Raw genomic sequence first — 56,978 nt, forward strand, 5'->3', positions numbered from 1 at the left:
TAATCACCACGAGACAACAGATACAAGGGTGGGTTAGCCGCTGACAAGCGGCGTAACCCACCAAGGTATTGGTAATCAGCGTAGCCGCCGGTGAGTTACACCCTCCGGTTTGTCTACCCCGCTCCTGCGAGATTTAATCCGGATTGGTCCAGTACAGTTCGGAGCGCTTGCAATCGGAACATTCGCGATAGAAAAGCTTGCCGTCCTTGCGGATGCGTTCCCGGTGCCCATCAATCGCGCAGCCTGTCTGTATCGGGGTATTGCCGTCACATTCCTTGCACTTGAAGTAGTAGCCGTATTTTCCGTAGCTAATAGCCAAGGTTTTTCCTTGGCAGTGGCGGCAGCTTATTTCAATGGGGGCGGGAAGTTCCGGTTTGATTGTTACAGGGGCTGCCTGTTGTTCTGGAACGGAAGCAATGGCAGGTACAGCAGGTCTGGGCGTAAATGTCTTGGCGGCTGATGTGTGTTGCGGAATATGCAAGGCTGCCATTTGACGTGCAATGCCTTCCAGTGTTTCCGAACTCACCATTTTGGCGACGGAACCTATCGCGCCAATAATGCCTTCCTGCTCAATGGCACGCTCGCGGGCTTTCTTGAAATCGTCGGCCTTGATAATGGCGCGGGTGTCGAATTTTTTCGGGCGGTCGATGCGGGTGCCGGGACTGACGAGTATGAATGATGAAAATGAAGGCATCAGACGCAGGCCTAATCGTGTCGGCCACTCTATTTGTTGGACTGCATCTTTCAGTACCGAGATGTGGCGTTCATTTTGTGCGAGCGGAGATGGCATGCCTTCATGGGTTTTTTTGTAACTGTTCCAGCGCATAAACTCCCCGTCCTCGGTGATTTTCATCGAGTCCTTGAGGTGCTTGGTTTCCAGTACATAAATTTCCAGCATGCGATCTATCAGCAAGTGGTCGATCTGGGCGACTCGGCCATTGATTTCCAGTCTCAGATCATGGATCACGGCCACATTTTTTGAAGTAGTAAAGTCGAAATCGAGCAAATAGGCTGCTTCTTTTTCGCCCTTGATGCCGGCACGCATGATGCGGAGTTTTTCTTCGATGCGGGTCTTGGTCTTGGGATCTGCCTTGCCAAGCAGATTCTCCAGTTGGGCAAGTAGGGGCTGTTTGTCGTCGGTAGACTTGATGAGCATATGCTTGGGCTACGTAGATATTTCTATGGCATTCTACTCGCGCGGCAGGATGATGTCTTTGGGTTATCTCCCTGAGCGCAATGGAGCGAGGGAATGCGGGCAGGGTCATGGTCTCGATAAAAGATGTGACCGAAAAAGGTGACCCGCAGCCACTTCGCAACCCCGCACCAACGGCGCCCGCCAATACGCCTCGCGCCTGCGCTACACCTCTCGTCCTGATTGAAAATATCACCACGCTGTTTAAGTCCCTCTGTTAATTAGCTTTTCCTAATATATAAACGTCGTTGCTTTACATTCACATGTATGAAATGTAAATATGTCGTGCAGGGCATGGCAAAGTGCCGGCATCAGGCATGGCCATGCTGCTGATTCGTGAAAAACAAGGGGAAATCATCAATGTTGTCAATCAAGTATGTACACGGTGGTGTGTTGTCTGCCGTGATCTGGTCTGCATCGCAAGGCGTGATGGCCGCAACTGCACCACTGGCGGCGGGAGCGGTGGCGGCACCGGATCAGTATGGCGCGCAGGTGGCCGAGCAGATTCTGAAAGCCGGTGGCAATGCGGTGGATGCGGCGGTGGCGACCGCGTTTGCGCTGGCCGTGACCTATCCGGAAGCCGGCAATATCGGTGGCGGCGGTTTCATGACCATCTACCACAACGGTAAACCCTATTTCCTCGACTATCGCGAGGTGGCGCCCAAGGCGGCGACCCGCAATATGTATCTGGATGCCAAGGGCGAGGTGATCGAGAACCTGAGCCTGGTCGGCGCCCGCGCTGCCGGCGTGCCCGGCACGGTGATGGGGCTGTGGGATGCGCATCAGCGCTTTGGCAAACTGAAGTGGGCCGAGCTTATCAAGCCGGCGATCCACTTTGCCGAGCAGGGTTTTGTCGTGGCGCCGGGGCAGTTCCAGTACCGCGAGGATGCGGTGAAGTTCTTCGGCGACAAGACCAACTTCGCAAGCTATTTTGGCGCGATGAAAGCCGGCGAGACCTTCCGCCAGCCAGAGCTGGCCGAAACGCTGCGCCGTATCTCGAAATACGGTGCCAAAGATTTCTATCAGGGCAAGACGGCCGGCTTGCTGGTGGCGCAGATGAAGGCGGACAACGGCCTGATTTCTGCTGCCGACCTGCGTGACTACCGCGCCAAGTGGCGCGAGCCGATCAAGATCAGCTGGCGCGGCAATAAGGTCTACACGGCACCACCGCCCAGCTCCGGCGGGATTGCCCTGCAGCAACTGCTGACCATCAAGGAAAACCGTGCCGCCGACTTTAAGGGTGTGGCGCACAATTCGGCACAATACATCCACCTGCTGTCCGAGATTGAAAAGCGCGTGTTTGCCGACCGCGCCGATTATCTGGGCGACCCGGACTTCTCCAAAGTGCCGGTGAAGCAGCTGACCGACAACGCCTATCTGGCCCGTCGTGCCGCGGAAGTCAATCCTAAGGCCATTTCGCCGACCGAGAAGGTGAAGCCGGGTCTGGAAACACGCCAGACCACGCATTTCTCCATCGTCGACAAGTGGGGCAATGCGGTAGGCAACACCTATACGCTGAACTGGGACTTCGGCAGCGGCGTGGTGGTGAAGGGTGCGGGCTTTTTGCTGAACGACGAGATGGATGACTTCAGTGCCAAGCCGGGCGTGGCTAACGCCTTTGGCGTGGTGGGCAAGGACGCCAACGCGATCGAGCCGGGCAAGCGCATGCTGTCGTCGATGAGCCCGACCATCGTGACGCGCGATGGCAAGGTGGCAATGGTGCTGGGCACGCCGGGCGGCTCGCGCATCTTTACCTCCATCTTCCAGGTGCTGAACAATGTGTACGACTACAATATGCCGCTGCAGCAGGCCGTGGCAGCGCAGCGCGTACACCATCAGCTGCTGCCCAAGGACACGATCTTCTTTGATGCCTATGCACCGCTCGCGGGCAAGCAGGCCGAAGAGCTGAAGGCCATGGGTTACACGCTGGAAGACCAAGGCTGGAATATGGGCGACATCCAGGCGATCCGCATTAACGGCAACATGCCTGAAACCGCATCCGATCCGCGCGGTCGTGGCGTTGGCCGTATCGTGAAGTAATTGCCGGCATGATTCCGGATGTGCTGCGGCATGTCCGGGAGGGCTTGCGGTTTATTGCACGCCCTGTACCACAAATGAAGAAGGCCCGCCTGCCATCACGGCAGGCGGGCCTTGCTGATGTGGCTGTTACTTGACACCGTGACCGATGGCGCCGCCGATGGCTGCACCGCCTACGGTGCCCAGCGTGCCGCCATTCGTCAGTACCGAGCCTGCGACACCGCCGATGGCGGCACCAACGGCGGCATTTTTTTGCTTCTGGCTCATGCCGGCACAGCCTGCCATGCTTGCGGCTAGGGTGAGGATCAGTAGCGAGCGGGTGAGCGTGGTTTTCATGATTGGTACTCCTGGGTAGCGGGTAGGATGGATAAGCCTGTGCCCGGCGGCATCCATCCTTTTGCCCGGTTTGTATCGTCCTGGTGAATGAAGCCTGCCGCCAATCATGGATGCAAGTGCCGTATATGGCCAGACATCAGGCGTAAGGCTGGGCATGGACGATAAAAATGAAAGAGAGCGACATCCTTCGCCAGGTTCGCATCCCGTCATTGTGCGCTCAAGCATAAAAGCTTGAACGACAGAGGCGTGCTTGCCAGTGCACGGTCGGTGTCGCATGGCCGTTTGTTTTGTTGTAGCCCGTGCCTGCCTTTTTGCACCCTGCAAGCTTGTCTGTGTGTTGCGGGTATCGTGCTCACGCGCTGTGTTGGCGCCTGATTAGTTGATATGGGTAATTGCTTGTCTTTCTTTAGCCTGATTTGTAAAATCGGCAGCCCGAATGCTTTTGTTTTTTGCCCGTCTGTATGTCGCAATGCCAATCTTGTGGCGCTTGCTGCGCCAGTTTTCGCGTGTCTTTTTATTGGGCCGAAACCAGTGATGGTGGCGGCACTGTCCCAGCCGAACTCACCGAAGAACTTGATCCATGGCGCCGTTGCATGCGCGGCACCTGGTCGGATCTTCCCTTATGTGTGGCTTTGCAAGGCGAGGTCGGCACACAGGTGTCGTGTGCCATTTATCCGGACCGGCCGTCGACTTGCCATGATGTGCGCGAAGGTGATGCGCAGTGCCTGCGTGCACGTGAACGCTGGGGCTTAAGCGTCCCGCAGCTTATCTCTGCATAGCAAGGACGGTTTTGCTGCGCTCAGTTGAACCCGCTGACAGAAGGGTGCCTGTGCGCGTATAGGGCAGGTGCGTCTTTATTTGCAGCGGTTCAGGCTGGCATCGGTACCCAGGTATTGCGCCAGCGCATTTTGCATGGCGCTGCTGGTGTTGCCGAAGGTTTTGACGCTGCAGTCGCTTTGGAATACGTAGCCTGCCAGATCCCGTGTTTTGGGGCTGTAAAAGATCGCGGCATTATTGTCAAAGCAGTTGTGCTGCTCGCACATGCTGTAGAGGTAATAGGTCTGGCCGTTCAGGGTGAGTTTTTCGCCCGGCGATTGCGGCCCCGAGGCCAGCGCGGCGTAGTTGCCCGGCTGGATTTTCTCGATTTCTTTCTTGATGCTGATAGCGAGGCCGCGCTCCTGTCTGATGACATCGAACAGATAGGCCTGATAGCGGTCTGCGGCATGTGCGCAGGTGGCAAGGCCGGCCAGAAGCAGCCCCAAGATGAGCGGATACTTCATGCTGCGTTCCTTGTGGGGTGGGGATGGCACCGCTGGCGGCGCCATCAGGCTTTAAAAGCTGGCAACGTCCTTTTCCAGCTCGCTTAGCAAGGAGGTCGGCCCGGCAATGCGGGCGTCCGGCAGGCAAGCGACTTTCGGATTCTTGTCCGGATAATCGAGCAGATGCAGGAAGTGGCGGATGCAGTTAAGGCGTGCCCGCTTCTTGTCGTCGGATTTGATGACGGTCCAGGGCGCGTCGGCGGTGTCGGTATGGAAGAACATGGCCTTTTTGGCTGCGGTGTAATCGTCCCATTTATCCAGCGACTGGATGTCGATAGGCGACAGTTTCCAGTGCTTGAGCGGGTCGTCGCGGCGCGAGACAAAGCGGCGCAACTGTTCTTCGCGACTGACCGAGAACCAGAATTTGAATAGCCGGATACCGCTATTGACCAGCATGCGTTCGATTTGCGGAGTCTGGCGCATGAATTCCAGGTATTCGGTCGGGCTGCAAAAGCCCATCACCCGCTCGACGCCGGCGCGGTTATACCAGGAGCGGTCAAAAAACACGATCTCGCCTGCCGTTGGCAGGTTTTGCACGTAGCGCTGGAAATACCATTGCCCGCGCTCGACTTCGGTCGGCTTTTCCAGTGCCACCACCCGCGCGCCGCGCGGATTCAGGTGTTCCATATAGCGCTTGATGGTGCCGCCTTTACCGGCGGCATCGCGCCCTTCGAACAGGACGACGATTTTCTGCCCGCTTTCGCGTACCCAGTTCTGCACCTTCAACAGCTCGATTTGCAGCTCGGCCTTTTGCCGTTCGTATTCGGCGCGGCGCATGCGCGTGCGGTAAGGGTAGTCAGCCGGTAGCGGCGCTTCGGTGCTGTCCTCGCTGCTGCCTGGTGGTGCCTTGGCTACCAGCGTGGCGATCGGTGCATGGCTGATGGCTTCTATATCCCTGATCGACTGCTCATGCGCTTTTTGCGTGGCGCTTGCGGTCGGCGTGCGCGGTTTGCGGGGGGCGCGGGCAGGTTTGGCTGGCGGCGTGGCCGCGGCCATGTCCCCGGCCGGCACGTCGGTGATGGGAGGATTTGTTTTCTGGGTCATGAGTGGACCTCTTCCTTTGATGATCTTGTTTGCCATCCATGATGCTAGCATGGTTTTTTGTGTGGTGACGCGGGAAAACGGGGCGCAAATTGCAGTACTCGGAAAGAATCGTCTGATCGGTTACAATTCCCCGATTCGACGTTTGCAACAGACATTCAAAATGAGCACGGAACACAGCGCACCAGTTGTCAGTAACTTCATTCGGTCCACTATCGACGCGGATCTGGCGTCGGGCAAGCACGCGTCCATCGTGACCCGCTTCCCGCCCGAGCCCAATGGCTACCTGCACGTCGGTCACGCCAAGTCCATCTGCCTGAACTTCGGTCTGGCCGAAGACTATGCCGGCAAGTGCCATCTGCGCATGGACGATACCAACCCCGAGAAAGAGTCGGACGAGTATGTGCAGGCGATCAAGGAAGGCGTCGAGTGGCTGGGCTTCAAGTGGGACGGCCATGTGCGCTTTGCTTCCGACTATTTCGATGCGTTGTACGATTACGCGCTGGAGCTGATTGCTTCGGGCAAGGCGTTTGTCGATGATTTGTCAGCCGAAGAAATGCGCGCCTATCGCGGCAGCCTGACCGAGCCCGGTCGTGAAAGCCCGTACCGTACCCGTTCGGTCGAGGAAAACCTCGACCTGTTCACCCGCATGAAAGCCGGCGAATTCGCCGACGGCAGCAAGACGCTGCGCCTGAAGATCGATATGAGCTCGGGCAACGTCAATCTGCGTGACCCGGTGATCTACCGCATTCGCCGTGCCCATCACCACCGTACAGGTGACAAGTGGTGCATCTACCCGATGTACGATTACACCCATTGCATCTCCGACGCGCTGGAGGGCATCACCCACAGCCTGTGTACGCTGGAATTTGAAGACCACCGTCCGCTGTACGACTGGGTGCTGGACAATATCTCCATCGCTTGCCATCCGCGCCAGTATGAATTCTCGCGTCTGGAGCTGATGTATGCGCTGACGTCCAAGCGCAAGCTCAACCAGCTGGTCGTCGATGGCGTGGTATCCGGCTGGGACGACCCGCGCATGCCGACCATCGCCGGCATGCGTCGCCGCGGCATGAGCCCGGAGGGGATCCGCCTGTTTGCGCAGCGTATCGGCGTGTCGCGTAGTGAAAACGTGGTCGATATGAGCATCCTCGAAGGCGCGGTGCGCGATACGCTGGAAGGCGAATCGCCACGCGTGATGGCGGTGGTGAATCCGCTCAAGGTCACGCTGACCAACTTCGACGCCGCACTTGCCGGCAGCCGCAGCGCACCTTTCCATCCCAAGCACCCCGAGCTTGGCGAGCGTGATGTGCCGCTGTCGCGCGAAATCTGGATCGAGCGTGACGACTTTGCCGCCGTGCCGCCGCCAAAATGGCAGCGCCTGATCGAGGGCGGCGAAGTCCGTCTGCGCTACAGCTATGTGGTCAAGTGTGACGAAGTCGTGACCGATGCGTCCGGCGAGATCACCGAACTGCGTTGCAGCATCGATTACGATACGCTGGGTAAAAATCCGGAGGGGCGCAAGGTCAAGGGCGTGATCCACTGGGTATCGGCCGAACATGCGCTGGAAGCCGAAGTGCGCTGGTATGACCGCCTGTTCACCGAAGCACGCCCCGATGCGGTGCGTGGCGAAGATGGCGAATATGTCGACTTCCGTCACTTCCTGAGTGAAAACTCGCTGAAGACGATTACCGCCTATGTCGAGCCGGCTGTGAAAGACGCCGCGCCTGAAACGCGTTACCACTTCGAGCGCGTGGGCTACTTTGTGACCGACCGCATCGATCATGTGGCAGGCGGCAAGCCGGTATTCAACCGCACCGTGGGCCTGAAAGACACCTGGGCCAAATAAGTTGTAGCGCTGGCCGCTGCTATCCGTAGCGGCTGCAACAGACGGCAGGGCGATATGCTCCTGCCGGTTTTCTTGAAGTAAAAAAGACAGGTTTTAACATCATGCTGAGCCTCTATAACACCCTGACCCGACAGAAAGAAGTCTTCCAACCGATCGAACCTGGCAAGGTACGCATGTATGTGTGCGGGATGACGGTGTACGACCTCTGTCACATCGGGCATGCACGGATGTTGGCGGCGTTTGATGTGATCTATCGTTGGATGCAGGCCTCCGGCTACGACGTAACCTATGTGCGCAATATCACCGATATCGACGACAAGATCATCAAGCGGGCGGCCGAGCGCGGCATCCTGCCGCAGGAACTGGTCGAGGGTACGATTGCCGACATGCATCAGGATGCGGCTGCGCTGGGCTTGCTGCCGCCGACGTTCGAGCCGCGCGCGACCCAGCACGTTGCGGGCATGATCGCGATGATCGAGCAGCTGATCGCCAACAACAAGGCCTATGCCGCCGCCAATGGTGACGTTTACTATGCCGTGCGCGAGTTTGAAGGTTACGGCAAGCTGTCCGGCAAAAAGCTGGATGATATGCGTGCCGGCGAGCGTATCGAGGTTGACCCGTTCAAGCGCGACCCGATGGACTTTGTGTTGTGGAAAGCGGCCAAGCCGGGCGAGCCATCCTGGACCAGTCCGTGGGGCGAGGGGCGTCCGGGCTGGCATATCGAATGCTCGGTGATGAGCTGCTTCCATCTGGGCGAGCATTTCGATATCCACGGTGGTGGCGAAGACCTGCAATTCCCGCACCACGAAAACGAAATTGCCCAGTCCGAGGGCGCGCATGGCCACCAGTACGTCAACTACTGGCTGCATAACGGCTTTATCAACGTCGACGGCACCAAGATGTCCAAGAGTCTGGGCAACTTCTTCACCATCCGTGATGTGCTGCAGCATTTCGATGGCGAAGTCGTGCGCTTCTTTATCGTGCGCAGCCACTATCGCAGCCCGGTCAACTTTACCGACGGCATCCTGCATGATGCGCGCCAGGGGCTGACCCGTCTGTATACCGCCTTGCGTGATCTGGATCTGCCTGCCTCTGCCGGCATCGACTGGAACCAGCCGTATGCGGCACGCTTCAAGGCGGCGATGGATGACGATTTCAACACCTCGGAAGCTGTTGCCGTATTGTTCGAACTGGCAGGTGAAGTCAACAAGAACAAGGATGCCGTGCTGGCGCGCCTGATGAAGGATCTGGCCGGTTTGCTGGGCCTGCTGCAACGCGAGCCCGAGGCCTTCCTGCAAGGGGGTGTCGGCGAGGAGGCTATTTCGGCCGAGGCTATCGATGCCTTGATCGTGGCGCGTCGCGATGCGCGCGCAGCCAGAAACTGGGCCGAGTCCGACCGCATTCGTGACGAGCTGACCGCCAAGGGCATCGTGCTGGAAGACAGCGCCGGCACCACCACCTGGCGTCGTGCCTGACTTGTTTTGCCCTGCTGTGGCGGCGTGCCGTCGCAGCAGGCTTGTCAAGCCTTGCTAAAGCGCGGATAATCCCCGCTTTCTCCAAGCAGTGCAGGCAAAACCCCTGCACCCGTAACCCAAGGAAATATGATGAAACCAGAAATCCACCCGAATTACAAAGACCTGTCGGTAACTTGCTCTTGCGGCAACCAGTTCACCACCAAGTCCACCATGGCTAAAGACGCATTCACGATCGAAGTTTGCTCGCAGTGCCACCCGTTCTACACCGGCAAGCAGAAGATTGTTGACACCGCAGGCCGTGTTGACCGCTTCAACCAGCGTTTCAGCAACTTCTACAAGCGTTAATCGCTGGCAGAATGTATGCAGTCAAAGGCAGCCTAGGCTGCCTTTTTCATTTTCTGTTACCCTGATTTTTTCCCTGCCTCCTATGGCCAGGCTCGCAAATGCTGACCTACACCCCGAATCATGACAATACGGCCCCGGTGCCGACCGAACGGCCATGGCTGTTGCTGTTGCTGACCTTTATCTGGCTGTGGCCGGGCATACTCGGACACGACCCGTGGCGGCCGGATGAGCCGTGGGTAACGGCGGTGGTGCAGCAGATGCTGGCCAGCGGCAATTATCTGGTGCCGGCGCTGGACGGCAAGGCTTTCTTGCGCGACGCCCCGCTGTATTACTGGCTGGGCGCCGTGTTTGCCAAGCTGTTTTCGCCATGGCTATTGCCTGTGCATGACGCCATCCGGCTGGCGACGCCGTTTTGCATGGCGGCCGGTCTTGCTTTTGCCGGTGGGGCCGGGCGCGAGCTGATCGGCCGCCGCCATGGCCGCAGTGTGGTGCTGATTCTGATCGGCTGCTTTGGCCTGATCGTGACCGGGCACGAGATGAATCCGGTCGTCGCCGGCTTTGCCGGCTTTGCCGCTGCCTTTTACGCCTTGACGCTGGCGCTGCGTGCTCCTGCATTGGGTGGTGCTTTGCTGGGTCTGGCCAGCGTCTGGCTGCTGCTGTCGACCAGCGCATTCGAAGTCGCACTGGTGTGGCTTTTGGCGCTAAGCCTGCCGGTATTTGCTGCATGGCGCAGCAGGCGTCACGCCATTACGCTGTTGATGGCATTGCTGATTGCCGTACCTTTGTGCTCGCTGTGGCTGATCGGCTTTAAAAGTAGCCATCCTCTGGCCTTCCAGTTGTGGCTGGATGCGTTTGCGCTGGGCCCGTTCAACGGCTTTGCCCGACTCGCCTTTTTCCATGAGCCCGGTTACTACTCCAAGACCGTGCTGTGGTATGCCTTCCCCGCCTGGCCCTTGGCCATGTGGACGCTGTATCGCAGTTACCGCATCCAGCGTTTTAAGCGGCCGATGATACAGTTGCCGCTGCTTGCCTTTGCGGTGAGCATGCTGGTACTGACCCTGTCCAGTCGCCAGTCCAGCGAGTCGGCCTTGCCCTTGCTGTTGCCGCTGGCGGTCTTGGCTGCGGCCGAGCTGGATACCCTGCGTCGCGGGGCGGCTGCTTTTCTTAACTGGTTTGGTCTGATGACTTTTGGCCTGTTCGGCCTTTTGGTGTGGCTGGGCTGGCTGGCGATGAACTTCGGCTGGCCCGAGCGCCTGGCCGGACGCGCGCACTATTTCAGTCCTTACTATGTGCCGTATATCTCGTTTATCGCGGCCGGTTTTGCCTTGCTGGCGACCCTGGGCTGGTTATGGGCGGTGACGCGACGCCATTTGCGCGGACGTCAGGCCGTCACCAACTGGGCCGCCGGCATCACCTTGTTCTGGGGTCTGGGCATGACCTTATGGCTGCCCTGGCTGGATGCCGCCAAGAGCTACCGGCCGGTGGTCGATAAAATGATGGTGGTGCTGCCGGATGATGTGCAGTGTGTAGCCACCGACAGCCGTAACAGCATGGCACGCCTGAGCTGGCGGTATTATGCCGGCCTCGAGCTCAAGCCTTATATCGCGGGTGAAACCCCGCCTTGTGACTGGCAACTGGTGGTGCGTACGCGCGATGAAGGCTTGGCCGAGCCGGGCTGGCAGGTGCTATGGAGCGGTTCACGACCACGCGACAAGGATGAGCAATACGGTCTGCTCAGGCGTCAGCCCTGAGCGTTTTAGTCAGATGTTTATATGAAGGGCGGCACGCTGTGCCGCCCTTTTTTTGTCTGAAAAGAGGTCGTTTTGAGAGTGCTTGGCCTCTGAAATGGTCCGCGGCAGAGTCCGTTCACAGTCTATATTTTTGTTTTTGATTTTAATGAGGCTGCAAATTTAAACTTTTTAATTTACAATCTGCGACCAAATTGCCATTGGCATTTTTTCTGGCGATTTTAATAACAAAAAGGAGAAGGTCGTGAAGTATCTGAAATTGACAGCCGTGCTGCTGCTCAGTGGCTGTCTGGGCGGTGGTGGCGGTAATGGTGCTGAAGACGGCAAGCCGGGCAGAGAGGGTGTTGCACCCGTCCCGGTAGCGGGGCTGGATACTGCGGTAGATGCCTATTACCCCTATCAGCCGGTTGCTGAGGCGGTTGCCAGTGGTGACCCGGGCGACTTGCCGCTGGATGCGCATCAAGGCTTGCTGGCGGGGGCGCGTTTACTGGTGGAAAACGCCAGGCAGAACCAGTTGCGCCTGCTTGAACCGATGCTGCAGGGTGATGTGCAGCAGGGCTATGACTTTGGCGGTAATAGCCGCCAAGTCTGGCCTGCCAGCGATAATGCGGCACCTTTGGTGATTGCCGACAATGGGGCGGTGCTGGCTGCGATGGCCGAGGTTGGCAGCGGACGTGCTATCGCCTGGGGCGGCGATGTATTGTGGAATATGGCGGATGCCGGCCGGGCGCAGCAGGGATATTTCCCCTTGTTTAAGCGCAGCATGAACTGGCTGCTGACCGGGCGTGCAAGCGACGAGCGCTTGCCGGCCAAAGTGCGTTATGCCACGCATGCCTATTCCTCCGCCAATATGGCGGGCTTTCTTAAGCGTGCGGATAGCATTGCCGAGCCTGTTGCCTGTGCCGTGGCGCAGGAGAACAGCTGCTGGCAGGACATCGATCTGTTTGTTTTCGGGCAGGGCAGTACGAACACCGAAGCGGCTGCTGCACAGGTGAAAAAATATCTGGCGGCCGGCAAGTCGGTGCTGTATGTGCAGTCCAACTGGAATTACGGCGCGCAGCAGATCCCGGCCGCCATGGGGCTGACGCTTAGCCCTGACTATGGCGGGCAGTACTGGGCAGGCGGTGCAGTCGCCGCGACGCGGACGATGGCCCAGTCTTTGCAAAAAGTTGATAGCCGGGGGGCGTTCTCTTCGCGGATTGCGCTGATCGATGCACTGGCGAATGATGCCTTGCCTGCCGGGGATCTGAGTGGCCATATCGCGACACTGGATCGTATCGCGCAGGAAAAGAATGCTTACCAAAGCGCCGGCACGCCCTTGTTCGAGACGGCGTCGACCGATTTTCTGCGTTATGTGGTGCTGTGGGCCGATGTCTGGCGCCGTGAAATCGATTATGGCCCGCTCAACCGCAACGGCCAGCCCTCGAGTTTCTTGCGGGCACTGGCATCGGACTCCTGGTCGTTTGCCGTGCGTGCCAATACCAGTACACCTAAAACCTATGGTGACTGGATGCCGCAGGCAGTAGAAAACATCAGCCCGTCGCAAATCGATGAAGAGCTCGAGGTGACAATTGCACAAGCGGGCGGCAAAACGGCGATAGGTCGTGGCGCCTTGCCGGGCAAGGCCGTTCAGATCGAGGTGCTGGACGATGGGGGGGCCGGCTATCTGGGGGTGCGTATCGGTTTTATCCGTGCACGCGGCAATCCGCTATCCGACAACTACGACCGCGCACGTTATCCGGATGGTCATCAGGTCAAGCTCAAGTCAGGTCAGGTCAATACCGTCGTCTTTCCTTGGGGTGGCCCGTTGTTTCTGGACTACAGCGGCGCGACGGCCGGCAAGAGCGTGAAGCTGCGCATCAAGGGGGCCACCCGTTACGCCCATTTTGACTTTACCCGGCCTATCAGCGAGAGCGAGCAGGCCGATGCCGTGGCTGCGCTACAGCGTGGCGATTTTGGCTGGCAGACGGCCAAGTTCGAAGGCGGCGAAGTCCAGCAGACGATAGCCAAGGCCAAGGCGGTGATCGGCAATAAGGATCCGAAAACCTATGTACTGGATGAACTCAAGGGTCGGATCTTCGACAGCAACCATCTGGTCAATGGTTACAGCAATATGGCGATGTCGCCCAGGGTCGCCGAACTGTGTGCCCAATTCGGCTGGGAGTGTAGCGGCAGCAAGCAGCGCGCCCCTTCGGTCCAGCATTTTGTCGGCTGGCTGGCGCAATGCGGTTTCCTGTGTTCGGGCAATCCATCCGATGGTGCTGCCGGTCTGGCGCCGGGCTGGGGCTGGTGGCATGAACTGGGGCATAACACCGTGCCGCGCTCGCAAAAGCTGGTGTTTGAAGGCAAGGGCTGCGTCGTCGAGTGCGACAACAATATCCTGGCCAACGCCAGTGCCCTAAGGCAGTTCGCACTGACCGGCATTGATGTCAATGGTGACCGTATCGACCATAAGGCGCTATATGGTGCGGCCAAACGTTCGCTCGACAAGGGTTTGACGGGGTCGGCTTTGCAGCAGGATATGTATAACTGGTTCTGGATCGGTGGCGGGCAGAACCACAACGCCATGCGCGCCGTGCATTTCCAGCTGGCTTTCCTTTATGCCCAGGCGCGCCATGGCGAAGCACAGTCAGGTTTGCTGACCAGTCTCGAGTATTTCACCCTGCTGTCCAAGGGCGATCGTCTGGTAGCTAGTGCTTGGGATCCGCTCAATAAAAACAAGTATGCGATGGGCCGTTACGCAAACAACAGCATCAGCAACCACGAGCTGCTGTATGTGCTGTCGTCCAAGATCATCGGACGCGACCTGAGGCAGTTGTTCGAAATGTATGGCATTCCGTTATCGGCAACGGCGCTGGACTCGGTGGCCGATTTGAATCTGCCGCTGCAGGGCAAGGTGTTTTACGCGCTGGCACCGGGCAAGGGCAACCAGTTGTCTACCGGGCGCTGGCTGAATCTGGCCTCGGGCATGGATGTCTATCCGTTCTGATCCGTAATGCTTGTTGGCGTTAAGGGCGGCGTCAGCCGCCCTTCGGGAGTGGTCACGGAAGGCGGCTACTCCCCACTCTCCATTCACCATTGCAACTCGGGCAAGTCGCGATAGAGCGCCAGCGCGTCAGGATTGGCCAAGGCTGACACATTATTGACCGGTTCGCCGTGGATGATGTTGCGTACCGCCAGCTCGACGATTTTGCCGGACTGGGTGCGCGGAATATCGGCCACCGCAATAATGCGCGCCGGCACATGGCGCGGGCTGGCGCCGTCGCGGATCTGGCGGCGTATACGTTCGACCAGCGGGCTGTCCAGCGTTGCCGCTGCTTGCAGGCGTACGAACAGCACCACCCGCTCGTCGCCTTGCCAGCGCTGGCCGACGGCCAGGCTCTCGAGCACCTCGGGGATGGCTTCGACCTGGCGGTAGATTTCGGCGGTGCCGATACGTACGCCGCCCGGGTTCAGCACCGCATCCGAACGGCCATAGATGATCAGGCCGTCGTGGGCGGTGATCTCGGCATAGTCGCCATGGGCCCACAAGCCGGCAAAGCGGCCGAAATAGGCCTGATGGTAGCGCTTGCCTTGCGGATCGTTCCAGAAGCCGACCGGCATGGAGGGGAAGGGCTGGCGGCATACCAGTTCACCCTTTTGCCCGCGTAGCGACTTGCCCGCTTCATCCAGCACATCGACCGCCATGCCAAGGCCGCGGCATTGCAGCTCGCCTGCCCATACCGGCAGGCAGGCATTGCCCAGCGCAAAGCAGGACACGATATCGGTGCCGCCCGAGATCGAGGCCAGATTGATGTCGCGCTTGATATGGGCGTAAACCCAGTCAAAGCTCTCGGCTACCAGCGGCGAGCCGGTGGAGAAAACGGTGCGCAAGGCATCCAGATGCCAGTGTTCGGCCGGCTTGAGCTCCAGCTTGCGCAGACCGTCGATATATTTGGCCGAGGTGCCGAAGTGGCTGCAATGGTATTGCTCGGCATAGTCCCACAATACGCGGCCTTCGCCGGCAAAGGGCGAGCCGTCGTAAGTCAGCAAGGTGGCTCCGCTGGCAAGGCCCGATGCCAGCCAGTTCCACATCATCCAGCCGCAGGTCGTGAAATAGAACAGGGTGTCTCCGGCATGAATGTCGGCGTGCAGCTGGTGTTCTTTCAGGTGCTGCAGCAAGGTGCCGCCGTGGCCATGCACGATGCACTTGGGCTTGCCGGTGGTGCCGCTGGAGTAAAGGATAAAGAGCGGATGATTGAACGGCACGCGGGTATATTCGATGCTGCGCGCCGGATGCGCGGCAATAAAAGCCTGCAGCGTTTCAGCCTTGGCGACACCGGCGGCAAAAGCCTCGCCTTCACCCAGATAAGGCAGCACCACGACACGGCTGACGCTGGGCAGGGCGGCACTGATGGCGGCAACGCGCGGCGCAAGATCGATCGCCTTGCCGTTGTACCAGCAGCCATCGGGGCAAAACAGCAGCTTGGGCTCGGTCTGGCCGAAGCGGTCCAGACAGCCATCCAGCCCGAAATCGGTCGAACAACTGGTCCAGATCGCGCCCAGACTGGCGCAAGCCAGCATGGCAGCGATGGTTTCGGGTTGGTTGGTCACAAAACCGGCCACACGGTCACCGGGCCTGATGCCCATGCCGTGCATGGCTTGCTGCAGGCGCGAGACCAGCGCATTGAGCTCGCTATAGCGCATCTCGCGCTTGATCTTGTCTTCGCTCCAGAATACGCAGGCCAGCGCCTCATCATCACGGCGCAGCAGGTTTTCGGCGTAATTAAGCCGGGCTTCGGGGAAGAAGCGGGCGGATGCCATGCTGTCGCCGTGCTGCAAGATGGTTTTGCCCTTGTCGCCGATGACCTTGCTGTAGTCCCACAGCAGTGACCAGAAGGTTTCCGGCTGGTCGATGCTGGCCTGCCACAGGCTGGCATAGTCGGGGTAGGACGCGCCGCTGACCGACGCCATCAGGCGGGTGAACGCGGCCAGATGGCTGGCTGCGATGCGCTCGGGGCGCGGGCTCCATAGCGGGGTGTCCTGCATGCGTCTCTCCTGATGGCGGCCGGGCTTAGCCGGCGTCGTCCTGTTGTTGCGGGTGGGCCTGGGCAAAGGCCGGCAGCGCGGCGCAAGCTGCATCTATCGCCAGCAGCTGGGGGTAGGGTGCGAGATCCACCCCGAAACGGCGCGCATTATAAAGCTGCGGAATCAGGCAGCAATCGGCAAGTCCGGGCTGCTCGCCATGACAAAAACGGCTAGCGGGGTGGTCTTGGATGAGCCGGCTTTCCAGAGCCGCCAGCCCGAGGCTGATCCAGTGCGCAATCCATGCGTTTTTGGCCGCATCATCCGCACCCAGCTCGGCTCTAAGGTAGTCCAGCACGCGCAGATTGTTCAGCGGATGGATGTCGCAGGCGATGGATAGCGCCAGCGCCCGCACCTGTGCGCGCCCCTTGGCATCGGCCGGCAGCAAGGGAATGGCGGGGCGGGTTTCGTCCAGATACTCGATAATGGCCAGTGACTGGCTGATGCGGCTGCCGTCGTCGTCGATAAAGAGCGGCACCAGTTGCTGCGGGTTCAGTGCGGCGTAGTCGGGGTGGTGTTGTCCGGCGTGCGCCAGATGCACCGCCTGTGTCTGATAGGGCAGGCTCTTGAGCGCCAGCGCGATGCGCACGCGATAGGCGGCCGAGCTGCGCCAGTAGCCGTAAAGTTTCATTCGGCCTGCTCCACGCGGTTGATGATGCTGCCAAAGATAGAGTGGCCGGCGCTGTCGTGCATGCGGATCTCTACGCTGTCGCCAAAGCGCATAAAGGGTGTGGCGGGCGCACCTTGCTCTATGGTTTCCAGCATGCGCACTTCGGCCAGACAGCAAAAACCGACGCCGCCGTGTTCGACTTTGGCGCCATTGAGGCTGCCTTGCTTATTGGATACCGTGCCCGAGCCGATGATGGAGCCGGCAGCCAAATCGCGTGTTTTGGCGACATGGGCGACAAGGCGGGCGAAGCTGAACACCATATCGACGCCGGCATTGGGGTGGCCGAAAGCCTGGCCATTGAGGCTGACTTGCAGTGGCAGATGCAGCTTGCTGTCCTGCCATGCCTCGCCCAGTTCGTCCGGTGTGACGGCGACCGGCGAGAAACTGGAGGCCGGCTTGGACTGGAAAAAGCCGAAACCCTTGGCCAGTTCGCCCGGAATCAGATTGCGCAGCGACACATCATTGACCAGCATAATCAGGCGGATGGCGCTGGCACAGGCGGCGACATCCGCGCCCATGGCGACATCGCCGGTGACGACGGCGACTTCGGCTTCAAAATCGATGCCCCAGTCTTCGCTTGCCGCGCGTATTGCTTCGCGCGGGCCGATAAAGCTGTCCGAGCCGCCCTGATACATCAGCGGGTCGGTGTAAAAACTGGCCGGCATTTCGGCGCCGCGGGCGCGGCGCACCAGCTCGACATGGTTCAGATAGGCCGAGCCGTCGGCCCACTGGTAGGCACGCGGCAGGGGCGAAGCGCAGGCCGCTTCGTCAAAGGCAAACTCGCCGGCGACCGGCCCCGCTTCAAGTGCTGCCGCAAGTTCCGCTAGCCTGGGGGACAGCTGTGCCCAATTGTCCAGCGCGCCTTGCAGCGTGGCGGCGATGTCAGGCACGGCCAGCGCGCGCTTGAGGTCGCGCGAAACCAGCACCAGCGTGCCGTCGCGTGTGGCGTTTTTCAGTGTGGCCAGTTTCATGTGTTTGCTTCCTTGTTCCAGCTGCCGTCGTGCATCCAGCGTGCGTGCGCCGGCGCTTTTTTAGTGCGTGACCATTCGTCAAGCATGGCGTCTTTGACCCTGTCCAGCTCGGCCAGCATGCCGGGGCGGGCGGTATTGGCCGCCAGCTCCAGCCGGTGGCCATTGGGGTCGAAGAAATAGATGGACTGGAACAGGGTGTGATCGGTCGGGCCAATCACCTTGATGCCGGCCGCCTCCAGTTTTTGTTTGGTAGCCAGCAGCACGTCCAGCGATTCGACTTCCAGTGCCAGATGCTGCACCCACGCCGGCGTATGCGGGTCGCGTCCCATCGGTGCCTGGGTCGGCAGCTCGAAAAAGGCCAGCACATTGCCGCCGCCGGCATCGAGAAACACATGCATATACGGGTCGGCTTCACCGGTGGAGGGGACGCGGTCTTCGGCGATGGCCAGCACAAAGCGCATGTCCAGATGGGTCTGGTACCAGTGCACGGTTTCGCGCGCATCGCGGCAGCGATAAGCGACATGATGGATTTTCTGAACCAGCATGGCAGTGTCTCCTTAAAGGGCCGGCGACCTGTATCGCAGCCGCCGGATGCCAGCTTAAAGCGGATGCTGGTTTAACGGGAGACAGGTCATGTCTTTGTCGGCTAAAAACAGGGCAAATAATGCCAAATAATAGGTTGTTTCTCAGTTACGAGTTGGCGCAGATAGGTTTGGACTTTGTGTCCGCTACGCGGACGTGTTTTTTACTTGCCGCTTCCGCGCGGTATGCGGGCAGGGGCCGGACGCGCCCGGCCCCTTGCATCCCCGGCGCCCCCGAAGTCTCGCGAACCCCCGGCGCAAAAGTCGCTGGCGAGGCGCTGGCCAACTCGCGATTCGCTACCGTCGAATCGCTCAAACAAGGGCCAGCTTAAGACCTCGCCAGCGACTTTTGCACCGGCGCGAGCCTAACGGGGATGGGTGGCTGACGCACGGATAGCGCGCATCGCATGCAATCAACACCAACATGTGTGGGACATCACCAAATAATAAGAGGCTCAGCCACGGGCCACCGCATGCGGGCTGCGGCCCAGTGCGTGCGCCACGCGCGAGACAGGCATCTTGCCGAGCAGGTCGCTGATAAACCAGGCGGCGTCGACCACCTGCCGCAAGTCGACACCCGTCTGCAAGCCCATGCCCTGCAATAGCCACAACACATCTTCGGTGGCGACATTGCCCGAGGCGCCGCGCGCGTACGGACAGCCGCCAAGGCCGGCGACCGAGCTGTCGAAGGTATGCACGCCCATCTGCAAGGCGGCGGTGATATTGGCAATGGCCATGCCGTAGCTGTCGTGAAAATGCCCGGCCAGTTGCGTGGCCGGCACCTGCTTCCGTACGGCAGCGAGCATCTCGTGCACGCGGTTTGGCGTGCCGGTGCCTATGGTGTCGCCCAGCGAGATTTCGTAGCAGCCCATTTCCCTGAGCGCGGCAGCCACCCGCGCAACCTGGGAGGGTGCGATTTCGCCCTCGTACGGGCAGCCCAGCACGCATGACACATAGCCGCGCACCCGCAGCCCCGCGTCCAGCGCCCGGCGTGTGACGGCGGCAAAGGCGCTCAGGCTGTCGTTGATGCCCATGTTCAGGTTGTGGCGACTGAAGCTCTCGCTTGCCGCACCGAAAACCGCAATTTCGCGCGCACCGGCAGCCAGTGCGGCATCCAGCCCCTTTTCATTGGGTACCAGTACCGGGTAATGCACCGGCCCTGCCAGATCCAGTGCCGCCAGCACGTCGGCGCTGTCGGCCATTTGCGGCACCCAGCGCGGCGAAACAAAGGCACCGGCCTCGATATGCGTGAGGCCCGAGGCGGCAAGGCGCTGTATCAGCTCGAGCTTGCCCGCCAGCGTAACGGGCTGTTTTTCATTCTGCAGCCCGTCGCGCGGGCCGACTTCGACGATTTTGACCTGCATGATGCGCTCCTTATGCGGCTTCGAAATCGACCAGTTCGTCACCATCACCGACTTGCTCGCCAGGGGCAAACAGATAGGCATTCACCCTGCCGGCGGCTGGCGCTTTAAGCGTGTGCTCCATCTTCATCGCCTCCAGTATCATCAGCGGCTCGCCTTTTTCCAGTTGCGTGCCTATTGCGGCCAGATGGGCGACGACGCGTCCGGGCATGGGCGCCTTGATTTGGGCGTGGCCATGGATCTCACGGCTGGCATAGGCATATGGGTCGCCAAGCCGGGCGCTCAGGCTGTGGCCGCGACTGAACAGGATGCGTTGCTGACCCAGCTGAATGACGCGGGCCTGATAATGCTGACCGTTAAGCCAGGCGCTGAAACCATCGCTTAAGGCCTGAATGCGTGCATCGAACACCTCGTTCGCCAGCATGATGCGCAAGCCGTCCGGCCGGTATTCCAGCAAGACGGTATGCACGCACTCTTCGATCTGCCATTCGAAGCGGCACTTGAGTGTCCCGTTCAGGCGCCAGCCTGGCGTGAGCGGCAGGGGTGTGCCCGGGCTGAGCGTTTCGGCCAGCGTAAGCAAAAGCAGCTGCCAGCTTTGCGCGGCAGCGGGCGGCGGCACCAGCCGTGCTTCGTCGCGGGCGATCAGGCCTGTGTCGACACGACCGGCGGCAAAGTCGGGGTGGGCTGCCAGGCGCGCCAGAAAAGCAGTATTGCAGGCGACGCCGGCGATCTCGCACTGGGCCAGCGCCGCTTTTAATGTTTGCAAGGCAAGCTCGCGTGTCTCGCCCCAGACGATCAGCTTGGCGATCATCGGGTCGTACCATGGCGAGATGCTGTCGCCTTCGATCACGCCGCTGTCTATGCGTACCCGTGCGCTGGTTTGCGGCAGGCGCAGATGGGTGAGCGTGCCGGTGGCAGGCAAAAAGCCCTTGTCCGGGTCTTCGGCGTAAATGCGTGCTTCAAAGGCGTGGCCGGATAAGGGAATGTCCTGCTGCGCCAGCGGTAGTCGCTCGCCTGCGGCGACGCGGATCTGCCATGCCACCAGATCTTGCCCGGTAATCATCTCGGTGACCGGATGCTCGACCTGTAGCCGGGTATTCATCTCCATAAAGTAGAAGACACCGCTGCTGTCCATGATGAATTCGACGGTGCCGGCGCCGACATAGCCCACGGCACGCGCCGCCGCACAGGCCGCCTCGCCCATGGCGCGGCGCGTGGCCGGAGCCAGATTCGGCGCCGGTGCTTCTTCTATCACTTTCTGGTGGCGGCGCTGGGCCGAGCAGTCGCGCTCGTACAGATAAACCGCGTGGCCATGGCTGTCGGCAAACAGCTGGATCTCGATATGGCGCGGGCGCTGCAGGTATTTTTCCAGCAACACCACATCGTTGCCGAAAGCCGCCTGCGCCTCGCGCCGGCACGAGGCCAGCGCCGCCGAAAAATCGGCTGCGGACTCGACCACGCGCATGCCCTTGCCGCCGCCGCCCATCACCGCCTTGATCAAGACCGGGTAGCCGATATGCGCGGCTTGCTCGGCCAGGCGTGCGTCGTCCTGATTCTCGCCGTGGTAGCCGGGCACCAGCGGTACGCCGGCTTCGGCCATCAGGCGCTTGGCGGCCGATTTGGAGCCCATCGCCTCGATGGCCGAGGCGGGCGGGCCGATAAAGGTGAGGCCTGCTTCGCTGCAGGCGCGGGCAAAATCAGCGTTTTCCGACAGGAAGCCGTAGCCGGGATGGATGGCATCGGCACCGCTGGCCAGCGCGGCGGCAATAATCTTGTCGGCGCGCAGATAGGATTCGGCCGCAGCGGCAGCGCCGATGGCGATGGCCTCATCGGCCAGGCGCACATGTTGCGCGTTCGCGTCGGCCTCCGAATAGACGGCGACGGTGCCTATGCCCAGCGCGCGGGCGCTGCGGATAATGCGGCAGGCAATTTCGCCGCGGTTGGCGATCAGAATCTTGGCCAGCATCAGTCTTGCTCCTCTTGCCAGGCGGGGCGGCGTTTGTCGAAGAAGGCAGCGAGCCCCTCGCGCGCCTCGCTGCCGGCGCGGGTGCGGGCAATCAGGGCGGCGGTTTCGGCCAGAAGAGCGTCATCGCTGGTTGAGCCATCGGCCACTGCGCGCAGCAATTTTTTGCTCTGGGCAAGTGCGCCCGGTGCCCCCTGCACCAGTTGCTGGGCCACCGCTGCGATGCTGCTGTCCAGCATGTCAGGTGCGACAATCTCGTGTATCAGGCCCAGGCGCCAGGCGGTGTCGGCCTGGAGACGTTCGGCCGACAGGGTGTAGCGGCGCATGGCGCGCAAGCCGATGGCTTCGCTGACATAAGGCGCGATGGTGGCCGGAATCAGCCCCAGTCGTACTTCGGACAAGCCAAAGCGGGCCTCGGGCGTGGCGATGGCGATGTCGCACGCGGCGACCAGACCCATGCCGCCGGCCAGCGCCGCGCCATGCACGCGCGCGATCACCGGCTTGGGGCAGCGGTACAGGGTCTTGAGCAAGGTGGCCAGCGCTTGTGCATCGGCCAGGTTTTGCGCATCGCTAAAGCCGGCGGCACGGCGCATCCAGTCAAGATCGGCACCGGCGCAAAAGCTTGCGCCGCGCCCGGCCAGCACAATGACGCGTACGCTGGCATCGCTTGCCAGAGCGTTCAGGGCATGGGTGAGCGCATCGATCAGTGCTTCATTCAGCGCATTGTGTAGCGCGGGGCGATTCAGCCACAAGGTGGCGATGGCCGCGCTGTGTTCGATCTCCAGTATCGTGCTGTCCATGGCAGGCCTCACATGCGGAACACGCCAAAACGCGTGTCGGGAATCGGGGTGGACAGGCAGGCATCCAGCGCCAGTGCCAGTACGTCTCGGGTCTGTGCCGGGTCGATAATGCCGTCGTCCCATAGCCGGGCGCTGGCGTAGAAGGGGTGGCCCTGGCGTTCGTACTGTTCGCGTACCGGTGTCTTGAAAGCTTCTTCGGCCTCGGCGCTCCAGTCATTGCCCAGTTGCTCGCGCTTGACGGTGGCCAGTACCGATGCGGCCTGCTCGCCGCCCATGACCGAGATGCGCGCATTGGGCCACATCCACAAAAAGCGCGGATCGAAGGCGCGTCCGCACATGCCGTAGTTGCCGGCACCGAAACTGCCGCCTATCACCACGGTGAGCTTGGGCACCGCCGCGCAGGCCACCGCCGTTACCAGCTTGGCGCCGTCGCGCGCGATGCCGCCGTTTTCGTATTTCTTGCCGACCATAAAGCCGGTGATGTTCTGCAAAAACAGCAGCGGCACTTTGCGCTGGCAGCACAGCTCGACAAAATGCGCGCCCTTGAGCGCCGACTCGGAAAACAGGATGCCGTTATTGGCGATAATGCCGATCTGGTGGCCGTTCAGGCGGGCAAAGCCGGTGACCAGCGTGCTGCCGTAGTTGGCCTTGAATTCATCGAAGGCCGAGTCGTCCACCAGACGCAGAATGATTTCGCGCACATCGAACGGCTGCTTGCTGTCGGCCGGAATCACGCCGTACAACTCGCTTGCTGCATGGCGTGGCGGCAGGGCGGGCCGAGGTTCGGCCGGCTGCGGCCAGTTGAGGTTGCTGACGATGCGCCGCGCGATGGCCAGCGCATGACCGTCGTTTTCGGCCAGATGGTCGGCCACGCCGGAGACGCGGGTATGCACATCGCCGCCGCCCAGCTCTTCGGCGCTGACCACCTCGCCGGTCGCCGCTTTAACCAGCGGCGGGCCGCCCAGAAAGATGGTGCCCTGATTGCGCACAATCACGGTTTCATCGCTCATGGCCGGCACATAAGCACCACCGGCGGTACACGAGCCCATCACCACCGCGATCTGCGGCACGCCGGCGGCAGACAGCTGCGCCTGATTGAAAAAGATGCGGCCGAAGTGTTCCCTGTCGGGAAAAACTTCGTCCTGCAGCGGCAGGAATGCGCCGCCGGAGTCGACCAGATAAACACAGGGCAGACGGTTGGCGCGGGCGACTTCCTGTGCGCGCAGATGTTTTTTTACCGTCATCGGGTAGTAAGTGCCGCCCTTGACCGTGGCGTCGTTGGCGACGATGACGCAGTTGATGCCGGAAATGCGGCCGATGCCGGTGATGATGCCGGCGCCGGGTGCTTCGTCGCCATACATGCCGCAGGCGGCCAGTTGCGACAGCTCCAGAAACGGTGCGCCGGCGTCGAGCAGCAGGTCGATGCGCTCGCGCGGCAACAGCTTGCCGCGCGCCGTATGTTTGGCGCGTGCAGTGTCGCCCCCCCCGGCAGCGCTTTGCGCCACGCGTGCGGTCAGCTCATCGACCAGCTCGCGCATGCGTGCGCTATTGGCGAGAAAGGTGGCGCTACGTACCAATAAAGAGGATTCGAGTATGGGCATGATGGGGCGTCGGGAATTGGGAGTAGGGAGCAGGGAGCAGGGAGCGAAGACGGTGACTCCCTACGCTCGGGTCAGCGCTGCTGCACCATCAGTTCGCGCCCGATCAGCCAGCGGCGGATCTCGCTGGTACCGGCCCCGATTTCGTACAGTTTGGCGTCGCGCAGCAGGCGGCCGGCCGGCAGCTCGTTGGTGTAGCCGACGCCGCCCAGACACTGGATGGTGTCCAGTGCCATTTTCGTGGCGTTTTCAGCGGCATACAAAATGACGCCGGCCGCGTCCTTGCGTACGCTGCGCCCGCTGGCGCCCGCATCCAGCGCTGCGCCGACGCTGTAGACATAGGCGCGGCTGGCCGAGAGCTGGACATACATATCGGCCAGCTTGCCCTGCATCAGCTGGAAGTCGCCGATCGCCTGGCCGAATTGCTGGCGCTGTGCCAGATAGGGCAGGGTCAGATCCATGCAGGCTTGCATAATGCCCAAGGGGCCGGCGGACAGCACGGCGCGCTCGTAATCAAGACCGCTCATCAATACATTCACGCCGCCGCCGATTTCCCCCAGTACATTGGCGGCCGGCACTTCGCAGTTATCGAAATAGAGCGGATAGGTGTTGGAGCCGCGCATGCCCAGCTTGTCGAGCTTGGGGCCGTGGCTAAAGCCGGCCATGCCTTTTTCGACAATAAAAGCCGTGATGCCGCGCGCGCCGGCAGCCGGGTCGGTTTTGGCATAGACCACCAGCACATCGGCGTCGCCGCCGTTGGTAATCCACATCTTGCTGCCGTTGAGCGTAAAGGTGTCGCCGTGACGGCTGGCGGACAGCTTCATGCTGACGACGTCCGAACCGGCATTGGGTTCGGACATGGCCAGCGCGCCGATGTGGGTGCCGGCAATCAGGCCGGGCAGATAGCGCTGTTTTTGTTGGGCGTTGCCGTTGCGGCTAATCTGGTTGACGCACAAATTGGAGTGCGCGCCATAGGAGAGGCCAACCGAGGCCGAGGCGCGGGAAATTTCCTCCATGGCGACCATATGGGCAAGATAGCCCAGGCCTGCGCCGCCATATTCTTCTTCGGCGGTGATGCCAAGCAGCCCCATTTCGCCCAGCTTGAGCCATAGCCCGGCCGGAAACAGGTTGTCGCGGTCTATCGCGGCGGCGTGCGGGGCAATTTCGCGACTGGCAAACTCGCGTACCGCTTCGCGCAGCGCGCGGCAGGTTTCATCAAGAATAAAATCGCTGTGCGCCGTCATGGTGTTTCTCATCTTCCTTGTTTTACCTGATCATGAGTTACGTTAACGTAAACGTCAATCAAGATGCATGCAAAAAGCAGAGGTCTGTGGCATCGGTGTTACATGGCTGTCAGTCAGGCTTGGTGCTGATGCTGCGGCAGTGGGCTTCCAGTGTGTCGATTTCGGCCAGGATGGCATCCAGATCCTGGCGCTGTGCCTCCAGCTGGCGCCGGCGCTCCAGCAGCAGATCCAGCAGCTTGGCCGCCTGGCTGGCCTCTTCGCGCTGGTCGTAAAGCGCGATGATTTCGCGGATATCGGTCAGCGACAGGCCGATGCGCCGCCCCCTGAGGATCAGTTTGATGCGGGCACGATCGCGCTTGGAGAACAGCCGGTTGCGCCCCTTGCGCTCGGGTTCTATCAGACCCTGCTCTTCATAAAAGCGCAGTGTGCGTAGCGTAATATCGAACTCGTGCGCGAGCTCGGAGATGGTGAAATGCTCTTGCATTTGGTAGGCCCCTGTTTTTATCGCGCCATATTATGTTAATGCGGGAGGCGCAGCCAGCGCAGTGCACGTGTCTTGTGCGGGCGGCGAAGCGGCCAGATGCGATTCTGGCCATGCGCCATTACGCGCATCGGCTATGGTGGAGCGAAGAGGACAGGGTGATGGCGATGTGATCTGCGTCGCCCGTAAATCGCGCCAAAGGGTACAATAGCCGCAATAAAATTTTTAAAGGAACAGACCATGACTGCCCAAGCCTTCACCGACACCGACCTTGCCCGTCTGGAAACCCTGCTGTCCCCCCTGTCTGCCGATGGTTCGACCATGCGCACCGATGAAGTGCAGGGTTTTTTCTGCGCGGTCGCCAGCGGCCCGGACCGCATGTCCATGGACGAGCTGCTGAATGAAGCGCTGGGCGATGCGCCGGCGTTTGCAAGCACAGAGGACGAGGCAGAAGCCCGCGCCTTGCTGACCCGCTTGTACCAGAACACGGAAGACGCGCTGGCTAATGGCGATATGCCTGAAATGATCCTGTTTTCCGAGGAAGACAGCGATGAGGCCGATTACTGGCCATGGTGTAATGCCTATCTGTATGCGTTGGATGTGGTTGCTACCGACTGGTTCGAAGCGGCCGACGACGAAGGCTTTGAAGACCTGCTGTATCCGGTGATGGCTTTGGGCGGCATTTTCGAGCAGGAAGACGGCGAAGACCTGATCACCTTTACCGATGCCGAGCTGGAAAACTTCAAGGACGAAGTCGAAGACGCAGTGCTGGCGGTGTACGCCTACTGGCGCGCCAAGGAACAGGCCCCGTCGACCGTGCGCCGCGAGGGCGACAAGGTAGGCCGTAACGATCTGTGCCCGTGTGGTAGCGGCAAAAAATACAAGGCCTGCTGCGGCAAGGCCTGAGTTTTCGCGCCAGCATGCAAAAAGCCCGACGGATGATCCGTCGGGCTTTTTTGTTGCGGTGGCCTGCGCTTGGCGCCGCTGGTGGGCGGGTATCCGTTCCAGCGTTTGTGCGCTTCGGACATAAAACGGTCGATACCGATGAACCGAGCCGGTGCGACGGTGGTCACTCGTCAGCTTTCATCTCCATGGTTGTTCTGCGTTCACTACAGGCTTTGGCGGTGGCTTAGATGGTGATGCCGATTTTCGCCGGTAGTGCATCCGCGTTTGCTTGCTGTTTGTCCTGCCTCATCGCTTGCCGGGTCTGGCTTGGTGTCTCGCCGAACTGGCGCCGGTAGTCCTGACCGAACTGGCTGGCGCTGCCGAAACCCCAGGCCAGCGCCAGATCCTGAATGCTTTGGCCTGCATGCTGCGTTGACGACAAGGCGCGGCGTACCTCGCCCAGGCGCAGTGCGCGCAGCATACCCAGCGGGCTGATCGCTGCTGCCTGGTGAAAGCCGTTTTGCAGCGTGCGCCGGGTGACATGCAGGCGCTGGCACAGGCTGTCGACACTGGCCACCGGCGCATCCGGCACCCTGGCCCAGCGGCAGGTTTGCTCTACCCAGCCCAGATGGCTGCGTCGCTTTGCCGGCGCGTGCGTACCTGTCGCCAGCGCCTGCAGCAGGATATCGGCCAGCTGCCACTGCCACTTGTCGCTGAGCAGCTGTTCCGGTTGGCTGCGGGCAGCGTCCAGATAGCGTGCCAGACTCTGCTCGAGCTGGCGGCAGGCCACCGGCGTCAGCGTCAGGCTGCCGCTTTGTCGCCACAGCGGCGGCAGCGCGTGGCCGTAACGCACGAGGCAGCACGCCTCCAGCAGGTCTTGTTCGACCACCATGCCACCGATAGTGAACGCTGGCGGCGTGCGCAGGAAAAATTCGTCGCCGCCGGGGCAGATCAGCACGCTGTCGGGCGCGACTTCCTGTCCGGCAAAGCGCAAGCTCGCGCCGCTGCCGGGCGCCGGCAGTCCGAACCAGATCCGGCCGGGGGCCGGCCTGCACTGTTGCCAGGTCTCGCAGCTGGCGTATTCGCAGAACAGCTGTACGCGTCCGGTACACACTTCATCCAGCCGGCCGAAATAGCGGCCACAGGATAACTGGGCATAGTCTTGCTGCCAGCCGCTGATAAAGCTGGCGTGCAGGTCGGCATCGTGCGCGATGCGGGTGCTGAAGCTCAAGGGGCTGTGCGCTGTCGTCATGCGGCCTCCGTGGACAGGTATTGCGTTGCACAACGCAAACACCGTGCCATGGCTGCGTGCTGTCTGAAACCGGCAAATGCGCTGTTTTGGGGCTAAAAGCGGCCGCGCTGACGCCGGTGTTTACCCTGCTGGTGCAGAGCGGTCGTCCATGTCGCGCCCTTTTTGTGCATGCCGGGCCCGCCTGCTCGGGCGAAATGGCAGCGCCCCCGGTGCGCGGCCTGCGGGCAGCGGCTCTGGCGGCGCGGATTTTCCGGTTTGCGCTAACCGTTGGCGGCAGCATCTCCCTAGCATCACGGCTATACCGCTAGGCGTTTGCCTGGCGGGCGATACCGGACAAGGGAGCAAAGCATGAGCACAACAACAACAACGGGGCTGGCTAAACGCCTGGGTGGCTGGCAACTATGGGGGATCGCGGTCGGGCTGGTGATCTCGGGGGAGTATTTCGGCTGGAGTTACGGCTGGGCGCAGGCCGGCACAATGGGCTTTATGCTGACCGCGCTGTTTGTCGCCCTGATGTATAGCGCGTTTATTTTCAGCTTTACCGAACTGACGACGGCGATTCCGCATGCCGGCGGGCCTTTTGCCTACGCGCGCCGCGCCTTCGGCCCGTTTGGCGGGCTGGTCGCCGGGTTTGCCACGCTGTGCGAGTTCGTGTTTGCGCCGCCGGCGATCGCACTGGCGATCGGTGCCTACCTGAATGTGCAGTTTCCGGCACTGGACGCGAAGTGGATCGCCGTCGGGGCGTATCTGGTGTTTATGGCGCTGAATATTGTCGGTGTCGGTATCGCGGCAACCTTCGAGCTGTGCGTGACATTGCTGGCGATTTTCGAGCTGCTGGTGTTTATGGGGGTGGTGGCGCCCGGTTTTGACTGGGGCAACTTCACCCGCGGCGGCTGGGCCGGTGCCGATGCCTTCAGCCCGGCAGCCATTGGCGGCATGTTTGCCGCGATTCCGTTCGCGATCTGGTTCTTTCTCGCGATCGAAGGCGCCGCCATGGCGGCGGAAGAAGCCAAGGACCCCAGCCGCACCATCCCGCGCGCGTATATCGGCGGCATCCTGACGCTGACCGTACTGGCGCTGGGCGTGATGGTGATGGCAGGCGGCGCCGGCGACTGGACGCAGCTGGCCAATATCAACGATCCGCTGCCGCAGGCGATGAAGATGATTGTCGGCAGCGAGAGCGGCTGGCTGCATATGCTGGTGTGGCTGGGCCTGTTCGGGCTGGTGGCATCCTTTCACGGCATCATCATGGGCTATTCGCGCCAGATCTACGCGCTGTCGCGTGCCGGTTACCTGCCGCCCTTCTTGGCGGTCGTCCACCCGCGCTTCAAGACTCCGCACCGCGCGATTCTCGCCGGTGGCGTCATCGGCATGGCCGCCATTTTCAGCGACAACCTGATCCAGATCGGCGGGCTGCCGCTGACGGCCAATATCGTCACCCTGTCGGTGTTTGGCGCCATCGTGATGTATATCGTGTCGATGCTCTCCCTGTTCCGTCTGCGCAAGCTGGAGCCGGCACTCGTGCGCCCGTTCCGTGCACCGGGCTACCCGCTGCTGCCGGCGTTGGCCTTATGCCTGGCCCTGGTGTGTCTGGCGTCCATGGTCTGGTACAACACGCAGCTGGCGGTGTTCTTTGTCGCATCGCTCGCGCTGGCGGCCGCTTACTACTATCTGACCGCGCACCACCGCGCAGCGGCTGCACATGACCCGATGCTGCATGGGGCGGCAGCGCCGGCTGAGGCGCCAGCCTTGTCCGTGCGCACCGAGTAAGGAGAGAACCATGGTGCATGTGACGACACTGGGAAGCCGCCGCTACCGCTTTGCCGATCTCAAGACTCTGCTGGCGAAGGCGACGCCGTCACGTGCCGGCGACCGCCTGGCCGGCCTGGTGGCCGCCAGCGCCGAGGAGCGGGTGGCGGCGCAGATGGCGCTGGCGGAATTGCCGCTGAGGCACTTCTTGTCCGAACTGGTGGTGCCGTATGAAACGGACGAGGTGTCGCGCCTGATCGTGGACAGTCATGATGCGCAGGCGTTTGCGCCGCTGGCGCACCTGACGGTCGGTGATTTTCGCGACTGGCTGTTGTCCGGCCAGGCCGACAGCGTAACGCTGGCGGCGGTGGCCCCCGGCTTGACGCCGGAAATGGTCGCGGCGGTGAGCAAGCTGATGCGTAATCAGGATCTGGTGCTGGTCGCGCGCAAGTGCCAGGTGGTGACCCGGTTTCGCAATACCCAGGGCTTGCCCGGTCGCATGGGGGTGAGGTTGCAGCCCAACCACCCGACCGACGACGCGCGCGGCATTGCTGCCGCGCTGCTGGACGGGCTGATGTACGGGGCCGGTGACGCCGTGGTCGGCATCAATCCGGCCTCTGACAGTCCGGACGATATTGCCCGCCTGCTGCATTTGCTCGATGGCGTGCGCCAACGCTACGCCATCCCGATGCAAAGCTGCGTGTTGACCCACGTCACCACCACGCTGGAGCTGATCCGGCGCGGCTGCCCGGTCGACCTGGTATTCCAGTCGGTGGCCGGAACCGAGGCGGCCAACGCCGGCTTTGGCATCAACCTGGCCATGCTGGGCGAGGCGCACGAGGCCGCGCTGGCGCTGGGGCGGGGCAGCGTGGGCGATAACCTGATGTATTTTGAAACCGGGCAGGGCAGCGCGCTCTCCGCCGGCGCGCATCACGGCGTCGACCAGCAGACTTGCGAGGTGCGTGCCTATGCGGTGGCGCGCCACTTCCGCCCCTTGCTGGTCAATACCGTGGTCGGCTTTATCGGCCCGGAGTACCTGTACGACGGGCGCGAGATTATCCGTGCCGCGCTGGAGGATCATTGCTGCGGCAAGCTGCTCGGCCTGCCCATGGGCTGCGATATCTGCTACACCAACCACGCCGAGGCCGACCAGAATGATATGGACACGCTGCTGACCTTGCTCGGCGTCGCCGGTGTGAACTTCATCATCGGCGTGCCGGGGGCGGACGACATCATGCTGGGCTACCAGAGCACGTCGTTTCACGACGCGTTGTACCTGCGCGAAGTCCTGGGCCTGCGCCGCGCGCCCGAGTTCGAGGACTGGCTGCAGTCGATGGCGCTGAGCGACGGGCAGCGCCTGTTGCCGGGCGCCGGCAGTACGTTGTTGCGTCTGGCGGAGGCCGCATGAAACAGGACATTTTGCGACTTTGTACGGCGGTAGCCGAGGACGCCTGGTCGGCCGAGCGCCAGCATACGGTGGCGCGCATCGCGCTGGGGCGCAGCGGCGTCAGCCTGCCGACGCGGCAGACGCTGTCTTTTGCGCTGGATCATGCGCGCGCGCGCGACGCGGTGCACGGCGAGCTGGACATGCCGGCCCTCGCGCGCGCGCTGGCCGGGCTCGGCTTGCCTCTATTACAGGTGCACAGTGCGGCGCCTGATCGTGCCTGCTATCTGCAACGCCCGGATCTTGGGCGCAAGCTGTCGGCGTCGTCGCGCTCGGCGCTGCTTGCCGCGGCGCCTGCCGGGGGTTGCGATGTGGTGTTCGTGCTGGGCGACGGCTTGTCGGCGCGTGCCGTTGCCAGCCATGCGCCACGCCTGCTCGAGGCGTTGTTGCCTGCCTTGCGCCGCGAGGGCTGGTCACTGGGGCCGCTGGTGCTGGCGTCGCAGGCGCGGGTGGCGCTGGGGGACGAGGTCGGTGCCGTGCTTGGCGCGCGCATGCTGGTGATGCTGATCGGCGAGCGTCCGGGGCTGAGTTCTCCCGACAGCCTCGGCGTCTATCTGACCGCAGCGCCCCGGGTCGGACTGAGCGACGCGGCGCGCAACTGCATCTCCAATGTCCGCCCGGACGGACTGAGCTACCCGCTGGCCGCGTACAAGCTGATGTGGTTGCTGCGTGCCGCGCGCCGCGATGGCAGCGGGGTGGCACTCAAGGACGGTAGCGCCGCCGAGGCGGCGTATCTTGCGCTACAGGCGGTCGTCGGCGTGCAGCAAGGTGCGGGCAAGCCAGTTATCAGCTAGCGTTTCGGGTGTGGAGTTTTGCCATATCAAGACGGCTTGGTTTTCTCATCCTTGGTTTTTCAAGGCTGTGTCCAGGTTTAAGTGTCCGAAAGTAAAAAGCCCGGCGGATGATCCGTCGGGCTTTTTTGTCTGCGGGGCCTGCGCTTAGCGTGTCTCGTGGGCGGGTGTCAGCGTCAGCGTTTCCAGTTCCGCATCGGCCACCACTTCCGGCTCGTCCGCTTCCAGTTGGGTCTCGCCGTTCAGTACGCGGTGCATGCGCGCAACATCCAGCGCATTTTCCCACTTGGCGATCACCACGGTCGCCACGCCGTTGCCGATCAGGTTGGTAATGGCACGTGCTTCGGACATAAAGCGGTCAACACCGATCAGCAGCGCCAGACCTTCCACCGGCAGCTTGCCGCCCAGGGTGGCCAGCGTTGCAGCCAGCGTGATAAAGCCGCCGCCGGTCACCGCCGCCGCGCCCTTGGAGGTCAACAGCAGCACGCCCAGGATGCCCAGCTCTTCGGCCAGTGTCAGTTCGACATTGGTGGCCTGCGCGATAAAGATGGCCGCCATGGTCAGGTAGATCGAGGTGCCGTCCAGATTGAACGAATAACCGGTCGGAATCACCATGCCGACCACCGGCTTGGAGCAGCCCAGGTTTTCCAGCTTGCTCATCATGCGCGGCAGTGCGGTTTCGCTCGACGAGGTGCCCAGCACCAGAATCAGCTCTTCCTTGATGTAGGCGAGGAACTTGATCAGGCTGAAGCCGTGCAGCTTGGCGATGGTGCCCAGTACCACGAACACGAAGGCGAAGCAGGTGATGTAGACACACAACATCAGGAAACCCAGCTGCTTGAGCGAGCCGATGCCGTACTTGCCGATGGTAAAGGCCATCGCGCCGAAGGCACCGATCGGAGCCAGCTTCATCAGCATGCCGATGATGCCGAACAGCGCGTGCGAAAACTCGTCAAGAATGGAAACCAGCGGCTTGCCCTTGTCGCCCAGTCGGGTCAGTGCCAGGCCCAGCAGCACCGAGAACAGCAGCACCTGCAGGATTTCGCCGCCGGCAAAGGCGCCAACCACCGTGTCCGGAATGATGTGCATCAGAAAGTCTATGGTGCTCATCTCCTTGGCGCCATCGGTGTATTTGGCGATGGAAGAGGCATCCAGTGTGGCCGGGTCGACATTCAGGCCGGCGCCAGGCTTCAGCACATTGACCACCACAAGACCGATGATCAGCGCCAGCGTGGTGACCACTTCGAAGTAGAGCAGCGACTTGATGCCGACGCGGCCGACTTCCTTCATGTCCCCCATCTTGGCGATGCCGACCACCACGGTGGTGAAGATGATGGGAGCGATCATCATCTTGATCAGCTTGATAAAGGCATCACCCAGCGGCTTCATCTTGGCGCCCATTTCCGGCATGAAGGCTCCCAGCGCAACACCGAGCGCGATGGCGAGCAGTACCTGGAAATACAAGCGGGTGTAGAGCGGTTTTTGATGCATGGCGTGGCTCCCTGTTAGCAATTCTGACGACGTGGTTTTTAAGTCGTGAACGCATGCTAGCTGTCGGGCGGTCGCTGGGTAATTGCGGCTTTCCCCATTAGGGAAAGCCGCAATTGTCATCACAAGATGGCGGGAAAAAACGGTTTTGTGAATGGAAGGGGGCGTCCATTCCATTCACAAAATCGTTAAAAAAGGGAAACGGCAAAGATGCCGTTTCCCTTTTTGGATCAAGCTACGTCGAGCTCGGCCCAGTCGTCGATATCACGTTGGGTAACCATGGTCTTCTTTCGGTTTGCCCGCGCAGGTCTTATTGCCGGCTGCGAGGCTATGGACGGGATGCCGGATTGTCCGGCGCGGTCGTCTCCACGATCTTCTCTTGTTCCCGGTGGGGCCGCAGTGCGGCATCCGGCGGTAATCCGTCGGGACGAGAGTTATACCAATGTATTGGTGCGGTGCGCAATAGTAAAAACAGGCCGCATCGCCGGAATCACACTGCACAACTTGGCCCACCGGTCGCTTGCCGCAAACAGCGCGTGCTTTAGCCGGGCTGCGGAACGTCGATGACGCGCGGCGTGTGGCCGGTGAGCGCGAGGAAACGCGCGAGCGAGTCATGCGGCAAGGACAAGGTGGCGGTATTGACCAGCGGGTGCGACAACACCGCGTCCGCCGCCCATAGCGCCTGATCAATCACCACTTCAACGGCGTGTTCGGCATCGTTGAAGGCGGCCAGCAGGGTCACGGCACCCGGGGTCAGCCCCAGATAGCGCAACAGGCGTTCGGGAGAGGCCATACGCAGGCTTTTGACTTCCAGCATGGGGGCCAGCGCTTTTAAGTCGACACTGTTTTCGGCCGGCATCGACACCAGAAAATGGCGCTTGCCTTTGTTGTCGCATAAAAACAGATTCTTGGTCTCGGCGCCGGGCATGGCCGGGCACAGTCGCGATGCTTCTTCGCAAGTGAATACCGGCGGGTGTTCGAAACGCTGATGGATAAGCGCGTGCTGGTCTAGAAAGGCGGCTAAAGTATCGTTCATGCATTAAAGATAAATACTACTCGCTAAATTTGTCAATGGCGTATTTGTGTCTGTATTCATTCATTGGCGTAGCCGCACAGCGAAGAGTCCGCCTTGAGCGCCTGCCGGGCGAGCCTTGCATGTCTTTGCGTACGGGCCGGCGTATGGCAAACAAAAAATCATCGCATAGACTGACTGGGTAGCCGGCGTGGTGGTCTGTAGGGGCGCCTTGCCATTGCCTGGTTTTTTCGCTGTCGTTTTCATGAAGTCATTCACGCGTCAAACAAGGAGCTGGATGTATGCAAAGCAAACAGGGAAGTGCGGGCAAGTGCCCGGTGTTGCATGGTGCCAATACCGAGCTTGGCAGCGCGAATATGAATTGGTGGCCACATGCACTCAATCTCGACATTCTTCACCAGCATGACAGCAAGACCAACCCCATGGATGCCGGCTTCAACTACCGGGAAGAAGTCAAAAAACTGGATGTACCGGCGCTGAAGCAAGACCTCAAAGACTTCATGACCCAGAGTCAGCCATGGTGGCCGGCCGACTGGGGGCACTACGGCGGCCTGATGATACGCATGGCCTGGCACTCGGCCGGCACCTACCGCACGGCGGACGGGCGCGGTGGCGCGGGGCATGGCAACCAGCGTTTTGCCCCGCTGAATTCATGGCCGGACAACGTCAACCTGGACAAGGCGCGCCGCCTGTTGTGGCCGATCAAAAAGAAATACGGCAACCGGCTAAGCTGGGCCGACCTGATCGTGCTGGCCGGCACCATGGCCTACGAATCAATGGGACTCAAGGTCTACGGCTTCTCCTTCGGCCGCGAGGATATCTGGCATCCGGAACAAGACATTTACTGGGGCTCGGAGAAAGAATGGCTGGGCGCCGCCCGCTATCAGGACGACAAGCGTGACTCGCTGGAAAACCCGCTGGCTGCCGTGCAGATGGGCTTGATCTACGTGAACCCCGAGGGGGTCGGCGGCCATCCGGACCCGCTTAGAACTGCACAGGACGTACGCGTCACCTTTGCCCGCATGGCGATGAATGACGAAGAAACGGTGGCGCTGACCGCCGGTGGCCACACGGTGGGCAAATGCCATGGCAACGGCGATGCCGGCTTGCTCGGGCCGGCACCGGAAGGTGCGGCGCTGGAAGACCAGGGCTTGGGCTGGATCAACAAGACCCAGTGCGGCATCGGCCGCGACACTGTCTCCAGCGGCCTTGAAGGTGCATGGACCACGCATCCTACACGCTGGGACAACGGCTACTTCCACCTCTTGCTGAACTACGAATGGGAGCAGAAAAAGAGCCCGGCCGGCGCGCATCAGTGGGAGCCGGTCAATATCAAGGAAGAAGACAAGCCGGTCGATGTCGAGGACGCCAGTATCCGCTACAACCCGATCATGACCGATGCCGACATGGCCATGAAGATGGACCCGGCCTATCGCGTGATTGCCGAGCGTTTTTATCAAGATCACGCCTACTTCTCGGAAGTGTTCGCCCGCGCCTGGTTCAAGCTGACCCATCGTGATCTGGGGCCGAAAACCCGCTATATCGGCCACGATGTGCCGGCAGAAAACCTGATCTGGCAAGATCCGTCCCCCGCTGGCCCGACCGCTTACGACATTGCCGCCGTCAAAGCCCAAATCGCCGCCAGCGGCCTGTCGGTTGCCGATCTGGTGAGTACGGCCTGGGACAGTGCACGCACTTTCCGTGGCTCGGACAAGCGCGGCGGTGCCAACGGTGGCCGCATCCGGCTGTTGCCGCAAAAAGACTGGGCGGGTAACGAACCCGGGCGACTGGCCCGCGTGCTGGCTCTGCTTGAGCCTATCGCCGCCCAAAGCGGTGCCAGCGTGGCCGACGTGATCGTGCTGGCGGGCAATGTCGGCGTTGAACAGGCGGCACGCGCAGCCGGTTTTGCGATCGAGGTGCCGTTTGCCGCAGGCAGGGGCGATGCCAGCCAGGACATGACCGATATCGAGTCGTTTGAAGTGCTGGAGCCCTTGCATGACGGCTACCGCAACTGGCTGAAGCAGGACTACGCAGTCAGCGCCGAAGAGTTGCTGCTCGAGCGCACCCAGCTAATGGGGCTGACAGCGCCGGAAATGACGGTGCTGGTCGGCGGCTTGCGCGTACTGGGTGCCAACTACGGCAATAGCAGCCACGGCGTCTTTACCGATCGTGTGGGCGTACTGACGACCGACTTCTTCGTCGGCCTGACCGATATGGCCTATAGCTGGCATCCGGCTGACGACGGCTTGTACACGCTGCGCGATCGCGCCAGCGGCGCGGTCAAATGGACGGCAAGCCGGGTTGATCTGGTGTTGGGTGCCAACTCCATCCTGCGTGCCTACGCCGAGGTTTATGCGCAGGACGATAGCCAGGAGAAGTTCGTGCGCGACTTTGTCGCCGCCTGGGTCAAGGTGATGAATGCAGACCGTTTCGACTTGATAGCCTAGCTGCGAGAGGTGGTTTCAAACGGCAACCGGCAAGGCGCAAAGCCTTGCCGGTTTTTTATTGGAGATTCCTCAATTACAAGTTGGTACTTACGCCATGCGATGCACGCTATTCATACGTCAGCTAGCCTTCCCCGTTAGGCTCGCGCAGGGGTTTCGCGAGACTTCGGGGGCGCCGGGGATGCAAGGGGCCGGGCGCGTCCGGCCCCTGCCCGCATGTATTCCCTCGCGCCGCTGTGCTTGCCGCGCTCGGTCAGCGGAAGCGGCAAGCTAAACAGATCCGCACAGCGGATTCAAAAAGTGCATGGGCTTTAGTCTGGCGGTCTTGCGACGGCGTGATGGCTGGGCGGGTCGTCTGGCACCGCTTATGCGAGTAAAATCTCTTGTTTTGTTTTTGCGCGACCTTGTCATGAAAAAATCCCTGATCTTGGCCTTGGGCCTTGCCTGTGCCGCGCCGCCGCTCCTCGCCGCGCCGGCGCCTTCTTATATCCAGCTGACCGACCGTACCCTGGATGCGTTATCCGCTGATGGCAGTGCGCAGCTGGTGCGCTCACCGGCCAGCCGGCTCAGCGACGCCGGCGGCGAGCTGGTGCCTGAGCTTGTGCTCAGGCTGGGCTACGACGAGTTGGCGACGCTGAGCCCGGCCGGTGGCCTGGCGCTGCGTAAGGGAGAGCGCGAGAGTAGCGCCGGCCTGCCCGCCGACAGCTATTTCACACCGTTGTCAGCCCGGTTCTCGGCCGATGGGCGCACGCTGGCGTTTGCCGCCGGCAGCGGCGGCACGCTGCGCGCCCTGCGCTGGCAGGCGGGTAGCCTGCCTGAAGCGCTGGTGCCGGACGGCAGCGCCTGGCTCTCGGGTGTCAGCGCGATCAGCGACGATGGCCAGGTGATCGCCGGCTGGCTGCTGCGCGATCGCAATAGTTTGCCGCAGGGGTTTGTCTGGCGCCAAGGGAAGGGGCTGGCCGTGCTGGATGCGCAGCTGAACCTGCCGCGTGCGATCAGCGCCGATGGACGTACGCTGGCCGGTACCGGTCTTGACGGTACGCTGGGCCAGTTGCGTCAGAGTGCGCTGGTGGAGCAGTTTGCCAGCGAAGACCCGCTAGGTGGTAACAAGGCGATTGCCGACTGGGCGCTGGTGGGCGCCAGTGACGATGGCCAGCGTCTGGCCGGTTACGTCAAACGCGCCGACAAGCCATTGTGGCAGGGCTTCTTGTGGGACCGCGATGCGGGCTTTGTCGAGTCGCCCCAGCCGCCGCTGTTTGATGCCAAGGCCGGTGCGCCGGAAGTGGCCGCCGCCGAGCGCGCCGTGCTCAAGGCGTATGCGCTGGGCGACGCCAACCGGCTGGGCGCGCTGCGCAAGCACGCCTGGCAGTGGCAGGACGGCAAGATGCAGGTGCTGAAAAAAGACGCCGAACTCGAGGCAATGTCGCGCGACGGCAAGACCTTTGTCGTGCGCGATGGCAAAGGGGCGCTGGTAGAGATCGGCTCGCGCGGCGAGCGCGCGCTGGCGTCGTTGCTGCCTGCAGACTTGCAGGGCGAGCTGGCGCTGCGGGCGATAAGCGCAGACGGACGCCGCATGTGGCTGCGCGACGAGGCCGGACGCAGCGTGCAGTTGCTGGATGGCCAGGCGCTGGCGCCGACCGTGGCTGCCACGCGCGCGCAGCCGGCGGCCTTTTCGGCCGACGCGCGTACGGTTGCCGGTATCTACGTCAATGACCCGGCCGGCGTGCGCCCGGTGCTGCGCTGGGACGGCGCGCGCGTTGATGCCCGTAGCTGCCGTTCCGGCGGCTCGAGTTACGGCCTGGTGTTCCTGTCGGCGGACGGCAACACACTGGCCGTCAGCCACCCCGATTCCTTCTGCCTGTTCAAGGAGTGGTAATGCGTACCTGGCTGATTCCCCTGTTGCTGCTGGCGGGTGCAGCCCAGGCTGCGACACCACGGCTGCAGCCCGGCTTGCAATTAATCGAGCAGTCGGCCGATGGCAGCACCCGCCTGGCCTTGTCGCCGGCCGCGCCGCCGCCTGCTGCGCTGCTCGCCCGGCTCAAGAACCTGCCCGAGCTATTGGGTGATGAGGGCTACCGGCCGGAGCCGCTGCGCGCGGGCTCGCCCGTGTTCGAGGCGGGCGGCCGCATCACCCCGCTTGCGGGTTTTGCCTATGTGCAGCGCGCCATGCTGAGCCGCGACGGGCGGCAGCTTGTGCTTGGTGCAGGCCAGGGCGGGGGGCTTGACGCGTGGCGCATCGGCCGCGATGGCAAGCGCGAGCGGCTGCTGCCCAAGGCGGCGGCCGCATTCAGCGGCGTGATCGACGCCAGCGCCGATGGCAATACCGTTGTCGGCTGGCTGCAGACTTCGGCCGACGCGGTGCCGCAGGGCTTTGTGTGGCAGGCCGCTCGCGGCTATCGCCTGCTGCCCGAACCGTTGTGGCTACCGTTTGCGATCTCGGCCGACGGCACGCGGCTGTTCGCATCGACCCGGCGACCAAGCGCCCAGACGCTGGCGCGGCGCGTGCTGTCGCGCACGCTGCAAGGCCCGGCAGAGGGCGAATGGGGCGAGACGCTGGCGGTCAGCGCCGACATGAAGACGGCGGTCGGCTACTACTATGTGCGCCCCGCCACGGGCAACCCGTCGGATGCCGGCAGCTATCGCGGCTGGTGGTGGCAGGCCGATGGCGGCTACCGGCAAAGCGCGCGTGCACTGCATCTGGATGAAGCCAGTGCACAGGATACGGCGCGCTTTGCTGCGTTTAGCGATCAACTGCTTGCGCTTGCCGGGCTTGGCAAGGAGGCGAGCGAGACGGTGACCACCGGTATCGCGCTGTGGCGCGTGGGCGAGCCGGCGACGGAGCAAGTCGCCGACGTGCGCCCGGTTTTTTTCGCGCGCGAGGGTGCGCTGACGGCATGGCAGCGGTGGCAGAACGAGGCATGGCAGCTGATGCTCGCGCACGGCGACGAGACCATCGCCGCCGAGATACTCGCAGGGCAAGCACTGGGGCAGGTGTTCTCCGTGCGCGCATCGGCGGACGGGCGCGCGCTGCAGCTTGCCGGCGAGGGCGGGCAGGTGGTGCTGCGCCGTAGCGGCAAGAAATTCGAGCCATCGCGCGGGCTGCACAATCTGGGCGCGTTTTCGCGTACGGGCCGCTACTACCTGTGGCCGGATGGCGAGGGTTTCGACAGCCGCCATCCATCGTGGCGGGATCTGCAAAGCGGCCGTGAAGGCACGCTTGCGAAGTGCCCGAGCGCGGGCGGCCATTACAGCGAGCTTGCGCTCAGGCTTAGCGCCGACGCCAAAACGCTGGCACTGGGCGGGCTGGAGGGCTACTGCGTATACCGCACCGGCCTGGAGGACGACGGGCAATGAGACGTTTAGCGCTCGCACTGACCTTGTGCGCCGGCTTGGCCGGTGCGACGGATTGCCCGGGGCTGGCCGGGCGCTTCGAGATCCAGTGGCCGAACGAAGCTGCGCAGCCGATGCGCGTGCTGGCAGACAGCAAGGATGGGCAGGCGGCGTACCGCGTCGAGATCGGCCTGCCCGACGGGCGCTGGGTTCCCCAGCGCACCCGCGCATTGCAAGGCCTGTACCGTTCCGAGCTTGGCCTGCTGCCGCGCTGCGGGCTCGAGGTTGCCGGCTACGGCCTGTTTGCCCGCAGCCGTGCGTTCGCGTGGACAGGCTTGCCCGGCGCCGGGCAGGCCGAGTGGGCGTTCTGGGCAGGCAAGGCGCTGCTGCCGGTGCAAAGGCTGGGTGACTAGCAGCTAAAGCAGAACGGCAATGGATCGGGCGGCGGCATGCCCTGGGCGTCGCGCATAAAGTCGCTGGCGGAAAAATCGCGCGGGCAGTCGATGCTGTCCAGCGCCTTGACCCGCACCTTGGAAAAATTGACGCTGCCGTTGGCGCGCAGGCCCAGCACGCCACCGGCGAGCATGGGATCGCTGTGGCGCAGCAAGGGCTGGCCGTCGACCCACGCGGTCATCTGCTTGCGGCACACATTGACGGCGACACGGTAGCGGCGGCCGGTGTAAAGCTCGAATCCCGACTGCACCAGCGAAGGCTCGCCGCGGTCGATGTCCGGCAGGCGCAGGTAGCCGACTCCCGCATACGCGCGCTTGTCGATGCCGTACATCACGAAGCGGGTGAAGCGCACGTCGTGCCACGACAGCATCAGCTCGGCCAGTACGCCCTGGTGGACGACGATGTCGGCCTCGACGCGGTAGTTGGCCGGCAGCGGAGTGCGCGAACGCAGCACCGCCATTTCGTTGCCGCCGCAGCTGTTTTTTTTGTGCTGCTCGCTCACAGGGATACAGCTGCCATGCAAGGTGCCGTCGGCAAGCGGTTCCCACTGGCCGCGCACCACCTGCCAGTCGCGTGCGAAGGTGGCCGGGCCGGGTGTGGTGCTCGCGCAGCCGGCGAGCGCAAGGGAAACAAGGCTGAGGGTGAGGGCTTTCATGTGCCGATTTTAAGCGATGACCAAGGCTTGCCAATAGTCTTTATTTATTCTTACGGAGTTTAGTAATGCATAAATGGCCGCGTCGCACGGCTGCGATGCTGGTGCTGGGCCTGATGTCGGGCGCAGGCACCGCCTGTGCCGATGACCTGTTTCAGGGCACGCTGACGCCAGTTGGCGGGCAATGGCAGCTCGAGCGCTGCAATGCCGTCAGGACGCGCTACACGCTGTTGTTGCCAGAGGCGGCCAGCGCGCAGCTCGAACAGGCATGGCGCTCGCGTCAGGGCCAGCCGGTGCAGGCTGGCGTGTTGGGGACGGTCTGCGCAGAAGGCGAGCATTGGCGCTTGCAGGTCAGCACCGTGCTGACGCTTGTGCCCGGCAGCTGCCATCTGGCGGATATGTTCTAGCAGCCTGTCGGGCTTGAGCTGCCATCGACGCCCGCGTTTACGCCGCCCCGGCTTCGACCCGGTGCCGGCCCTGCTGTTTGGCGCGGTACAGCGCCGCGTCGGCCTGTTCAATCAGCATGGCTGGGGTGTTGTCCGGCCCCGGCACCAGACTTGCCACGCCGACGCTGGCGGTCAGCAAACCCACCGGGCTGCCCGCATGCGGCAGCGCGAGCGCATCGAGGTCGGCCAGAAAGTCGTGGCAGATGATTTGCGCCTGCACAAGGCTGCTGCCTGGCAGCAGCAGGGCGAACTCCTCGCCGCCGTAGCGGGCGGCCAGTTCTCCGCTGCGGCGGGCATGCGCGGCCAGCTGGTGTGCCAGTGCCTGCAGGGCCTGGTCGCCGGCGAGGTGGCCGTAGGTGTCGTTGTAATGTTTGAAGTAGTCGACGTCGACCATGGCCAGCGTCAACGGTTGCGGATGGCGGCACGCGCGCTGCCATTCTTCGGCCAGCCGGGTGTCGAACAGCCGCCGGTTGGCAATATGGGTCAGCCCGTCGGTCTGGCTGAGCGCCGCGAGCTTGCGGTTAGCCTCTTCCAGTTCGACGGTGCGCGCGGCCACTTCCGACTCGAGCAACTGGTTGCGTGCGTTCAGGCTTTGCAGCGGATACACCTCGTTGCCGGCGGTGCTGACCTGATAGGGCAGCGAGATGCCGCTATGCGCGACCTTCCATACACTGTCTTCGCGCCGGAAAATCAGCGTCAGTCGCGCGACCTCGTTTGCCAGAAAGCTGGCGGCCAGCGGCAGATGGATATGGAAGCAGGCGACGGCGGCCACCACGTCTTCGGCGAGATCCTGCAGTTGCAGGTCGAGCATTTCCCAATGGATAGGCTCCGGCACCTGCGCAAAGTCGGTGCGGGTGATCGCCTGCCATTGCGCGCGGTCGTGCACCAGAAAGTCGCCGCAGCCGGTATAGCCGCTGAAGTTGTCGCTGAAATCGTCAAGCAGCCGCAGGTCGCGGTTCAGGTAGCGCTGGCGGTAGGTCTCGAACAGCGCACGGATCAATGCCAGACGGGGGAGAGGCGTTGTATCCATGCGTATTCCTGAAAAGATAGCGTATGCCTATCTTACCTTTTTCCATGGAAATACCGTGATCATTTTTGTCTGCTACTAACGATGCAGACCGGGGCTGTAGCCACGCCCGGCAGGTAAGAAAGGCCGCCCCAGCCGGCGGCCCTTCGCGCCACCATTGCCAGCGCCTGAATCGGCGGTAACCGTTCGCCCGGATCAAGGCGGCTTATTCTCGCCACCCCTGTCTCTACGGCGCGAACCGGGTGGGGCAGGGGCGTGGCAATGGACAGCGGCGCTGCCGGCAAGACGTTTTTGTCTATGATCAAGGCTCGCAACTGCCCGCCGGCTGGTCCGGCCCATCCCGTTCCGGGTGAAACAGATGAAACCTTGCACCTTGCGCCGGCTGTTTCTGCCTGCATTCAGCCTTTTGCTTAGCGCCTGCTCCACCTTGCCACCGGCCGGGATCGTGCCGGTGAGCGGCTTCGAGCTGCAGCGCTACAGCGGCAAATGGTATGAAATTGCCCGCCTTGACCATGTGTTCGAGCGCGGGTTGAGCGATGTCAGCGCCCGCTATATTCCCGCGCCGGATGGCGAGGTGCGGGTGATCAACCGTGGCTACGATACGGCTGGCGCCAGATGGAAGCAGGCCGAAGGGCGCGCCCGCTTCAATGGCCAGCCCGATGTGGCCTCGCTCAAGGTGTCTTTCTTCGGCCCGTTCTACGGCGGCTACCATGTGCTGGCGCTGGACCCCGATTACCGCTGGGCGCTGGTGGCCGGCAACGACCGCAGCTATCTATGGATACTGGCGCGCGACAAAACCCTGGACCCCGAGGTGAAAACGAGATTGCTGCAGCAGGCAGCGGCGCTGGGTTTCGAGACCGACAAGCTGATCTGGGTGTCGCAGACGCGGACGGATTAATATTGCCCGCGTCTATTTGGGACGTAGCGTAATTGTTTGGAGCCAGACGGCTAGGTGTAACGTCTGGCCGATTTTTATGTTGATGCTTGGGAGCGTTCTATTGTTACGGTTTTTGAATTCTGGGTTTTGCGTTGTTATTTTTCGGAATGTCTTTGTTTAATTTTCCCAGCCAAAATTTACGTGATCATAATAACAAATCAGCTTATAAAAATCAGACTTATAGCTACTGTTTAGTAGTTTTTCATAATTGGATTGCAGGAAAATTTCAATTTCACCTATGTGTTTTTTTGCCTTGTCATATGGCATTCCTAGCATGGCTTTAGCTATAAATTCTGGTCTTCCAGTGTATTTATCTTGCAATTGATCTGGTGATAAGGTTAAACCAAATTCTGAGTAATGGTCATTATTTAAATAGTCTTTAACACTATTTAGACCTTTTTGCTATCCAAGTCCTGCATTATGAAATTTCGAGTTGCTATTAATCCCGATGCTATTAAGATATTTGTACATCGGTACGAATGTGCGCCCTTTTCTAATGGAAGGCACTAGTATCTTAAGAATGTCAATTGGAGTGGATTCTATTTCGCCAAACATGATGTCGCGCATTAGATCATCTCGGCTTAATCCCTTTAGGCCAACATTAGATATTGTTTCTTCGTACTTTTCCTTAATGGCAAAGCCGGCGATAAAATCAATACCATCTAATGATTCTTCATCGTCTATGTCTATTAATTTCACTCGTTTCTCAGGGGTGGATGAATTCGTTATTTCGTATATTTGCTCGCGTAACATTCTGAGTACATGAGCTGGGATTTTTCTATCAACGGCTGAGAGGCTTTCAAACACTTTGCCATAATCATTAGTGACGATCTGCGTGATAGGTAGAGAGAAGTCGCCAAGTGGCATTTGCGAACGCATTACATGTTCACTCTCGTCATCTTTTTGGCGTCTTAAGAAATACAAGTTCTCTGATAATTTATCCCTGCGGGCGCCAAGGCTTTTGGCTATTTCCATTAAGATATTTATTAGATACTTATCCGATATAGAGTACCCAATAAAAATAACGGGGTGCTCGACAAATATTGTTGTTAGCTTGGCTGCAATATATGCATTGCTACCACTGAAGCGTTGGTAGTCTTCACTTGTTAGTATTAGTGAGTCTGGGTTGCTTGCGCTGCCGTGTATTTTGTATATCTCCCCAACACCGTGGGTGTTTTTAAACAGAAGCTCTTCTTGGCCAACAAAAGTCGTAAATTTCGGAAAAATTTTTTCTAGTGAGCAATCCCAGTTGGTTGTTATTATCCCGTCAATATTTGCTTTTGATAGGGTGGCTATCTCAGGGTTGTTGAGGAGTTCGTCTAAGTTGCTCGCCACATGTCCTTGTAAATAACTGGAGATTTTGCACTTTAGAGCGTTGGTGGCATCTTTTGATATTAGCTCTTCGTGCTGCGTTATAAATTCTTTATGCAGCTCTGGATTTTTATATATCTCGTTGAACAAATCTTCAGCAATGTAACCTGCTGCTGCAGGTAGGTCGCCTTTTGATTTTCCGCTGTATAAGGCATAATTTTTGGTGGCGAATTTTTTAAGTAAATCACCCCATGTCTCTAGATTTATATATCTTCTAGAGAACCCAGAGCCAATAAAAAGATAGGCTGGCTTGTTTGCCGATTGAAGTTGTTTGGTTATCATGTGTGTTTATTAAGATTAATTTTTAATAGGTGTTGGTTGTTTTTATTTATAAGATAATTAACGGCTTGGATTGGTGCCTGAGACCGATTGATAAACATTGTACATATGTTGCATTCGTGGAGCATATATGAACTCATGTTTGACAGGCAAAAAAAACCGCCTTGCGGCGGTAGATTTGTGAACAATCAATCCCAACTCAACGCGCCACCCGTCTGATACTCCGTCACTCGCGTCTCGAAGAAATTCTTTTCCTTTTTCAGGTCTATCATTTCGCTCATCCACGGGAAGGGGTTGGTGACGCCGGGGAAAAGCGGTTCCAGCCCGATCTGCTGCATGCGGCGGTTGGCGATAAAGCGCAGGTATTCCTTGAACATGGCTGCGTTGAGCCCGAGCACGCCGCGCGGCATGGTGTCTTCGGCGTAGGCGTATTCCAGTTCCACTGCGCGCTGGAACAGCGCATTCAGTTCGGCCTTGAAAGGCTCGGTCCATAGCGCCGGGTTTTCCAGCTTGATCTGGTTGATCATGTCGATGCCGAAATTGCAGTGCATCGATTCGTCGCGCAGGATGTACTGGTATTGCTCGGCGGCGCCGGTCATCTTGTTTTGCCGCCCCAGCGCCAGGATCTGCACGAAGCCGACGTAGAAGAACAGGCCTTCCATGATGCAGGCGAACACGATCAGGCTCTTGAGCAGGCGCTGGTCGTTTTCCAGCGTGCCGGTCTTGAATGCCGGGTCGCACAGGGTGTCGATGAACGGGATCAGGAATTCGTCCTTGTCACGGATGGACGCGACTTCCTGATAGGCACCGAACACTTCGCCTTCGTCCAGGCCCAGGCTCTCGACGATGTACTGGTAGGCGTGGGTGTGGATCGCCTCGTCAAACGCCTGGCGCAGCAGGAACTGGCGGCATTCGGGCGAGGTGATCTGGCGGTAGGTGCCCAGCACGATATTGTTGGCGGCCAGGCTGTCGGCGGTGGTGAAGAAACCGAGGTTGCGCTTGACGATGCGCATTTCGTCTTCGGTCAGCTGGCCGGTTTTCCATTGCTCGATGTCGCGCTGCATGTTCACTTCCTGCGGCATCCAGTGGTTGGCGCACTGCGCGAGATACTTGTCCCATGCCCATTTGTGCGCGAACGGCACCAGCTGGTTGACGTCGGTGGTGCCGTTGATCACGCGCTTGTCGCTGGCGCTGATGCGCTTGGAAGGGGTAGCGGAGGCGGCAGGAGCGATCGGGTCTTCAAAACTCAGCATGGGTGTCTTTCGTTTCAATCGGGTTTGATCGTCTCGGGCTTGAATGGCGCGAGCACGACACTGTTCAGGTTGTTGACCTTCCACACGTTTTTCATATGGGTAAAGTCGCGTTGTTGTGCGTCACGGATTTCGGCCGTGGGCAGGTAGTCCATTTCCAGCAGTACTTCACCCAGATAGACGGCTTTGCCGGCTTCGACGCTGAACGGCAGGTTCAGCGGGAAGCTGCGGATCTGGATGCCGCTATCGCCAAAACGGCCAAGACCGGAGGGCCAGTAACCATAGGCGGTGGCGAGCTGGTAACGCCCGGGGGGCAGGGTGAGCAGCGCCAGTTTGCCGGCGGCCATATTGCCGTTTTCACCAAAGATGGTATCGGTGCCCATATTGGCGTAGACGCGGCCTTGCAAGGCGCTGTCCAGGCTGTTCCAGCTCACGCTGGCCGACGAGCGGTCGGGTTCGCTGGATTTGCCGACCAGTGAAAAGATGGCATAGCCGTCACCGGGCGGCGGGGTGAGACTGCCTTGCAGTTTGTCGGCCATGGTGCTGCAGGCGCTCAGCAAGCTGGCAGTGCTTAAGATCAACAGGGTACGCATGGTGTCTCTTTCGCTATCGATGGTGCCTTGCGGCATCCCTGAACTGTAGGATGGGTGCAGGCGTTTTACGCCGTAACCCATCCCCTTGCGCCATCGTAAGCTTGCAGCGCTGATGGTGGGTTACGCCGGCTTGCGCCGGCTAACCCACCCTACGCCAGCGTGCACCACGCTCACTGACAGGCCTCGCAGTCCGGGTTGTCGATGCTGCAGAACTGGGCGTCGGTGGCCGGCGGCTGTGGCGCGGCGGCGACCGCGTTCAGTTCGCCGCCACGGCCGGTCGACTTCTCGGCGCTGGTCGCGGCCAGCGTGCGCAGGTAGTAGGTGGTTTTCAGGCCGCGTACCCATGCCAGCTTGTACAGTTCGTCCAGTTTCTTGCCCGAGGCGCCGGCCATGTAGATGTTCAGGCTCTGCGCCTGGTCTATCCACTTCTGGCGGCGGCTGGCGGCTTCCACCAGCCATGCCGGGTCGATCTCGAACGCGGTGGCGTAGATCGCCTTCATCTCGTCCGGTACGCGGTCGATGCGCCCCAGGCTGCCGTCGAAATATTTGAGGTCGGCCAGCATTACTTCATCCCACAGCCCGGCGGCTTTCAGGTCGCGCACCAGGTATTCGTTGGTGACGGTGAATTCGCCGGACAGGTTCGATTTGACGAACAGGTTCTGGTAGGTCGGCTCGATGCAAGGCGACACGCCGATAATGTTGGAGATGGTCGCCGTCGGCGCGATCGCCAGGCAGTTGGAGTTGCGCATGCCGTAGCGGGCGATGCGTTCGCGCAGCGGGTTCCAGTCCAGCCGGCCCGAGCGGTCCATTTCCAGATAGCCGCCGCGCTCGGCCGCCAGCAGGTTGATGCTGTCTTGCGGCAGGATGCCGCGGTCCCACAGGCTGCCCTTGTAGCTGGCGTAGCGGCCGCGCTCTTCGGCAAGCTCGGTCGAGGCCCAGTAGGCGTGGTAGGCCACCAGTTCCATCGATTCGTCGGCAAAGCGTACCGCCGTGTCGCTGGCGAATGGCACGCGCATTTGCAGCAGGCAGTCCTGGTAGCCCATGATGCCCAGGCCAACCGGGCGGTGCTTGAGGTTGGCGTTGCGCGCCTTCTTCACCGGGTAGAAGTTGATGTCGATCACGTTGTCGAGCATGCGCATGGCGACCGAGATGGTGGCCTTGAGCTTGTCGCTGTCCAGCGCGCCGTCCTTCATGTGCGCGGCCAGGTTGACCGAGCCCAGGTTGCACACCGCGATCTCGTCGTCGTTGGTGTTGAGCGTGATCTCGGTGCACAGGTTGGAGCTATGCACCACGCCCATATGCTGCTGCGGGCTGCGCAGGTTGCACGGGTCCTTGAAAGTGATCCACGGGTGGCCGGTCTCGAACAGCATGGTCAGCATCTTGCGCCACAGCACCAGTGCCGGCAGGCTCTTGAATACGCGCAGCTTGCCGGCGCGCCCCAGCGCTTCGTACGCGGTGTAGCGCGCCTCGAAGGCGGCGCCGGTCAACTCGTGCAGTTCGGGCACTTCGGACGGGCTGAACAGGCTCCACTCGCCGCCTTCCATTACCCGCTTCATGAACAGGTCGGGAATCCAGTTGGCGCTGTTCATGTCGTGGGTGCGGCGGCGGTCGTCGCCGGTGTTCTTGCGCAGCTCGAGGAATTCCTCGATGTCGGCGTGCCAGGTTTCCAGATAGGCGCACACCGCGCCCTTGCGCTTGCCGCCCTGGTTGACGGCCACGGCGGTGTCGTTCACCACCTTCAGGAACGGCACCACGCCCTGGCTCTTGCCGTTGGTGCCCTTGATATGGCTGCCCAGCGCGCGCACCGGGGTCCAGTCATTGCCCAGGCCGCCGGCAAACTTGGACAGCAGGGCGTTTTCCTTGATGCCTTCGTAGATGCCGTCCAGGTCGTCGGCGATGGTGGTCAGGTAGCAGCTGGAGAGCTGGCTGCGGCGGCTGCCGGCGTTGAACAGCGTTGGCGTCGAGCTCATGAAGTCGAAGCTGGATAGCACCTGGTAGAACTCGATGGCGCGCGTTTCGCGCTCGACTTCGTTCAGCGCCAGCCCCATCGCCACGCGCATGAAAAAGACCTGTGGCAGTTCGCTGCGCACGCCGTCGATATGCAGGAAATAGCGGTCGGCCAGCGTCTGCAGTCCGAGGTAGCCGAACTTGAGATCGCGCTCGGGCTTGAGCGCGGCACCCAGGCGCGCCAGATCGAATTCGGCCAGACGCTCGTCCAGCAGTTCGGCGCGGATATTTTGGGCGATGGCGCTGGCAAAAGCGTGCGGGTAGGCGTCGGCCATCGCGTCCTGACTCACCGCTTCGCCCAGCACTTCGCCGCGCAGCTGGTCCAGCAGCAGGCGGGCGGTGACATAGTCGTAGGCCGGGTCCAGCTCGATCATGGCACGCGAAGCCAGAATGGCCGACTTGCCGACTTCTTCTTCCGACACGCCGTCGTAGATGTTTTTCAGCGTCTCGGCCAGTAGCGCGTCGACGTCGATGCCGGCAAGGCCGGTGGCGGCAGCCTGGATGGTGTCGCGCAGTGCCGGGATATTCAGCGGCAGCTTGCGGCCGTCTTTCTTTTGCACATTGATGGTGATCTGGTGCAGCGCCTCGCCGCGCGCGGCGCGCTCCTTGGCGCGTTCTTCGCGGTACAGCACGTAGGCGCGGGCGACATCGTGTTCGCCAAAGCGCATCAGCGCCAGCTCGACCTGGTCCTGGATGTCTTCGATATGGATCGCGCCGCCCTCGGGCTTTCTGCGCATCAGCGCGCCGATGATCATTTCGGTCAGGCCGGCGACCTTGTCGCGGATGCTGGCCGAGGCGGCACCCTGTTGGCCGAGCACCGCCAGAAAGGCCTTGGTGACGGCGATGGAGATCTTGACCGGTTCGAACGCCACCACGGCGCCGCCGCGACGGATGGTCTTGTACTGGCTGAAGTCAGCCTGCGGTGCGGCGGCGCGCCCCAGTTCGGTGGCGGTTTGTCCGTCAAAAGTCTTCATTTTTGATTTTTATCCTGTTTTATTTGAATTTTGTGATGTTTTCTTGCCGTGTGCAGTCGTTGGCTGTCCATCGCACGGCTTGGGCGTGTTGTACGGATTAATACTATATATGCTGTTTTTTATACGTTATGGCGCAAATGGTAGTGGCTAAGGTGCGGCTTCGCAAGTCTTGACAAAGTGCGTGAATGGCGTGATCCGCGCCAGATATGGCTTGCGGCAAAATAAAAAATTTACGCCATTTTGCTGGTGTGGATATTTTGTGCGGTGCTATCCCTTTAAATACAAGGATGCAGCGTTTTATGTCTATGCACGCACTAGATGTAGTAGTTTGTGGTTGTGGTTTGGATGCTGCATTAAAAGTCATGAAATTTTTTAATCAAACTATAGTGCCCACTTAAAAATTGCATGTTTTGCTGCGGGGCGCAGCATGTCCTGAGCGGCAAAAAGCCGGCCGATGCGGCATAGTGGGGAAATCTGCCGCCACTGGCGGTTCATTCTTTTGGCTGATGATGAAAACACCCGAATTTATCCAGGCACTCGAGCACACAATCGCGACCCACCCCTGGCTGGGCGAGGTCTCTCTGGTACTGTTGTTTACCCTGTTGGCCCAGCTGGCGTGGATGCTGTTCGCCCGCCATTCATCCGAGCGCGAGATGGGCTTGCGCCGCTCGCTTTTGCACGCGTTTATCCGTTCCAGTTCACCCGCCATCATGGCGGTCATTGCCATCATCGGTTTTTCGTTGTTGCTGCAGACATTGGGACGCGAGTTGTGGCCGGCCCTGACGCCATGGATTGGGCCGCTGCGTATGGTGGCCGTGGCGCTGGTCGTGGTCTGGGGGACGTTCCGTTTTATCGATGCGTCCGAACGGCTGCATCTGGAAAACGGCTACGACACGACCACCGCGAATGCGCTATCGATGCTATTCAAGGTGATCACGCTGGTCGTGGTGTTTCTGGCAGTGGGCCAGTCTTTCGGTATGAGCCTGTCCGGCTTGCTGGCCTTTGGCGGCGCCGGCGGTCTGGTGGTCGGTTTTGCCGCCAAGGATATTCTGGCCAATTTCTTTGGCGGCCTGATGATCTTCATCGACAAGCCGTTCAAGGTCGGCGACTGGGTCAGCTCGCCCGACCGCAATATCGACGGCACGGTCGAGCATATCGGCTGGCGCCTGACGCGCATCCTGACTTTCGACAACCGGCCGATGTATATCCCCAATTCCATTTTTTCCAGCATCGGCGTGGTCAATCCGCAGCGGATGAAAAACCGCCGCATTCTGGTCAATATCGGCCTGCGCTACGAGGATGCCGGGCGTATGGCCGAGGTGGTGGACAAGGTGCGCGCCATGCTGCGCGCCCATCCGGCCATCGACCAGAACGATACCTTGCTGGTGTATTTCAACCAGTTCGGCGAGTCGTCGATCAGTTTCATGGTGTATTGCTTTACCCGCACTACGTCATGGGAGCCTTGGCTGGCCGCGCAGCAGGATGTGTATCTGAAGATTGTCGATATCGTGCATGCCTGCGGCGCCGATTTTGCCTTCCCCAGCCGTACGCTGTATGTGGAAGGGACGGGGGCGGGTTTGCCGCTGGCCTGAAGTTAATATTTGACTGGCATGCCTTGGGGCGCTCACAATGCGGCATCGCTCCGGGGTGCCGGGCCGCAAGGCCCAGCTGAGATGGTGAATACCGAACCCGATGGACTTGATCCGGATAATACCGGCGTAAGAAGAGCAATGACTGTTGGTGGCCGCCCCTCAAGGCGTGCTGCCGGCGCGGATTCGTAACGGCCTGACTGCAAGCACGTCTCTTTCGCACAGTTGTTTTGCCTGCCTCCGGAGCGTTGACAACAACGTAGCCGAGGCCTCAATGAACGCACCCGACCGCTTTACCGCCATGCTCGCCGCCACTTGCGAGCCGCTTCCCGCATCCAGCAAGGTTTACACCACCGGCAGCCAGCCTGATATCCGCGTGCCGCTGCGCGAAATCGCACTCTCCAACGGCGAAAACATCGCCCTTTACGATACTTCCGGTCCTTACACCGACCCGGCTGCCAGCATTGATGTGCGCCAGGGCCTTGCCGCCATGCGCGCGCCGTGGATAGCGGCGCGCGGCGACACCGAGCCTTACGCCGGGCGTATCGCCGATGCGCGCGACGATGGCTCGCGCGACGAAGCCTCGCTTGCGCGCCTGCGCGAACTCTCCGCCGGTCTGCAGCGCACCCCGCGCCGTGCCAGGGGCGGTGTCAACGTCACCCAGATGCATTACGCGCGGCGCGGCATCATCACCCCCGAGATGGAGTACGTGGCGCTGCGCGAGAACGGCAAGCGCGAGTGGATGCGCGAGTACTTGGGCGACGCCGAGCGCGAGGCGCGTCTGGCCGGCAATGCGCTGGGCTTTGCCATGGCGCGCGAGATCACGCCGGAGATGGTACGCGACGAGGTCGCGCGCGGACGCGCAGTGATCCCGGCCAATATCAACCATCCCGAGCTGGAGCCGATGGCAATCGGGCGTGCGTTCAAGGTCAAGATCAATGCCAATATCGGCAACTCGGCGGTCACTTCCGGCATCGAGGAAGAAGTGGAGAAGCTGGTGTGGTCAACGCGCTGGGGTGCGGACACGGTGATGGATCTGTCTACCGGACGCCATATCCACACCACGCGTGACTGGATCGTGCGCAATTCGCCGGTGCCCATTGGCACCGTGCCCATCTATCAGGCGCTGGAAAAGGTTGGTGGCATCGCCGAGGATCTGAGCTGGGAGATTTTCCGCGATACGCTGATCGAACAGGCCGAGCAGGGCGTCGACTACTTCACCATCCACGCCGGATTGCGTCTGGCCTATGTGCCGCTGACCGCGCGCCGCCGTACCGGCATCGTTTCGCGCGGCGGCTCCATCCTCGCCAAATGGTGCATTTCCCACCACCGCGAAAATTTCCTCTACACCCATTTCGAAGACATCTGCGACATCATGAAGGCCTACGACGTGACCTTCTCGCTCGGTGATGGCCTGCGCCCCGGCTCGCTGTCGGACGCCAATGACGCGGCGCAGTTTGCCGAGCTGCGCACCCTGGGCGAGCTGACTCAGGTGGCGTGGAAGCACGATGTGCAGACCCTGATCGAAGGCCCGGGCCATGTGCCCATGCATATGATCCAGGCCAATATGGACGAGCAGCTGGCCACCTGCGCCGAGGCGCCGTTCTATACGCTGGGGCCGCTGACCATCGATGTGTCGCCCGGCTACGACCATATCGCCTCGGGCATCGGCGCGGCGATGATAGGCTGGATGGGCACGTCCATGCTCTGCTACGTGACGCCCAAGGAACACCTGGGCCTGCCTGATCGCGACGACGTGAAGCAGGGCCTGATTGCCTACCGCATCGCCGCGCATGCGGCCGATGTGGCCAAGGGCCACCCCGGCGCGCGCGCGCACGACGACGCGATGAGCCGTGCCCGCTTCGAGTTCCGCTGGGAAGACCAGTTCGCGCTGGCGCTCGACCCGGACACCGCGCGCGCCTATCACGACGCCACCTTGCCGGCCGAAGGCGCCAAGACCGCGCACTTTTGCAGCATGTGCGGGCCGAAATTCTGCTCGATGAAGATCACGCAGGAGGTGCGCGACTACGCCGCCACCCTGGGTGTCAGCGACGAAGAGGCGCTGGCGCGCGGAATGGAAGGCGAGTCGCAGCGTTACGAGGACGCGGGGCGCCAGCTGTACATCCCGATTGAAAAGGCCTGAGCCATGGCAAGCATAGGCATTGCCGGCGCGGGTGTCGCCGGCCGGCTGCTGGCCTACCAGTTAGCTTTGCGCGGGCACAGGGTCACGGTATTCGATCCGGCCAGCGGCCCCGAGCCTGCGGGCGACGGGCAAGGCGCCGCCGGCTTTACCGCAGCAGGGATGCTCAGCCCGCTGGCCGAACTGGAACATGCTCCGGCCGAGGTGGCGCAGCTGGGCGCGCGCTCGCTGCCTTTGTGGCAGCAAGTGGCGGCAGCGCTGGCGGCGCAATTGGGGACGCGGCCGGACACCTATTTGCGCTGTGCGGGCTCCTTGCTGCTGGCCCACCCCTCGGATGCGGGGTCGGCTGCGCGCGTGCTCGCCCGGCTGGAGGTTGCACCGCAACTGGTCGCGGATCTGGCCGCACCGCAGGCGCTGTCGGCGGCCGAGCTTGGCGCGCTGGAACCCGAGCTCGCGCCTGGCCTGCGCGGCTGGCTGCTGGCCGGCGAAGGGCAGGTGTTTCCCTATGCGCTGCTGCCGGCGCTGGTGGCGGCAAGCGAGGCTGTCTGGTGCTGGAACTCGCGGGTCAGCCAGTTGGCGCCGGGCCGGCTGACGCTGGCTGATGGCGACAAGCTGGCGTTTGACTGGGTGATCGACGCCCGTGGCCTGGGGGCGAAGGATGCGCTGCCACTACGCGGCGTGCGCGGCGAAGTCGTGTGGCTGCACGCGCCCGGCGTGGCTCTTCAGCGGCCGATGCGCCTGATGCATCCGCGCCACCGCGTGTATATGGTGCCGCGCCCGGGCGATGTGATCGTGGTGGGCGCCAGTGAAATCGAAAGCGCCGACCGCTCGCCGGTCAGCCTCAGAAGTGCGGTCGAGCTGATGGCCGCCGCGCACAGCGCCATGCCGTCGCTGGCCGAGGCGCGCATCCTGCATCTGGAAACCAATCTGCGCCCGGCCTTGCCCGACAACCTGCCGCAGACTGATATCGAGCCGGGCCTGATCCGACTCAACGGCCTGTTCCGCCATGGCTGGCTGATGGCGCCGGCCCTGGTCGACGACGCGATCGCGGCGGCCGGACTGTAAACACAAAGGACATGATGAAACCCGATCAAATTACCGTGCACCTCAATGGCGAGGCGCTCGAAGTCGCCAGCAGTAGTTCGCTGGCGGCATTGCTGGAATCCCGAGATATCGCCGCCGACAGCATGGCCAGTGCGCGCAATGGCGAATTTGTCGCCCGCTCGGCACGCAGCGCCTGCCAGCTGGCCGAAGGCGACGAGATCACCCTGTTTATGCCCATCGTCGGAGGCTGAATGGACACCCTGAACCTGTACGGCACGCCCCTTGATAGCCGGCTTTTGCTCGGCACCGCCGGCTACCCCTCGCCCAGCGTGCTCGCGGCGGCGATTGTCGCCTCCTGCACCCAGGTGGTAACGGTCGGACTCAAGCGTACCCTGGCCGGCGACGGCGACAACGGCTTTTTGCAAGGCGTGCTGCAGACGCTGCGCGCGCAAGGTGCCCATCTATTACCCAATACCGCCGGCTGCCGCAGCGCGCGCGAAGCGATCCAGCTTGCGCGCATGGCGCGCGAACTCTACGACACGCGCTGGATCAAGCTGGAGGTGGTCGGTGACGAATACACGCTGCAGCCCGATCCGTGGCAACTGCTGGAGGCGGCTAGCACCCTGATCGCGGAAGGTTTCCAGGTGTTCCCCTACTGCACCGACGATCTGGTGTCCTGTCAGCGCCTGCTGGATGCCGGTTGCGAAGTGCTGATGCCCTGGGGCGCGCCGATAGGCTCGGGGCAGGGGCTGCTCAACCCCTGGGCCTTGCGTACCCTGCGCGAGCGTTTGCCGGACGCGGTGCTGATTGTGGATGCCGGCATCGGAGCGCCCTCGCATGCCGCCGCGGCAATGGAGCTGGGCTTTGATGCGGTACTGCTTAATTCGGCGGTCGCCCATGCAGGAGACCCGGTACTGATGGCACAGGCCTTTGGCCAGGTGGTGGCAGGTGCCCGCGCCGGCTACCGCGCCGGCATTATGGCCGCGCAAGCCATGGCGGTAGCCAGTACCCCGGTCACCGGCCGGCCCTTCCTGATCGGATAAACATGCAATTACTGGATATGAACGAGGCCCGGCAGCAGGCGGCCGGGGAGGCGCTGCCGGCATGGGCCCGGCGCCAGGGCGGTGCGCTGTGGCTGATCGATACCGCAGAAGGCATGGACTGGCTGCAGACGTCCGAGGCCAGCGGCTATCTGGTCGCAGGTGCGGGCGGGCAGCTGGCGGCGCTGCGTGACGCGTTCAAGCTGGCGCAGCAGGCCGGACATGGCGCGGCCGATGCGGCGGTGCTGGCTTCACTTGCGGTGCGAGGGCGCTTGCCGCTGCTGGGGCTGGATGAGGCGCTGCCCTGGGTGTGCGAAGGCATGCGCTTTGCGCCGTTTGCGGTGGCGGATGGCATTTACGGCATCGTGCCGGATCTGGCAAGGCTGGAGATGGCGCTGTCTTGCGGCCTGCGTCTGGTGCAACTGCGTGCCAAGCGCCCGCTGCATCCGGATGAAGCCGCGCAGGCGCAGGCCTTGGCTGTGCACTATGGTGCGCAATTATTGATCAACGATGACTGGCGGGCAGTGCTCGCCAGTGCGCAGGAAGGGCATGGGCCGGGGCTGCATCTGGGGCAGGAGGATCTGGTGGCGCTGCCATCGGCGGCGCTCGCCGCGTTGCGCGCACAAGGCGGCAGGCTGTTGCTAGGCCTGTCCAGCCATTGCCCGTGGGAGCTGGCGCGCGCCGC

Annotated in this window: 46 protein-coding genes, 1 pseudogene and 1 riboswitch (1 of these 48 running past the window's edge); of the genes and pseudogenes, 23 read left to right on the top strand and 24 right to left on the bottom strand. The window is 61.5% G+C overall.

The window, feature by feature from the left end; all coding sequences use genetic code 11:
- Positions 1-133: 133 nt before the first annotated feature.
- Positions 134-1,156 carry a nuclease-related domain-containing protein gene (locus GQF02_RS07670; protein ID WP_160796117.1) on the bottom strand — a complete coding sequence of 341 codons (1,023 nt, stop codon included), beginning with the start codon at positions 1,154-1,156 and terminating at the stop codon, positions 134-136.
- Between the two features lie 396 nt (positions 1,157-1,552).
- On the opposite strand from GQF02_RS07670, the gene ggt reads away from it, so the two are divergent.
- Positions 1,553-3,232, top strand: a complete 1,680-nt coding sequence (ggt, locus tag GQF02_RS07675) for a gamma-glutamyltransferase (protein WP_235930111.1) — start codon at positions 1,553-1,555, stop codon at positions 3,230-3,232.
- A 126-nt stretch (positions 3,233-3,358) separates the two neighbouring features.
- On the opposite strand, the gene GQF02_RS07680 is transcribed toward ggt, so the two are convergent.
- Positions 3,359-3,565: a glycine zipper 2TM domain-containing protein gene (locus GQF02_RS07680; RefSeq protein ID WP_160796119.1), complete on the bottom strand. Its 207-nt coding sequence runs from the start codon at positions 3,563-3,565 to the stop codon at positions 3,359-3,361.
- A 461-nt stretch (positions 3,566-4,026) separates the two neighbouring features.
- Here GQF02_RS07680 and GQF02_RS07685 point away from each other — a divergent pair, with 461 nt between their 5' ends.
- Positions 4,027-4,344, top strand: coding sequence for a YkgJ family cysteine cluster protein (locus GQF02_RS07685; protein ID WP_160796121.1), 318 nt, complete (start codon positions 4,027-4,029; stop codon positions 4,342-4,344).
- Between the two features lie 75 nt (positions 4,345-4,419).
- Here GQF02_RS07685 and GQF02_RS07690 read toward each other — a convergent pair whose 3' ends face one another.
- Together GQF02_RS07690 and ppk2 are read right to left on the bottom strand one after the other, a co-directional pair.
- Complete coding sequence (locus GQF02_RS07690) at positions 4,420-4,845, bottom strand: Ivy family c-type lysozyme inhibitor (protein ID WP_160796123.1); 426 nt, start codon at positions 4,843-4,845, stop codon at positions 4,420-4,422.
- Between the two features lie 51 nt (positions 4,846-4,896).
- Positions 4,897-5,928: a polyphosphate kinase 2 gene (ppk2, locus tag GQF02_RS07695; RefSeq protein WP_124734307.1), complete on the bottom strand. Its 1,032-nt coding sequence runs from the start codon at positions 5,926-5,928 to the stop codon at positions 4,897-4,899.
- Between the two features lie 160 nt (positions 5,929-6,088).
- On the opposite strand from ppk2, the gene GQF02_RS07700 reads away from it, so the two are divergent.
- From GQF02_RS07700 to GQF02_RS07720, 5 genes are all read left to right on the top strand, one after another.
- A complete protein-coding gene (locus GQF02_RS07700) occupies positions 6,089-7,774 on the top strand; it encodes a glutamine--tRNA ligase/YqeY domain fusion protein (RefSeq protein ID WP_124734306.1) in 1,686 nt (561 codons plus the stop codon).
- Positions 7,775-7,875: 101 nt separating this feature from the next.
- Positions 7,876-9,249: a cysteine--tRNA ligase gene (cysS, locus tag GQF02_RS07705; protein WP_160796125.1), complete on the top strand. Its 1,374-nt coding sequence runs from the start codon at positions 7,876-7,878 to the stop codon at positions 9,247-9,249.
- A 129-nt stretch (positions 9,250-9,378) separates the two neighbouring features.
- Complete coding sequence (gene rpmE, locus GQF02_RS07710) at positions 9,379-9,594, top strand: 50S ribosomal protein L31 (RefSeq protein ID WP_124734304.1); 216 nt, start codon at positions 9,379-9,381, stop codon at positions 9,592-9,594.
- Between the two features lie 98 nt (positions 9,595-9,692).
- Complete coding sequence (locus GQF02_RS07715; RefSeq protein ID WP_160796127.1) at positions 9,693-11,345, top strand: ArnT family glycosyltransferase; 1,653 nt, start codon at positions 9,693-9,695, stop codon at positions 11,343-11,345.
- A 241-nt stretch (positions 11,346-11,586) separates the two neighbouring features.
- Positions 11,587-14,331, top strand: a complete 2,745-nt coding sequence (locus tag GQF02_RS07720) for an ImpA family metalloprotease (protein WP_160796129.1) — start codon at positions 11,587-11,589, stop codon at positions 14,329-14,331.
- A gap of 83 nt (positions 14,332-14,414) precedes the next feature.
- Here GQF02_RS07720 and GQF02_RS07725 read toward each other — a convergent pair whose 3' ends face one another.
- The 11 genes and pseudogenes from GQF02_RS07725 to GQF02_RS07770 form a co-directional block, all read right to left on the bottom strand.
- Complete coding sequence (locus GQF02_RS07725) at positions 14,415-16,370, bottom strand: acetoacetate--CoA ligase (protein ID WP_160796131.1); 1,956 nt, start codon at positions 16,368-16,370, stop codon at positions 14,415-14,417.
- Positions 16,371-16,395: 25 nt separating this feature from the next.
- Positions 16,396-17,037 carry a maleylacetoacetate isomerase gene (gene maiA, locus GQF02_RS07730; protein WP_160796133.1) on the bottom strand — a complete coding sequence of 214 codons (642 nt, stop codon included), beginning with the start codon at positions 17,035-17,037 and terminating at the stop codon, positions 16,396-16,398.
- The gene (locus tag GQF02_RS07735; RefSeq protein ID WP_160796135.1) at positions 17,034-18,047 is read right to left on the bottom strand and encodes a fumarylacetoacetate hydrolase family protein; all 1,014 of its coding nucleotides are present in this window, start codon (positions 18,045-18,047) and stop codon (positions 17,034-17,036) included. The genes maiA and GQF02_RS07735 overlap by 4 nt, the downstream gene beginning before the upstream one ends.
- Positions 18,044-18,592 carry a VOC family protein gene (locus tag GQF02_RS07740; RefSeq protein ID WP_160796137.1) on the bottom strand — a complete coding sequence of 183 codons (549 nt, stop codon included), beginning with the start codon at positions 18,590-18,592 and terminating at the stop codon, positions 18,044-18,046. Before GQF02_RS07740 ends, GQF02_RS07735 begins: the two co-directional genes overlap by 4 nt.
- Positions 18,593-19,083: 491 nt before the next feature.
- Positions 19,084-19,992, bottom strand: coding sequence for a hydroxymethylglutaryl-CoA lyase (locus tag GQF02_RS07745; RefSeq protein ID WP_160796139.1), 909 nt, complete (start codon positions 19,990-19,992; stop codon positions 19,084-19,086).
- A 10-nt stretch (positions 19,993-20,002) separates the two neighbouring features.
- Complete coding sequence (locus GQF02_RS16245) at positions 20,003-20,413, bottom strand: acetyl-CoA carboxylase biotin carboxyl carrier protein subunit (protein WP_456236736.1); 411 nt, start codon at positions 20,411-20,413, stop codon at positions 20,003-20,005.
- 210 nt (positions 20,414-20,623) lie between these two features.
- Positions 20,624-21,955, bottom strand: a pseudogene (locus tag GQF02_RS07750) (acetyl-CoA carboxylase biotin carboxylase subunit); the annotation flags it as partial.
- Positions 21,955-22,752, bottom strand: a complete 798-nt coding sequence (locus tag GQF02_RS07755) for an enoyl-CoA hydratase/isomerase family protein (protein ID WP_160796143.1) — start codon at positions 22,750-22,752, stop codon at positions 21,955-21,957. The pseudogene GQF02_RS07750 and the gene GQF02_RS07755, both read right to left, overlap by 1 nt.
- A gap of 8 nt (positions 22,753-22,760) precedes the next feature.
- A complete protein-coding gene (locus tag GQF02_RS07760) occupies positions 22,761-24,353 on the bottom strand; it encodes a carboxyl transferase domain-containing protein (RefSeq protein ID WP_160796145.1) in 1,593 nt (530 codons plus the stop codon).
- 71 nt (positions 24,354-24,424) lie between these two features.
- Positions 24,425-25,594, bottom strand: a complete 1,170-nt coding sequence (locus GQF02_RS07765) for an isovaleryl-CoA dehydrogenase (protein ID WP_160796147.1) — start codon at positions 25,592-25,594, stop codon at positions 24,425-24,427.
- Positions 25,595-25,703: 109 nt separating this feature from the next.
- Entirely contained in the window at positions 25,704-26,078 is a 375-nt protein-coding gene (locus GQF02_RS07770) for a MerR family transcriptional regulator (protein WP_160796149.1), read from the bottom strand.
- Between the two features lie 237 nt (positions 26,079-26,315).
- Here GQF02_RS07770 and GQF02_RS07775 point away from each other — a divergent pair, with 237 nt between their 5' ends.
- The gene (locus GQF02_RS07775; protein WP_124734291.1) at positions 26,316-26,981 is read left to right on the top strand and encodes a YecA family protein; all 666 of its coding nucleotides are present in this window, start codon (positions 26,316-26,318) and stop codon (positions 26,979-26,981) included.
- 223 nt (positions 26,982-27,204) lie between these two features.
- Here GQF02_RS07775 and GQF02_RS07780 read toward each other — a convergent pair whose 3' ends face one another.
- Positions 27,205-28,212, bottom strand: coding sequence for a helix-turn-helix domain-containing protein (locus GQF02_RS07780; RefSeq protein ID WP_160796151.1), 1,008 nt, complete (start codon positions 28,210-28,212; stop codon positions 27,205-27,207).
- A gap of 348 nt (positions 28,213-28,560) precedes the next feature.
- On the opposite strand from GQF02_RS07780, the gene eat reads away from it, so the two are divergent.
- Genes eat through eutC form a run of 3 tightly spaced genes read left to right on the top strand, consistent with a single transcriptional unit; the run spans position 28,561 to position 32,199 of the window.
- Positions 28,561-29,982, top strand: coding sequence for an ethanolamine permease (eat, locus tag GQF02_RS07785; protein WP_160796153.1), 1,422 nt, complete (start codon positions 28,561-28,563; stop codon positions 29,980-29,982).
- A gap of 10 nt (positions 29,983-29,992) precedes the next feature.
- Positions 29,993-31,369: an ethanolamine ammonia-lyase subunit EutB gene (locus GQF02_RS07790; RefSeq protein WP_124734288.1), complete on the top strand. Its 1,377-nt coding sequence runs from the start codon at positions 29,993-29,995 to the stop codon at positions 31,367-31,369.
- Positions 31,366-32,199 carry an ethanolamine ammonia-lyase subunit EutC gene (gene eutC, locus GQF02_RS07795; protein ID WP_160796155.1) on the top strand — a complete coding sequence of 278 codons (834 nt, stop codon included), beginning with the start codon at positions 31,366-31,368 and terminating at the stop codon, positions 32,197-32,199. The genes GQF02_RS07790 and eutC overlap by 4 nt, the downstream gene beginning before the upstream one ends.
- A 144-nt stretch (positions 32,200-32,343) precedes the next feature.
- On the opposite strand, the gene GQF02_RS07800 is transcribed toward eutC, so the two are convergent.
- On the bottom strand, positions 32,344-33,687 hold the full coding sequence (locus GQF02_RS07800; protein WP_160796157.1) for a dicarboxylate/amino acid:cation symporter: 1,344 nt from the start codon (positions 33,685-33,687) through the stop codon (positions 32,344-32,346).
- A gap of 538 nt (positions 33,688-34,225) precedes the next feature.
- Positions 34,226-34,720, bottom strand: a complete 495-nt coding sequence (locus tag GQF02_RS07805) for a prolyl-tRNA synthetase associated domain-containing protein (protein ID WP_124734285.1) — start codon at positions 34,718-34,720, stop codon at positions 34,226-34,228.
- 278 nt (positions 34,721-34,998) lie between these two features.
- Between GQF02_RS07805 and katG the strand changes: the two genes are divergently transcribed.
- From katG to GQF02_RS07825, 4 genes are all read left to right on the top strand, one after another.
- Positions 34,999-37,164: a catalase/peroxidase HPI gene (gene katG, locus GQF02_RS07810; protein ID WP_160796159.1), complete on the top strand. Its 2,166-nt coding sequence runs from the start codon at positions 34,999-35,001 to the stop codon at positions 37,162-37,164.
- Between the two features lie 406 nt (positions 37,165-37,570).
- The gene (locus GQF02_RS07815; RefSeq protein WP_160796161.1) at positions 37,571-39,037 is read left to right on the top strand and encodes a hypothetical protein; all 1,467 of its coding nucleotides are present in this window, start codon (positions 37,571-37,573) and stop codon (positions 39,035-39,037) included.
- Complete coding sequence (locus GQF02_RS07820; protein ID WP_160796163.1) at positions 39,037-40,515, top strand: hypothetical protein; 1,479 nt, start codon at positions 39,037-39,039, stop codon at positions 40,513-40,515. Before GQF02_RS07815 ends, GQF02_RS07820 begins: the two co-directional genes overlap by 1 nt.
- The gene (locus GQF02_RS07825; protein ID WP_160796165.1) at positions 40,512-40,904 is read left to right on the top strand and encodes a hypothetical protein; all 393 of its coding nucleotides are present in this window, start codon (positions 40,512-40,514) and stop codon (positions 40,902-40,904) included. Before GQF02_RS07820 ends, GQF02_RS07825 begins: the two co-directional genes overlap by 4 nt.
- Here GQF02_RS07825 and GQF02_RS07830 read toward each other — a convergent pair.
- On the bottom strand, positions 40,901-41,599 hold the full coding sequence (locus GQF02_RS07830; RefSeq protein ID WP_124734280.1) for a hypothetical protein: 699 nt from the start codon (positions 41,597-41,599) through the stop codon (positions 40,901-40,903). The genes GQF02_RS07825 and GQF02_RS07830 overlap by 4 nt on opposite strands.
- Positions 41,600-41,664: 65 nt before the next feature.
- On the opposite strand from GQF02_RS07830, the gene GQF02_RS07835 reads away from it, so the two are divergent.
- Positions 41,665-42,003 (top strand): hypothetical protein, encoded by a 339-nt coding sequence (locus tag GQF02_RS07835; protein WP_124734279.1) that lies wholly within the window; start codon positions 41,665-41,667, stop codon positions 42,001-42,003.
- 37 nt (positions 42,004-42,040) lie between these two features.
- On the opposite strand, the gene GQF02_RS07840 is transcribed toward GQF02_RS07835, so the two are convergent.
- Complete coding sequence (locus GQF02_RS07840) at positions 42,041-43,072, bottom strand: diguanylate cyclase domain-containing protein (protein WP_160796177.1); 1,032 nt, start codon at positions 43,070-43,072, stop codon at positions 42,041-42,043.
- Between the two features lie 355 nt (positions 43,073-43,427).
- Between GQF02_RS07840 and GQF02_RS07845 the strand changes: the two genes are divergently transcribed.
- A complete protein-coding gene (locus GQF02_RS07845; protein ID WP_160796180.1) occupies positions 43,428-43,967 on the top strand; it encodes a lipocalin family protein in 540 nt (179 codons plus the stop codon).
- A 441-nt stretch (positions 43,968-44,408) separates the two neighbouring features.
- Here GQF02_RS07845 and GQF02_RS07850 read toward each other — a convergent pair whose 3' ends face one another.
- From GQF02_RS07850 to GQF02_RS07865, 4 genes are all read right to left on the bottom strand, one after another.
- The gene (locus GQF02_RS07850) at positions 44,409-45,659 is read right to left on the bottom strand and encodes an SIR2 family protein (protein WP_160796182.1); all 1,251 of its coding nucleotides are present in this window, start codon (positions 45,657-45,659) and stop codon (positions 44,409-44,411) included.
- Between the two features lie 185 nt (positions 45,660-45,844).
- Positions 45,845-46,927: a ribonucleotide-diphosphate reductase subunit beta gene (locus tag GQF02_RS07855; protein WP_268891006.1), complete on the bottom strand. Its 1,083-nt coding sequence runs from the start codon at positions 46,925-46,927 to the stop codon at positions 45,845-45,847.
- The gene (locus GQF02_RS07860; RefSeq protein ID WP_160796184.1) at positions 46,924-47,499 is read right to left on the bottom strand and encodes a DUF2057 domain-containing protein; all 576 of its coding nucleotides are present in this window, start codon (positions 47,497-47,499) and stop codon (positions 46,924-46,926) included. The genes GQF02_RS07855 and GQF02_RS07860 overlap by 4 nt, the downstream gene beginning before the upstream one ends.
- Positions 47,500-47,669: 170 nt before the next feature.
- Positions 47,670-50,480 carry a ribonucleoside-diphosphate reductase subunit alpha gene (locus GQF02_RS07865; RefSeq protein ID WP_160796186.1) on the bottom strand — a complete coding sequence of 937 codons (2,811 nt, stop codon included), beginning with the start codon at positions 50,478-50,480 and terminating at the stop codon, positions 47,670-47,672.
- 509 nt (positions 50,481-50,989) lie between these two features.
- Here GQF02_RS07865 and GQF02_RS07870 point away from each other — a divergent pair.
- The 6 genes from GQF02_RS07870 to GQF02_RS07895 form a co-directional block, all read left to right on the top strand.
- Positions 50,990-52,072, top strand: a complete 1,083-nt coding sequence (locus tag GQF02_RS07870) for a mechanosensitive ion channel family protein (protein WP_328698603.1) — start codon at positions 50,990-50,992, stop codon at positions 52,070-52,072.
- Positions 52,073-52,113: 41 nt separating this feature from the next.
- A riboswitch (TPP riboswitch) is annotated at positions 52,114-52,222 on the top strand.
- A 121-nt stretch (positions 52,223-52,343) separates the two neighbouring features.
- On the top strand, positions 52,344-54,212 hold the full coding sequence (gene thiC, locus GQF02_RS07875) for a phosphomethylpyrimidine synthase ThiC (RefSeq protein WP_124735812.1): 1,869 nt from the start codon (positions 52,344-52,346) through the stop codon (positions 54,210-54,212).
- Positions 54,213-54,215: 3 nt separating this feature from the next.
- The gene (locus tag GQF02_RS07880) at positions 54,216-55,274 is read left to right on the top strand and encodes an FAD-dependent oxidoreductase (protein ID WP_160796188.1); all 1,059 of its coding nucleotides are present in this window, start codon (positions 54,216-54,218) and stop codon (positions 55,272-55,274) included.
- Positions 55,275-55,285: 11 nt separating this feature from the next.
- Entirely contained in the window at positions 55,286-55,504 is a 219-nt protein-coding gene (gene thiS / locus GQF02_RS07885; protein WP_160796190.1) for a sulfur carrier protein ThiS, read from the top strand.
- Positions 55,505-56,296: a thiazole synthase gene (locus tag GQF02_RS07890; RefSeq protein ID WP_160796192.1), complete on the top strand. Its 792-nt coding sequence runs from the start codon at positions 55,505-55,507 to the stop codon at positions 56,294-56,296.
- A gap of 2 nt (positions 56,297-56,298) precedes the next feature.
- On the top strand, positions 56,299-56,978 hold the 5' portion of the coding sequence (locus GQF02_RS07895) for a thiamine phosphate synthase (RefSeq protein ID WP_160796194.1). It continues 328 nt past the right edge of the window; the window shows 680 of its 1,008 coding nt (coding positions 1-680); it begins with the start codon at positions 56,299-56,301; its stop codon lies off the right edge, out of view.

It is taken from the genome of Craterilacuibacter sinensis (assembly GCF_009831765.1).
GTDB classification, from domain to species: domain Bacteria; phylum Pseudomonadota; class Gammaproteobacteria; order Burkholderiales; family Chromobacteriaceae; genus Craterilacuibacter; species Craterilacuibacter sinensis.

What these genes read in the sequence shown, in the direction of transcription:
- GQF02_RS07780 (WP_160796151.1), bottom strand. Translation starts at nt 28,212, where the DNA reads ATGACGACAGCGCACAGCCCCTTGAGCTTCAGCACCCGCATCGCGCAC.
- thiC (WP_124735812.1), top strand. Translation starts at nt 52,344, where the DNA reads ATGAACGCACCCGACCGCTTTACCGCCATGCTCGCCGCCACTTGCGAG.
- GQF02_RS16245 (WP_456236736.1), bottom strand. Translation starts at nt 20,413, where the DNA reads ATGCTGGCGAACGAGGTGTTCGATGCACGCATTCAGGCCTTAAGCGAT.
- eutC (WP_160796155.1), top strand. Translation starts at nt 31,366, where the DNA reads ATGAAACAGGACATTTTGCGACTTTGTACGGCGGTAGCCGAGGACGCC.
- GQF02_RS07820 (WP_160796163.1), top strand. Translation starts at nt 39,037, where the DNA reads ATGCGTACCTGGCTGATTCCCCTGTTGCTGCTGGCGGGTGCAGCCCAG.
- GQF02_RS07860 (WP_160796184.1), bottom strand. Translation starts at nt 47,499, where the DNA reads ATGCGTACCCTGTTGATCTTAAGCACTGCCAGCTTGCTGAGCGCCTGC.
- GQF02_RS07685 (WP_160796121.1), top strand. Translation starts at nt 4,027, where the DNA reads ATGTCGCAATGCCAATCTTGTGGCGCTTGCTGCGCCAGTTTTCGCGTG.
- GQF02_RS07775 (WP_124734291.1), top strand. Translation starts at nt 26,316, where the DNA reads ATGACTGCCCAAGCCTTCACCGACACCGACCTTGCCCGTCTGGAAACC.
- GQF02_RS07805 (WP_124734285.1), bottom strand. Translation starts at nt 34,720, where the DNA reads ATGAACGATACTTTAGCCGCCTTTCTAGACCAGCACGCGCTTATCCAT.
- GQF02_RS07825 (WP_160796165.1), top strand. Translation starts at nt 40,512, where the DNA reads ATGAGACGTTTAGCGCTCGCACTGACCTTGTGCGCCGGCTTGGCCGGT.
- GQF02_RS07725 (WP_160796131.1), bottom strand. Translation starts at nt 16,370, where the DNA reads ATGCAGGACACCCCGCTATGGAGCCCGCGCCCCGAGCGCATCGCAGCC.
- GQF02_RS07735 (WP_160796135.1), bottom strand. Translation starts at nt 18,047, where the DNA reads ATGAAACTGGCCACACTGAAAAACGCCACACGCGACGGCACGCTGGTG.
- GQF02_RS07880 (WP_160796188.1), top strand. Translation starts at nt 54,216, where the DNA reads ATGGCAAGCATAGGCATTGCCGGCGCGGGTGTCGCCGGCCGGCTGCTG.
- GQF02_RS07865 (WP_160796186.1), bottom strand. Translation starts at nt 50,480, where the DNA reads ATGAAGACTTTTGACGGACAAACCGCCACCGAACTGGGGCGCGCCGCC.
- thiS (WP_160796190.1), top strand. Translation starts at nt 55,286, where the DNA reads ATGATGAAACCCGATCAAATTACCGTGCACCTCAATGGCGAGGCGCTC.
- maiA (WP_160796133.1), bottom strand. Translation starts at nt 17,037, where the DNA reads ATGAAACTTTACGGCTACTGGCGCAGCTCGGCCGCCTATCGCGTGCGC.
- GQF02_RS07755 (WP_160796143.1), bottom strand. Translation starts at nt 22,752, where the DNA reads ATGGACAGCACGATACTGGAGATCGAACACAGCGCGGCCATCGCCACC.
- rpmE (WP_124734304.1), top strand. Translation starts at nt 9,379, where the DNA reads ATGAAACCAGAAATCCACCCGAATTACAAAGACCTGTCGGTAACTTGC.
- ggt (WP_235930111.1), top strand. Translation starts at nt 1,553, where the DNA reads ATGTTGTCAATCAAGTATGTACACGGTGGTGTGTTGTCTGCCGTGATC.
- GQF02_RS07745 (WP_160796139.1), bottom strand. Translation starts at nt 19,992, where the DNA reads ATGCAGGTCAAAATCGTCGAAGTCGGCCCGCGCGACGGGCTGCAGAAT.
- GQF02_RS07690 (WP_160796123.1), bottom strand. Translation starts at nt 4,845, where the DNA reads ATGAAGTATCCGCTCATCTTGGGGCTGCTTCTGGCCGGCCTTGCCACC.
- GQF02_RS07715 (WP_160796127.1), top strand. Translation starts at nt 9,693, where the DNA reads ATGCTGACCTACACCCCGAATCATGACAATACGGCCCCGGTGCCGACC.
- GQF02_RS07835 (WP_124734279.1), top strand. Translation starts at nt 41,665, where the DNA reads ATGCATAAATGGCCGCGTCGCACGGCTGCGATGCTGGTGCTGGGCCTG.
- cysS (WP_160796125.1), top strand. Translation starts at nt 7,876, where the DNA reads ATGCTGAGCCTCTATAACACCCTGACCCGACAGAAAGAAGTCTTCCAA.
- GQF02_RS07800 (WP_160796157.1), bottom strand. Translation starts at nt 33,687, where the DNA reads ATGCATCAAAAACCGCTCTACACCCGCTTGTATTTCCAGGTACTGCTC.
- GQF02_RS07830 (WP_124734280.1), bottom strand. Translation starts at nt 41,599, where the DNA reads ATGAAAGCCCTCACCCTCAGCCTTGTTTCCCTTGCGCTCGCCGGCTGC.
- GQF02_RS07765 (WP_160796147.1), bottom strand. Translation starts at nt 25,594, where the DNA reads ATGACGGCGCACAGCGATTTTATTCTTGATGAAACCTGCCGCGCGCTG.
- GQF02_RS07790 (WP_124734288.1), top strand. Translation starts at nt 29,993, where the DNA reads ATGGTGCATGTGACGACACTGGGAAGCCGCCGCTACCGCTTTGCCGAT.
- katG (WP_160796159.1), top strand. Translation starts at nt 34,999, where the DNA reads ATGCAAAGCAAACAGGGAAGTGCGGGCAAGTGCCCGGTGTTGCATGGT.
- GQF02_RS07815 (WP_160796161.1), top strand. Translation starts at nt 37,571, where the DNA reads ATGAAAAAATCCCTGATCTTGGCCTTGGGCCTTGCCTGTGCCGCGCCG.
- GQF02_RS07890 (WP_160796192.1), top strand. Translation starts at nt 55,505, where the DNA reads ATGGACACCCTGAACCTGTACGGCACGCCCCTTGATAGCCGGCTTTTG.
- GQF02_RS07700 (WP_124734306.1), top strand. Translation starts at nt 6,089, where the DNA reads ATGAGCACGGAACACAGCGCACCAGTTGTCAGTAACTTCATTCGGTCC.
- GQF02_RS07740 (WP_160796137.1), bottom strand. Translation starts at nt 18,592, where the DNA reads ATGCTGGTTCAGAAAATCCATCATGTCGCTTATCGCTGCCGCGATGCG.
- GQF02_RS07870 (WP_328698603.1), top strand. Translation starts at nt 50,990, where the DNA reads ATGAAAACACCCGAATTTATCCAGGCACTCGAGCACACAATCGCGACC.
- GQF02_RS07850 (WP_160796182.1), bottom strand. Translation starts at nt 45,659, where the DNA reads ATGATAACCAAACAACTTCAATCGGCAAACAAGCCAGCCTATCTTTTT.
- GQF02_RS07770 (WP_160796149.1), bottom strand. Translation starts at nt 26,078, where the DNA reads ATGCAAGAGCATTTCACCATCTCCGAGCTCGCGCACGAGTTCGATATT.
- GQF02_RS07845 (WP_160796180.1), top strand. Translation starts at nt 43,428, where the DNA reads ATGAAACCTTGCACCTTGCGCCGGCTGTTTCTGCCTGCATTCAGCCTT.
- GQF02_RS07670 (WP_160796117.1), bottom strand. Translation starts at nt 1,156, where the DNA reads ATGCTCATCAAGTCTACCGACGACAAACAGCCCCTACTTGCCCAACTG.
- eat (WP_160796153.1), top strand. Translation starts at nt 28,561, where the DNA reads ATGAGCACAACAACAACAACGGGGCTGGCTAAACGCCTGGGTGGCTGG.
- GQF02_RS07680 (WP_160796119.1), bottom strand. Translation starts at nt 3,565, where the DNA reads ATGAAAACCACGCTCACCCGCTCGCTACTGATCCTCACCCTAGCCGCA.
- GQF02_RS07760 (WP_160796145.1), bottom strand. Translation starts at nt 24,353, where the DNA reads ATGCCCATACTCGAATCCTCTTTATTGGTACGTAGCGCCACCTTTCTC.
- ppk2 (WP_124734307.1), bottom strand. Translation starts at nt 5,928, where the DNA reads ATGACCCAGAAAACAAATCCTCCCATCACCGACGTGCCGGCCGGGGAC.
- GQF02_RS07840 (WP_160796177.1), bottom strand. Translation starts at nt 43,072, where the DNA reads ATGGATACAACGCCTCTCCCCCGTCTGGCATTGATCCGTGCGCTGTTC.